General features: G+C 60.4%; 52 protein-coding genes and 3 pseudogenes (1 of these 55 only partly in view). 38 read left to right on the top strand and 17 right to left on the bottom strand.

The features are described from left to right. Positions 1–179: 179 nt before the first annotated feature. The 10 genes and pseudogenes from IEV87_RS21630 to IEV87_RS21675 form a co-directional block, all read right to left on the bottom strand. Positions 180–1,091, bottom strand: coding sequence for a DUF2493 domain-containing protein (locus IEV87_RS21630; protein ID WP_043753134.1), 912 nt, complete (start codon positions 1,089–1,091; stop codon positions 180–182). Between the two features lie 312 nt (positions 1,092–1,403). Further along, entirely contained in the window at positions 1,404–2,450 is a 1,047-nt protein-coding gene (locus IEV87_RS21635; RefSeq protein WP_188479820.1) for a DUF7146 domain-containing protein, read from the bottom strand. Continuing rightward, positions 2,447–5,080, bottom strand: a pseudogene (locus tag IEV87_RS21640) (strawberry notch family protein); the annotation flags it as partial. The gene IEV87_RS21635 and the pseudogene IEV87_RS21640, both read right to left, overlap by 4 nt. A 45-nt stretch (positions 5,081–5,125) precedes the next feature. Continuing rightward, positions 5,126–5,638: pseudogene (locus tag IEV87_RS21645) on the bottom strand (IS3 family transposase); the annotation flags it as partial. A gap of 54 nt (positions 5,639–5,692) precedes the next feature. Next, positions 5,693–6,904, bottom strand: coding sequence for an IS256 family transposase (locus IEV87_RS21650; RefSeq protein ID WP_043753130.1), 1,212 nt, complete (start codon positions 6,902–6,904; stop codon positions 5,693–5,695). Positions 6,905–7,137: 233 nt separating this feature from the next. After that, entirely contained in the window at positions 7,138–7,785 is a 648-nt protein-coding gene (locus tag IEV87_RS21655; RefSeq protein WP_048534191.1) for a glutathione S-transferase family protein, read from the bottom strand. Continuing rightward, positions 7,785–8,687, bottom strand: coding sequence for an SDR family oxidoreductase (locus tag IEV87_RS21660; RefSeq protein ID WP_043753128.1), 903 nt, complete (start codon positions 8,685–8,687; stop codon positions 7,785–7,787). The genes IEV87_RS21655 and IEV87_RS21660 overlap by 1 nt, the downstream gene beginning before the upstream one ends. A 42-nt stretch (positions 8,688–8,729) precedes the next feature. Further along, entirely contained in the window at positions 8,730–9,227 is a 498-nt protein-coding gene (locus IEV87_RS21665; protein ID WP_043753126.1) for a luciferase domain-containing protein, read from the bottom strand. Between the two features lie 8 nt (positions 9,228–9,235). Next, positions 9,236–10,051 (bottom strand): DODA-type extradiol aromatic ring-opening family dioxygenase, encoded by an 816-nt coding sequence (locus tag IEV87_RS21670; protein WP_043753124.1) that lies wholly within the window; start codon positions 10,049–10,051, stop codon positions 9,236–9,238. A 66-nt stretch (positions 10,052–10,117) separates the two neighbouring features. After that, entirely contained in the window at positions 10,118–10,525 is a 408-nt protein-coding gene (locus tag IEV87_RS21675; protein ID WP_043753122.1) for a DoxX family protein, read from the bottom strand. Between the two features lie 133 nt (positions 10,526–10,658). Here IEV87_RS21675 and IEV87_RS21680 point away from each other — a divergent pair, with 133 nt between their 5' ends. The 21 genes and pseudogenes from IEV87_RS21680 to IEV87_RS21780 all read left to right on the top strand — a co-directional run bounded on the left by IEV87_RS21680 (position 10,659) and on the right by IEV87_RS21780 (position 33,702). Beyond that, a complete protein-coding gene (locus IEV87_RS21680) occupies positions 10,659–11,012 on the top strand; it encodes a winged helix-turn-helix transcriptional regulator (RefSeq protein WP_229737775.1) in 354 nt (117 codons plus the stop codon). A gap of 252 nt (positions 11,013–11,264) precedes the next feature. Next, entirely contained in the window at positions 11,265–11,858 is a 594-nt protein-coding gene (locus IEV87_RS21685) for a TetR/AcrR family transcriptional regulator (protein ID WP_229737776.1), read from the top strand. 67 nt (positions 11,859–11,925) lie between these two features. Continuing rightward, positions 11,926–12,477, top strand: a complete 552-nt coding sequence (locus IEV87_RS21690) for a TetR/AcrR family transcriptional regulator (protein WP_229737777.1) — start codon at positions 11,926–11,928, stop codon at positions 12,475–12,477. A gap of 31 nt (positions 12,478–12,508) precedes the next feature. Beyond that, positions 12,509–13,612, top strand: coding sequence for an efflux RND transporter periplasmic adaptor subunit (locus IEV87_RS21695; protein WP_229737778.1), 1,104 nt, complete (start codon positions 12,509–12,511; stop codon positions 13,610–13,612). Positions 13,613–13,639: 27 nt separating this feature from the next. Beyond that, positions 13,640–16,720 (top strand): efflux RND transporter permease subunit, encoded by a 3,081-nt coding sequence (locus tag IEV87_RS21700; protein WP_081979666.1) that lies wholly within the window; start codon positions 13,640–13,642, stop codon positions 16,718–16,720. A 202-nt stretch (positions 16,721–16,922) separates the two neighbouring features. Continuing rightward, a pseudogene (locus IEV87_RS21705) lies at positions 16,923–17,342 on the top strand (IS66 family transposase); the annotation flags it as partial. A gap of 123 nt (positions 17,343–17,465) precedes the next feature. Continuing rightward, positions 17,466–18,677 (top strand): CaiB/BaiF CoA transferase family protein, encoded by a 1,212-nt coding sequence (locus tag IEV87_RS21710; RefSeq protein ID WP_043753109.1) that lies wholly within the window; start codon positions 17,466–17,468, stop codon positions 18,675–18,677. Then, on the top strand, positions 18,674–19,840 hold the full coding sequence (locus IEV87_RS21715) for an acyl-CoA dehydrogenase family protein (protein WP_043753107.1): 1,167 nt from the start codon (positions 18,674–18,676) through the stop codon (positions 19,838–19,840). Before IEV87_RS21710 ends, IEV87_RS21715 begins: the two co-directional genes overlap by 4 nt. Before the next feature lie 105 nt (positions 19,841–19,945). Further along, a complete protein-coding gene (locus IEV87_RS21720; protein ID WP_043753104.1) occupies positions 19,946–20,800 on the top strand; it encodes an SDR family oxidoreductase in 855 nt (284 codons plus the stop codon). 37 nt (positions 20,801–20,837) lie between these two features. After that, entirely contained in the window at positions 20,838–21,644 is an 807-nt protein-coding gene (locus IEV87_RS21725) for an ABC transporter ATP-binding protein (protein ID WP_043753103.1), read from the top strand. Continuing rightward, positions 21,637–23,556 (top strand): AMP-dependent synthetase/ligase, encoded by a 1,920-nt coding sequence (locus IEV87_RS21730; RefSeq protein ID WP_048534188.1) that lies wholly within the window; start codon positions 21,637–21,639, stop codon positions 23,554–23,556. The genes IEV87_RS21725 and IEV87_RS21730 overlap by 8 nt, the downstream gene beginning before the upstream one ends. Further along, positions 23,557–24,444 (top strand): branched-chain amino acid ABC transporter permease, encoded by an 888-nt coding sequence (locus IEV87_RS21735; RefSeq protein ID WP_043753101.1) that lies wholly within the window; start codon positions 23,557–23,559, stop codon positions 24,442–24,444. It abuts the gene before it with no gap. Between the two features lie 3 nt (positions 24,445–24,447). Beyond that, on the top strand, positions 24,448–25,521 hold the full coding sequence (locus tag IEV87_RS21740; protein ID WP_043753098.1) for a branched-chain amino acid ABC transporter permease: 1,074 nt from the start codon (positions 24,448–24,450) through the stop codon (positions 25,519–25,521). 10 nt (positions 25,522–25,531) lie between these two features. Beyond that, a complete protein-coding gene (locus IEV87_RS21745) occupies positions 25,532–26,341 on the top strand; it encodes an ABC transporter ATP-binding protein (RefSeq protein ID WP_043753147.1) in 810 nt (269 codons plus the stop codon). Between the two features lie 33 nt (positions 26,342–26,374). Next, complete coding sequence (locus IEV87_RS21750) at positions 26,375–27,613, top strand: ABC transporter substrate-binding protein (RefSeq protein WP_043753096.1); 1,239 nt, start codon at positions 26,375–26,377, stop codon at positions 27,611–27,613. A 97-nt stretch (positions 27,614–27,710) separates the two neighbouring features. Beyond that, positions 27,711–28,961: an ABC transporter substrate-binding protein gene (locus IEV87_RS21755; protein ID WP_043753095.1), complete on the top strand. Its 1,251-nt coding sequence runs from the start codon at positions 27,711–27,713 to the stop codon at positions 28,959–28,961. A gap of 79 nt (positions 28,962–29,040) precedes the next feature. Beyond that, positions 29,041–29,817 (top strand): enoyl-CoA hydratase/isomerase family protein, encoded by a 777-nt coding sequence (locus IEV87_RS21760; RefSeq protein WP_028284927.1) that lies wholly within the window; start codon positions 29,041–29,043, stop codon positions 29,815–29,817. A gap of 11 nt (positions 29,818–29,828) precedes the next feature. Continuing rightward, positions 29,829–30,611, top strand: coding sequence for an enoyl-CoA hydratase/isomerase family protein (locus IEV87_RS21765; protein ID WP_043753093.1), 783 nt, complete (start codon positions 29,829–29,831; stop codon positions 30,609–30,611). 42 nt (positions 30,612–30,653) lie between these two features. Further along, a complete protein-coding gene (locus IEV87_RS21770; protein WP_043753092.1) occupies positions 30,654–31,412 on the top strand; it encodes an electron transfer flavoprotein subunit beta/FixA family protein in 759 nt (252 codons plus the stop codon). Continuing rightward, a complete protein-coding gene (locus IEV87_RS21775) occupies positions 31,412–32,338 on the top strand; it encodes an electron transfer flavoprotein subunit alpha/FixB family protein (RefSeq protein WP_043753090.1) in 927 nt (308 codons plus the stop codon). Before IEV87_RS21770 ends, IEV87_RS21775 begins: the two co-directional genes overlap by 1 nt. Positions 32,339–32,544: 206 nt before the next feature. Next, the gene (locus IEV87_RS21780; RefSeq protein WP_081979662.1) at positions 32,545–33,702 is read left to right on the top strand and encodes an acyl-CoA dehydrogenase family protein; all 1,158 of its coding nucleotides are present in this window, start codon (positions 32,545–32,547) and stop codon (positions 33,700–33,702) included. A 21-nt stretch (positions 33,703–33,723) separates the two neighbouring features. On the opposite strand, the gene IEV87_RS21785 is transcribed toward IEV87_RS21780, so the two are convergent. From IEV87_RS21785 to IEV87_RS23095, 3 genes are all read right to left on the bottom strand, one after another. After that, positions 33,724–34,890, bottom strand: a complete 1,167-nt coding sequence (locus IEV87_RS21785) for a CaiB/BaiF CoA transferase family protein (RefSeq protein ID WP_043753088.1) — start codon at positions 34,888–34,890, stop codon at positions 33,724–33,726. Positions 34,891–34,920: 30 nt separating this feature from the next. After that, positions 34,921–36,066: a CaiB/BaiF CoA transferase family protein gene (locus IEV87_RS21790; RefSeq protein ID WP_048534182.1), complete on the bottom strand. Its 1,146-nt coding sequence runs from the start codon at positions 36,064–36,066 to the stop codon at positions 34,921–34,923. 68 nt (positions 36,067–36,134) lie between these two features. Continuing rightward, positions 36,135–36,620 carry a hypothetical protein gene (locus tag IEV87_RS23095; protein ID WP_444544313.1) on the bottom strand — a complete coding sequence of 162 codons (486 nt, stop codon included), beginning with the start codon at positions 36,618–36,620 and terminating at the stop codon, positions 36,135–36,137. Between IEV87_RS23095 and IEV87_RS21800 the strand changes: the two genes are divergently transcribed. The 9 genes from IEV87_RS21800 to IEV87_RS21840 all read left to right on the top strand — a co-directional run bounded on the left by IEV87_RS21800 (position 36,552) and on the right by IEV87_RS21840 (position 45,281). Further along, positions 36,552–37,703: a thiolase gene (locus IEV87_RS21800; RefSeq protein ID WP_043753083.1), complete on the top strand. Its 1,152-nt coding sequence runs from the start codon at positions 36,552–36,554 to the stop codon at positions 37,701–37,703. The genes IEV87_RS23095 and IEV87_RS21800 overlap by 69 nt on opposite strands. A gap of 23 nt (positions 37,704–37,726) precedes the next feature. Then, positions 37,727–38,584 (top strand): MaoC/PaaZ C-terminal domain-containing protein, encoded by an 858-nt coding sequence (locus IEV87_RS21805; protein ID WP_028284918.1) that lies wholly within the window; start codon positions 37,727–37,729, stop codon positions 38,582–38,584. Between the two features lie 10 nt (positions 38,585–38,594). Then, the gene (locus IEV87_RS21810) at positions 38,595–39,731 is read left to right on the top strand and encodes a CaiB/BaiF CoA transferase family protein (RefSeq protein WP_043753082.1); all 1,137 of its coding nucleotides are present in this window, start codon (positions 38,595–38,597) and stop codon (positions 39,729–39,731) included. 63 nt (positions 39,732–39,794) lie between these two features. Next, positions 39,795–40,514: a transglutaminase-like domain-containing protein gene (locus IEV87_RS21815; protein ID WP_028284916.1), complete on the top strand. Its 720-nt coding sequence runs from the start codon at positions 39,795–39,797 to the stop codon at positions 40,512–40,514. Next, complete coding sequence (locus tag IEV87_RS21820; RefSeq protein ID WP_027264320.1) at positions 40,511–40,960, top strand: MaoC family dehydratase; 450 nt, start codon at positions 40,511–40,513, stop codon at positions 40,958–40,960. Before IEV87_RS21815 ends, IEV87_RS21820 begins: the two co-directional genes overlap by 4 nt. After that, positions 40,947–42,071 carry an acyl-CoA dehydrogenase family protein gene (locus tag IEV87_RS21825; protein WP_188479821.1) on the top strand — a complete coding sequence of 375 codons (1,125 nt, stop codon included), beginning with the start codon at positions 40,947–40,949 and terminating at the stop codon, positions 42,069–42,071. Before IEV87_RS21820 ends, IEV87_RS21825 begins: the two co-directional genes overlap by 14 nt. After that, positions 42,068–43,219: an acyl-CoA dehydrogenase family protein gene (locus IEV87_RS21830; RefSeq protein ID WP_043753080.1), complete on the top strand. Its 1,152-nt coding sequence runs from the start codon at positions 42,068–42,070 to the stop codon at positions 43,217–43,219. Before IEV87_RS21825 ends, IEV87_RS21830 begins: the two co-directional genes overlap by 4 nt. A 28-nt stretch (positions 43,220–43,247) precedes the next feature. Next, positions 43,248–44,057 carry an enoyl-CoA hydratase/isomerase family protein gene (locus tag IEV87_RS21835; protein ID WP_043753079.1) on the top strand — a complete coding sequence of 270 codons (810 nt, stop codon included), beginning with the start codon at positions 43,248–43,250 and terminating at the stop codon, positions 44,055–44,057. Between the two features lie 27 nt (positions 44,058–44,084). After that, the gene (locus IEV87_RS21840; protein WP_229737779.1) at positions 44,085–45,281 is read left to right on the top strand and encodes a phenylacetate--CoA ligase family protein; all 1,197 of its coding nucleotides are present in this window, start codon (positions 44,085–44,087) and stop codon (positions 45,279–45,281) included. A gap of 71 nt (positions 45,282–45,352) precedes the next feature. Here the strand turns inward: IEV87_RS21840 and IEV87_RS21845 are convergent, their stop codons facing one another. Then, entirely contained in the window at positions 45,353–46,318 is a 966-nt protein-coding gene (locus tag IEV87_RS21845; RefSeq protein WP_043753074.1) for an NAD(P)H-dependent flavin oxidoreductase, read from the bottom strand. Between the two features lie 133 nt (positions 46,319–46,451). Here IEV87_RS21845 and IEV87_RS21850 point away from each other — a divergent pair, with 133 nt between their 5' ends. From IEV87_RS21850 to IEV87_RS21885, 8 genes are all read left to right on the top strand, one after another. After that, positions 46,452–47,312 carry an enoyl-CoA hydratase/isomerase family protein gene (locus IEV87_RS21850; RefSeq protein ID WP_229737780.1) on the top strand — a complete coding sequence of 287 codons (861 nt, stop codon included), beginning with the start codon at positions 46,452–46,454 and terminating at the stop codon, positions 47,310–47,312. Continuing rightward, positions 47,309–48,499, top strand: coding sequence for a CaiB/BaiF CoA transferase family protein (locus IEV87_RS21855; RefSeq protein WP_043753070.1), 1,191 nt, complete (start codon positions 47,309–47,311; stop codon positions 48,497–48,499). The genes IEV87_RS21850 and IEV87_RS21855 overlap by 4 nt, the downstream gene beginning before the upstream one ends. Position 48,500: 1 nt before the next feature. Further along, on the top strand, positions 48,501–49,676 hold the full coding sequence (locus IEV87_RS21860; RefSeq protein WP_027264328.1) for an acyl-CoA dehydrogenase family protein: 1,176 nt from the start codon (positions 48,501–48,503) through the stop codon (positions 49,674–49,676). A gap of 17 nt (positions 49,677–49,693) precedes the next feature. Continuing rightward, a complete protein-coding gene (locus tag IEV87_RS21865) occupies positions 49,694–50,836 on the top strand; it encodes an acyl-CoA dehydrogenase family protein (protein WP_229737781.1) in 1,143 nt (380 codons plus the stop codon). 28 nt (positions 50,837–50,864) lie between these two features. Next, complete coding sequence (locus tag IEV87_RS21870) at positions 50,865–51,641, top strand: enoyl-CoA hydratase/isomerase family protein (protein ID WP_048534167.1); 777 nt, start codon at positions 50,865–50,867, stop codon at positions 51,639–51,641. Positions 51,642–51,682: 41 nt separating this feature from the next. Beyond that, positions 51,683–52,204: a TRAP transporter small permease subunit gene (locus IEV87_RS21875; protein WP_043753064.1), complete on the top strand. Its 522-nt coding sequence runs from the start codon at positions 51,683–51,685 to the stop codon at positions 52,202–52,204. 10 nt (positions 52,205–52,214) lie between these two features. Further along, positions 52,215–53,522, top strand: coding sequence for a TRAP transporter large permease (locus IEV87_RS21880; RefSeq protein WP_043753062.1), 1,308 nt, complete (start codon positions 52,215–52,217; stop codon positions 53,520–53,522). Positions 53,523–53,588: 66 nt separating this feature from the next. After that, positions 53,589–54,722: a C4-dicarboxylate TRAP transporter substrate-binding protein gene (locus tag IEV87_RS21885; RefSeq protein ID WP_043753061.1), complete on the top strand. Its 1,134-nt coding sequence runs from the start codon at positions 53,589–53,591 to the stop codon at positions 54,720–54,722. A gap of 68 nt (positions 54,723–54,790) precedes the next feature. Here IEV87_RS21885 and IEV87_RS21890 read toward each other — a convergent pair whose 3' ends face one another. The 3 genes in view from IEV87_RS21890 to IEV87_RS21900 are tightly spaced (at most 8 nt apart) and all read right to left on the bottom strand, a layout consistent with a single transcriptional unit that may run on beyond the window. After that, a complete protein-coding gene (locus IEV87_RS21890) occupies positions 54,791–55,936 on the bottom strand; it encodes a thiolase (RefSeq protein ID WP_148562940.1) in 1,146 nt (381 codons plus the stop codon). Positions 55,937–55,944: 8 nt separating this feature from the next. Further along, entirely contained in the window at positions 55,945–56,328 is a 384-nt protein-coding gene (locus IEV87_RS21895) for a Zn-ribbon domain-containing OB-fold protein (RefSeq protein WP_043753056.1), read from the bottom strand. Position 56,329: 1 nt separating this feature from the next. Further along, on the bottom strand, positions 56,330–57,069 hold the 3' portion of the coding sequence (locus IEV87_RS21900) for an SDR family NAD(P)-dependent oxidoreductase (RefSeq protein ID WP_043753055.1). Its footprint extends 37 nt past the window's final position; the window shows 740 of its 777 coding nt (coding positions 38–777); the start codon falls outside the window, past its right edge; its stop codon occupies positions 56,330–56,332.

The raw sequence follows: 57,069 nt of genomic DNA on the forward strand, positions 1-57,069 counted from the left end.
TGCTTCCGTTTCGACATCTCTGATCTCCTTCTCGTCGAAGATCAGCAGACTGCAAATCATAGCTTATGTCAGTGTCCGAATTTCGGGGGGTAGCTCAAGCAAAGTCCCGCATTGCTGCCTATTCGCGAAAACAGGGCCAAAGGTTGCTTCCTTGATCCAAGCCGAGATCGAACCGGGGCCTAAGCCCCGATCCTCTTGATGCGGATTCCGAGCTTGCGGGCCTTGTCGACGATGTTCTCTGTGATGCCCGAACCGGGCGTGGCAATCAGACCCTGCGGTATGGTCTCGAGCATCTTGTCGTTGCGCTTGAAAGGGGCGGCCTTGCCGTGGCTTTTCCAGTCGGGTTTGAAGACCACCTGGGTGACACCTCGGGTATCTGCCCAGCGGGCGGCGATCATTTCGGCGCCTTTGGGCGTGCCGCCGTGCAGAAGCACCATGTCGGGGTATTTCGCAAAGGTGGCATCGAGGACGGACCAGATCAGATCGTAGGCGTGATAGTCCCCGCCTGAGAAGGCGATCCGCGTGCCTTCGGGGCAGTGCACCTCGGTCTCCTTGCGGCGTTTGGCAGAGAGATAGGCCCGGCTATCCACCACGGCGGAGGTGAGACCACGATGGGAGACCTTGGATCCTGTCCGGGGCAGCCAGGGCGAGCCCGTGGCGGCCGAGAAATGGTCCACGGCGAGATCGCGCATCTGCTCGAAGGCGTCGCGATGGTCCCAGAGCTTCAACCCGATCATCTGGAGGCGCTCGAGCTCGACCGAGGCGACCTCGGAGCCGTCTTGGATCGCAAGGCTTTCCCGGACCTCGAATTCGTTGTCGTCGAGGAGCTTCTGGATATGGGTCAGCCGGCGATGGAAGATCGAGGTGAGGGACCAGAGCATCTCTTCGAGATTGTCTTCCAACTGGCTGCCGGTGAGGAGGCCGATGGTGGTGTCAAAGAGGGTCGCCATGGCGAGTTCGACCTCATCTGGCTGGGGCAGGGGGCGATGATCGGTCTCGCCGGGCCTCGGCGTTGCGCCGTGAAGTGCCAGGTGGTCGAGGATGGCGGAGGTTACGCCGGTTTCTTCTTGGATGTCTGTCTGATGGGGCATTGTCTGGTTCCTCTGATTGATCTGACCCGATTTGGATGGGGCGATATCAGGACCGGCGGCGACCGGGCCGCATCCGCCAGGATCGAAGCGCAGCGGAGAATGTGACCCGGGCCGGAAAATTGTTCCCGCGAGGAATGAGCCGACGCGGCCACGCGGCGGGGCAGGGGAATTTTCTGGTTCGGGGCGCATTGCTGCCCGGGCGAGGGGCACTCAGCCCCGACCCGCCGGTCCATCGCTCCCCTTATCCAAACGGGATCAGATCGAGACCGCGGAACCTTTGCCCCGTCGATCATCACGCGAGGAAGCTGGCACTCAACCGTCCCCGATCTCCAGACCTTGCGCTTTCATGGCCTCAAACAGGGACCGGCGCAGCGCATCCCTGCCAAACGCCCGCAGATCGTCGTTGAAATCGCCCATGCTTGGCACGAGATCACCACAGTCAATTCCAAGAGATTCCAATTGGTTACGCAATCTCATTGATGCGTTACGTCCCGCTTCGTCATTGTCCCGCGCGATCCAGATGCGCTGGATGCCCGGCGGCGGGATGAAGAGACCGAGATGGGTGGCGGTGAGACAGGACGCGAGGTCGAACTCGGGGAAAGCGGTGCCAACTGAGAGGGTGTTCTCGAGACCTTCGCCGACGATGAGATCAGAGCGCGCCTTGCCGGACCAGAAGCGGATGGCATGGCCATGCAGTTGCCCGAGGATCCGTTTTGGGCTCTCGATTGCGGCCAAGCCGCCCGTGGACGGGTCGAGATAGGTGCGCGCGCAGCCGGTGATCTGGCCCCGATTGTCGGTGATCTTTGCCAGCAGGGCAGGAGTCCTTTGCGGCGGATCGGCGTCGTCCTCGCCCCACCGCAGGAAGACCCGCGGGTGATAACGGAGGGCAGGTCCAAGCCGTGTGATACCGCGCCCCTGAAGATAGGTGGCGGCCAATGTGCCAAGCACCGGTTTGCCTGCCGCGAATAGTTTGCGCGCCCGCGCGCTGCGATTGCTGGAATCTGCATCCGGGCGCTCAGATTTTCGTGGCTCTCGTGGCTCGGCAGGGCAGGGGGCCTCGCCGAGAAAGGACCGGGCCTCCCTCAGCGTTTCCTTGAGCGAGACCGACCCAAGCCGTTCATGCAGCAGATCAATCAGATCGCCATATTCACCCGTCGCGTAATCGACCCAGGCGCCAGCCTTGCGCCCATCCTGCGAATGGAGCCTAATGGCGAGGCTTTGCCCTTTGGCGCCCGAGGTGTCGCCGACCTGCCAATAGGTCCCCCGCTTGCGCCCCTCTGGAAAATACTGGCGGCAGAAACTCTCGGCACGGGTCGCTAGATCGGCCGAGAGGTCTGCGATGCTGCGCTGCGCACTCATGCGGCGGTATCCGCAGCGCTTGCGCCAACTGGATGCTCGGCAAGCACCCGCGCCAGCACGTCAATGCCGTCCACCGGAATGAACACCCGCGTCTTCCACTGGATCACCTCGGTGAAGCAGCCCATGGCTTTCAATCCGGACAGGGCCGCGCCCGAGGCGCCAATGAGTTCAAGTCTCGGCTGCCCCATGACGAGCGACCTGCGCAGCTGGTAGCCGCCGAGGAGGTTCAGGGGCGTCCTGGCCTCCATCACGGCCGCGAGCACCTCCTGCGGCGACATCTCGATCTTGCAGTCGAGCCCAAGGCGCGCATAGACATTGAGAAGCTGCTCCTGGCTGACCAGACGGCCGATGGCGCGTTCCCCGTCCTCGGTCTGCAGACGATAGATGCGCATGTTATCGGCAGGCAGCCGGTCCCAGATCGGCAGAAGAAGCCCGCAGATCAGCGTGATCTTCGAGGTGGTGAACTCCGGAACGGCGTCGACCTCGGCCTGCCAGAGATGCTCAAACATCGCGTCATCGATCTCCTCCCAATGCGAGGTCGAAAATTCGCCGAGCGGGAGGATTTCGGTTCCCATGGGCCGCAGCAGTTTCACCCGCAGGATCGGAACACCATCCTCGTCCATGAAAGCCGGCGCATTGACCATCAACGCCGCGCGCTTGGAGGACTTGTTCCAGCAGAGCGTCGCGCCGTCCGTTTTTGCGCAGATCGATTTGATCCGGGGCAGGGTGAGCGGGTCATTGCGATCGGTGCGCTCGACGGTGAGCGCGGTCGCCGTCGCGCCCGTCGCCTCATGCTCGAAGATCACCTTGCGATCGACGATCTCGAACTTTTCGGCGCGCAGGGTCTCGAGGCCGACGTCCAGCGTGCCCGCCTGGCGCGCATCTTCGATGATGGCCGAAAGGAAGGTGCCGAAGGCCTCGAAGATCGCGTCCTGCATGTCGATCCGGAGCGCCAGGCAACGGTTCAGGAACTGCTGGATCGGCGGCAGATTTTCTTTCATCGTGCCATCCGCCTCGTCGAGCGTCAGCCCGGTCATCTCCTGAAACTTCGTATAGGAGCAGGCATCGATCTTGCCCGCGCGCAGCTTGTAGAAAAACTGCCGCAGCGCCGCCCGCGCATAGGGGCTTTCGAGGTTGTCCTCAGCACGGAACATGTTCTGCCCGCCGGTCTCGCGTTGCCCCTTGGTGATAGCACCCAGCGTGTCGAGGCGGCGGGCGATGGTGGAGAGAAACCGCTTCTCACCTTTCACGTTTGTGGCGACGGGGCGGAAGAGCGGCGGCTGCGCTTGATTGGTGCGGTTGGTGCGCCCCAGCCCCTGGATCGCATTGTCGGCTTTCCAACCAGGCTCGAGCAGGTAATGCACACGGAGGCGTTGGTTCTTAGCACCGAGATCAGCATGGTAGCTGCGCCCCGTGCCACCGGCATCGGAGAAGATCAGGATGCGCTTGGCATCATCCATGAAGGCTTGGGTTTCTCCGAGGTTGGAGGAGGCAGGGCGGTTTTCGACCTTGAGCCGCCCTTCAAGGGTTTTCACGATGCGCCGCTTGCGCCCCGTGACCTCGGCCACCGCGTCCCCGCCGAAATGCCAGAGGATCTGGTCGAGCGCGCCCTGCACCGGGGCGAGCGCGCCCAGATGTTCGATCAGATCGTCCCGCCGCCGCTCCGCCTCGCGGCAGATGATGGGGTTGCCACTCGCATCGACAGCGGGGCGCGAACGCAGATCGCCATTCTCGTCGGTGAAGGGCTCGAAGAACTGCGTCGGGAAGCTGTGCATCAGGTAGTCCATGATGTTCTCCCTCGGCGTGAAATCGACCTGCAGGTCGTCCCAATCCGAGGGCGGGATCTCCTCGAGGCGGCGTTCCATGACCGCCTCGCTGGTCGAGACCACCTGAATCACCGCCGAATGACCCGCTGCCAGGTCCGCCTCGATGGCGCGGATCAGCGAGGGGCATTTCATTGCGGTGATGAGATGGTTGAAGAAACGCTGCTTGTTGCTCTCAAAGGCCGAGCGGGCGGCGGATTTTGCCTGAGCGTTCAAAGTTCCAGTCTCGGAGGAAATACCCGAGGCATGAAGGGCCGCCTCGAGGTTGGTGTGGATGATCTGATAGGCATCGGCGTAACTGTCGTAGATCGCGACCTGGGCGGGGGTCAGCTCATGCACCAGCATCTCGTATTCGACCCCGGCATAGGAGAGCGAGCGTGCCAGATACAGCCCGAGCGCTTTCAGGTCGCGCGAGATCATCTCCATTGCGGCAATACCCCCGGCCTCCATCGCGGCGACAAATTCGGCCCGCGCCACGAAGGGGAAATCCCCGGTGCCCCAAAGCCCGAGGCGGGTGGCATAGGCGAGATTGCCGACCACAGTGGCGCCGGTGGCCGAGACATAGAGGACGCGGGCATCTGGCACGGCATTTTGCAGCGCGAGGCCGGCAAGACCTTGCTGCGACGCCTTTTTGTCGCCGCGATCGGACTTTTCGCCGGCGGCATTCGCCATGGCGTGGCTTTCGTCGAAAGCGATAACCCCGTCGAACCCTTCGCCCAGCCAGGACGTCACCTGGTCGAGCCGCGACGCCTTCCCTTCGCGTTCGGCGGAACGCAGAGTCGCGTAAGTGACAAAGAGGATGCCTTCGGACTGAACCGCCCCGGGTTTACCGGAGAGTTTGAGGTTCAATAGTTATGCCGCTTTCTCAGTGGCGCTCAAGTCTGCGAAGAATGCCTCCTCTGCTTCTTGTGGCGTGACATATCCGATGGCGCTGTGGAGGCGCTCGGTGTTGTACCAGGAGACCCACTTCAGCGTTTCCCATTCGACTTGTCCGACCGACTTCCATGGGCCGAGGAAGTTGATGACCTCGGTCTTGAACAGGCCGATGATGCTTTCAGTCAGGGCGTTATCATAAGAATCCCCGACGCTGCCGACAGACGTGTCGATGCCGGCCTCAGCCAGACGCTCAGTGTACTTGATCGACAGGTATTGCGATCCGCGATCCGAATGATGGATCAGCTTGTCTGCCCCGGACGGCGCCCGCTGGCAGATGGCCTGGTTCAGGGCGTCGAGAACAAAGCCTGTGGTCATTGAAGTCGCCACGCGCCAGCCGACAATCTTGCGGGCAAAGACGTCGATGACGAAAGCGACGTAGACCATCCCTTGCCAGCTTGAGACATAGGTGAAATCTGACACCCAGAGCTGATAGTGTCCCGGGAAATGGTGTAACTTTGCTCTTCGGCCTTGGCTTGGCCGCAGTTACAGGGCGGCGATCTTCGCCGGGTCCATGGGGTCAGTGTCGCAAATGGCGGCGACGGTTTCCAGTGTCATGTAGCGCCGCGTGATCGCCCACTCATCGTTTTGCTCCAGCATCAGCGCTCCGACCAGACGCGTCACCGCGGCCTCGTTCGGAAAGATTCCGACGACGTTGGTCCGGCGCTTGATCTCTTTATTCAAGCGCTCAAGCGGATTCGTCGAATGGATTTTCGGCCAATGATCCTTGGGGAAGCCCTTGTAGGCCAGGACGTCCTCTTCGGCACGGCGCATCAACTCGGCGAGCTTTGGATGGCGTGGTTCGAACGCGTCGATCAGCTTGGTCCAGTGGTCTTTCGAGGCCGCGAGCGTGTCCTGGTCGAAGGCGGTCCGGAGCGCCGCGGTGACGATCGGGCGGTCCTTCTTGCCGACGCAGGCTAGCGCATTGCGCATGAAATGCACGCGACAGCGCTGGACGGTCGCGCCGAGCACCTTGGCGGCTGCAGCCTTCAGGCCCTTGTGATCGTCGGCGATGATCAGACGGTTGCCGCGCAGGCCGCGATCCGCGAGAGAGCGCAGGAACTCGTCCCAAAAGACCTCCGCCTCGCTGGGCTGGACGGCGATGCCCAAGACCTCGCGGCGGCCGTCCAGGTTGACCGCCACGGCCACTATGGCCGCGACACTGACGATCCGGCCGCCGCGGCGCACCTTGATGTAGGTAGCGTCGAGCCACAGGTAGGGCCATTCGCCTTCCAGCGGGCGGTTCAGGAACGCGTCGACCCGTTCGTCGATCTCGCCGCAGAGCCGCGAGACCTGGCTTTTCGACACGCCGGTCATGCCCATCGCCCTGACGAGGTCGTCCACCGAGCGGGTCGACAGGCCTTGGACATAGGCCTCCTGAATGACCGCCGTCATCGCCTTCTCCGCCGCCCGGCGCGGCTCCAGGAACTCGGGAAAATAGCGGCCCTTGCGCAGCTTCGGGATCTTCACATCGACCCGGCCTGCACGCGTCTCCCAGGCCCGGGACCGGTATCCGTTCCGGCGGTTCACACGGTCGTCGCTGCGTTCGTGCGCGCCGGCGCCGCAGAGCTGGTCGACATCCAGCGCCATGAGCCGGTCGGCAACAAACCCGAGCATCTCGGCCAGCAGGTGGGTGTCGGACGTCTCCGACAAAAGCGCGCGCAAGGCTGCGGTCTCTGATAGGCTGTCTTTGGTCACGGTTGATCTCCTCGGTCATCGGTCAGGTCGGCAAACCGAACCTTAGCCGAAGAACAACCGTGGCCGCCAAGCGACCCACGCGGGCCTCGCTTCGCTACGCGAAGGCTCCGCTCAGCCCGCGCTACCGGCGGGCATTACACCAACCGTTGGGACACTGCTTCATGTCTAAATCTGATAGCGGGCCGATCGCCGGACGTGATGCAGATCGTTCAATCATCGCGGCGAGCGCGATGTCAGGCGAAGAGCGCAAGAAGCGGTGCTACGGCCTTCTGCCAGCTGTCACGCGCTTCAAGCCGGCCGATCCAGCCCGCGATTCTGGGGAATTCGTCCAGCGAAATCCCCGCTTGGTCGCGATACATGAATGTGGTCGCCAGATAGAAGTCGGCAAGGCTGAGTGCGCCTGCAATCCAATCCTTATCGTCGAGTCCGGTTTCCAGAACGGCAAGGAACTGATCGGTGGCTTTCCGTTCCACTTCGACCACAGTAGGATCAGGATCGCCCATGCCGAATTTCTCTTTGAGGAACAGCTCAAAGGACAACTTCTGCATCGCCGGGCCAAGGTGGATGGCTTGCCACCAGGCCCACTGATCGACGAGGGCCCGCGTCTTGAGGCCATCAGGATAGAGCCCTGCCTCGGGCCGGATCCCGGCCAGATAGGCACAGATCGCCCGGGACTCCCAGAGCACGAAATTCCCGTCCTCCAAAACAGGCACCTTTGCATTTGAATTGCGGGCAAGAAATTCCGCCGCGCGGTTGTCCCCGGCACGGATGTCGACCTCGACGATTTCGAGTTCCACGCCCAGTTCGTGCGCCACCGCCCGTACACGCAGCGCATTCGGTGAGAAGTTCGCGTTGTAAAGCCTCATGACATTTTCCAGCATTATTGTTCCTGCGGCGCCTGAAGAAGCGCCGCGCGGTTAGCGGCCAGGAAATCGGCCACCGACTGTCCGGGCTTGCCGGTGAGCGATTCGAGATCGCCGCTGGCCACATCGAGATAGCCCTGCGCGATTGCTTCGTCGAAGGAGGCAAAGACCCTCGCCATGAACTCCGGCAGTCCATTTGCGATCATCGCCTGCACCAGATCCTCGGCGGGCAGGGCGACATAGGGGATTTCCTTACCCGCAATTTCGGACAAGATCGCCGCGACCTCGGCCTGGCTGACCGTCTCCGGCCCGGTGATATCGAGGGTCTTCCTTCCCGTAGCTTTCATTAGCGCCGCGGCTGCGGCACGGGCGCAATCCGCGCGTGTCACATATCCGGTCTTGCCATCTGCTGCGGCGGAGAAATGCGTGCCCATGGCGACGCTCTGCTGGCCGCCCATCAACAGAAAGTCGGTGTACATATTGTTGCGCAGGATCGAATGATCCGCCCCACTTTCCGTGATCAGCTTCTCGGTCCCTTCGTGGTCTTGAGCGAATCCGATTGGACTTTCCGCGACTGGGCCTGCGAAGGAGGTATAGACGATGTGGTCGATACCTACCGTCTTGGCCGCAGCAATCGCATTGGAATGAGCTGCGAGCCGCTTGCCCGGCTCCAGATCGTCGGTGGAGATGATGAGGAGACGCTTGCCGCCCGCGAAGGCTGCTTCAAGAGAAGCCGGGTCGTTGAAATCGCCCTCGCGCGCCTCGACTCTTTTTCCCGCCAGATCGGCAAGCTTGTCGGGAGTGCGCGAGATCGCGATGACCGGCCCGGCACCTGCCTGAACCAGCAGGTCGACCACCTGCCGGCCAAGTTGTCCGGACGCGCCGGTCACGATGAAGGGGCCGTTCTGGATGTTGGACATGGTATCTCTCTTATCTTGATATTTCTGCAAGCGCGCTTGCGATCAATCGTGGATTTGGGTGGGGGCGGGATTCGCCAGCTTGCCGCGCGCGAAACCCCAGCTTGTGGTCAGGATTTTGATCATCACATCGACCTCTGCCTCATCGCGTGGAGCAAAGGCCATGATCGCATTGGCCGGGATGTATCCGGCCGAGGCCATCGGGTGCTGTTCGCCCCATCCCTTCGCGATGAGTTCCTCAATCGCCGGCAGCGGCAGCATCATGTGCGACGAACCGTCATAGGCGGGATGCACATGCGCAAATTCGCGTCCGATCATGAAGGCTTCGCGCGGGCCGCAGGCATGCGGCCGCGGCAGGACTAATGCCTCGGCGCCGGGGACCGAAATACCCGATCGGCAACGCTCGACGAAGGGCAGGGCGAAGGCCTTCTGCTTGAACAATGCGTGAATCTCGGCCGAGGAGTTCTGCGACACTTGCTCATGCGGGGCGCACTCGGTGGCTTCGGGGCGCGGACCCTGCCGCAAAGGAAGTTCGAAGCACATATCTGGTCCTATCCAAATCTGAACGCGCTTTCGACCGCGCCCAATACGTGATCCTCGAGGGTCTTTTCCCCCCGATCCGCAAGCGCGGCGCCGGCCACGACGTGCAATGGAATTAGATGTTCCTCGCGCGGATTGGCGTCGCGTGCGCCGGGTGCCCGATCCCAAGCAGCCAGCATGGCGCGGCGCGCCCCGGGGTCTTCATGGGTCACCGCACCCGTGAGCCATCGGTCAAAGTCGCCGCCGTTCACCGGGCCATCGGGTCCGCCCCTCATCGCCCGCATCATCTTGCCCATGTTGTGATAGGTGTTGCCGGACCCGATGATCAGAACACCTTCGTCTCGCAAGGGCGCCAACGCGCGACCAGCAGCAAGATGCGCCTCAGCGTCGAGATCATCGCGCAGGCTCAGTTGGACGGTAGGTAAGTCGGCCTCAGGCAAAGCCACCTTTAGCGGAACAAACACCCCATGATCGAAGCCACGCGTGGCGTCGGCCCGGGTTTCAAAACCCGCGCCATTCAATAGCTCGCTTGCACGGGCCGCCAGCGTAGGATCGCCTAGCGCGGGCCAGGTCAGCTGATAAGTATGGGGGGGAAACCCCTGATAGTCGAACAGCAGCGGCGGCGCGGAGTTGGTCTGCACGGTAAACACCCGTTCCTCCCAATGGCCTGAGATCACGAGAAGCGCCTTTGGCTTTGCCGGCAGGCTCGCAGGCAAAGCCTCAAGGAATCTGCGGTGCCTGTCCCAGGTGTCAGGCGGGTTCCAGTCCATGAAGAAGCAAGGGCCGCCTCCATGGGGAACAAACACTGTCGGCTGCCTTTCGGTCATTCTGTCGTCCTTTTGAACCCCAAGCCCGAGGGTGGATGGCCAGCGCCGTGGCAACTCCGCATCGGATTAATTCGTCTCTGTCGGAAACGTCGGCGCATATGCCGACTTTACCGCACGCACGCGATTGGCTGTCATCCACGAGGCGATCAGGAGCACCCAGGTCGCAAGAGCCGGTGGCCAGCCTGGATCGCCCGCGCCCACATGCGCCCCGAACGCCAACACCAGATGCCAGAACATCGCCGCGTAAGCCCAGTCCGCCAGCATCGCCGAAGGGCGCCAAAGAATCACCACCGCGCCGACAATCTTCAAAATCGCGAGCGGCCAGATGATGTATGTGGGATAGCTCAACACCTCGCGATACATGCCCGCGACCATATCGTGGGATGAGATGTAGAAAGTCGCCGCACCCAGATAGACCAGCGCCACAAGGCCGGTCGCGATCCAGTAGACATACTTTGCCACGTTGTCACTCATCACCGCACTCCCTGTTTGCAAGGGCTTGTTCAGCCGCAGTTTCCGCTCTAAGTACCTTTAGGTGTCTTGCATCGCTCGTGAAAGTAGGCACTTAAAAGTAACTAGATTACTTTAACCGCGAGGATAATCCACGATGAAGAGCGTCCAGCCCCCCTCATGCCCGATGGAGGCGCTTCTGCGTGTCATCACAGGCCCTTGGACGATCTATATACTCTGGGTTCTGTCCGAGCAGGGACCGCAGCGTTTCGGCGCGCTCAAGCGTTTGGTGCCCGGCATTTCCACCCGGGTCCTGACCGAGAGGCTGAGAATGCTGGAACATGCTGGCGTTGTATGGCGCGAGCAGGCCATGACCATCCCACCCGCTGTCACCTACGGGCTGACTGAGCGCGGCGCGGAACTGCGCGGCGTGCTGGACAAGCTTGGCTCGATCGCACGCCGCTGGGAGGCCGAGGGTGCCTTTGTCGGGACCGCAAGCGCGGCAGAATGACGGTACCCCTCCTGTTCGCGGGATAATCCCGCGCCCGAGAACAACTCAGGCAGAATCAGACCCGAAGCTCATGACGAATTGAAAACGGCGCTAGAAAAAGCCGCCAAGCGGCGCTTGGTGGGGTAGATCCGCACAGCTTTACGCTTTGCTGCTAAATCAACTTCTATCTACTATACTCACTAGACGGTACAGTAAAGCTTGTAACCGCCTAGTCCTGCCTGGGATAGAGAGAACGAGATGCCCGTGAGAAAAATGGCCGACGTCATGATTGGTGCGCGCGAGGTTTTCTTCCGATGCGGTTACGAAGGAGCCACGGTCGATGCGATTGCCGCTGAAGGAAAAGTGTCGAAGGCAACCATGTATTCGTATTACCCGACCAAGGAGCAACTGTTCCTGAGCGTGGTTGAATCCGAATGCGGTCGGCTTGCGGACGAAATCCTCCGGCCCTTGATCGCGTCTTTGGAGCCGCGCGCCCAGTTGGAAGAACTCGCCCTTCGCATGGTCGACCTCACCTTGGACGACACCTACATCCGTCTCCTGCGAACGTGCGTTGGCGCCTCCGAGGCACTGCCCGAAGTGGGTGAGGTTTATTTTCGCGCAGGCCCGAAACCTGCTCGCGAACTCGTCGGTAGGATTCTGGAGCGCCTTACGCGCGAAGGCGCGCTCGATGTCGATGACGACCGGCGCGCGTCCGATCACTTCATACACCTTTGCGTTTCGGGGCTACTTATGCCGCGCCTTCTCGCAGTGAAACGAGCTGTCCACCGCGAGCAACATGCGCGCGAAGCGGTCGCTGCATTCCTGCGACTTTACGGTAGCGGCCACAGAGACAAATTTTCAGATTGAGCTCGCTTGCCAAATACGGGGCAGCGCATTAGCTCGCCCAATGACTTAACCGACCGGACGGTACAGGGTGACTGCACAAGTGGAAAAGCAACCGAAGAACGCCTCGCCGAAGATTCTCGGCGCTGCGCGGGCGATTGCGCTGCGAGAAGGCGCGGGAAAGATCACGATCGACGCCGTCGCTCGGGAATCCGGCCTCAGCAAGGGTGGGGTGTTGTACAACTTCCCCACCAAGAAAGCGCTTCTGGCCGGGCTGCTCGACGAAATGCTCGCGGAGCACCGCGAACGTCTGGCGTCGGTCCCGGAAGGGCACAGTTCCCGCACCCTGCGCGGTCATCTCGAGACAGTTCTGCAAGCCGGAAGCACCGATGATGACCTTTCGATGGCTATTCTCGCGGTTTCGGCGTCGGATCCGAATCTTCTGGACCCGCTGAGAAAAGAACTGTCCCGTGATGTCGAGCGCATCCGTTCGGACGCGCAGGACGACACTGCGGCGATGGTTCTCTTTTTGGCGATCCAGGGTCTTCGTTTCCAGAGGCTCCTTCGCCTCGCGGATGGTGATGCCGATCAGCAAGACGCCACCATCGACAGATTCAAGGACATGATCGATGAGCTCGAATAGAACCAGATACTTCCGAGGAGGTGTCGCCGGATTGGTCGCCCTCCTTCTCGCCATTGTCCTTCTCGTGCAATTCGGCCCGAACCTCGCATCCAAGGTCTTCGCGCAGACTACGGATGAGGTTTCCGGTGCCGATGCGCAAGGGAGCGCCGAGCAAGACATGGCCCAACCGGTCACGGTCGAAGTATCGCGTGCCGAGCTTCGCGATAGCGATAGGGCGCGCAGCCTGGCAGGCCGCGTGGAGCCCGCCCGGACCGTGGATATTGCCTTTCAGGTTTCGGGTCAGCTTTCCGACCTCGCGGTAGATGCTGGGACTCGGGTCGAGAAAGGCGATTTAATCGCCGCGCTCGACCCGGTCGATTTCGAATTGGCTCTGGACCGGGCACAGGCCTCTTTCGACCTCGCAAAATCCGAATACGATCGTGCGTTGAGTCTGACCGAGAGGGGGGTGGCGACCGACGCCCGACTTGAAACGAACCGCGCGCAGCTTGCCCAGGCAGAAGTCGCCCTCCGTGAAGCGAAGCGTCGTCTGGCTCAAGCCACGATCGCGGCGCCCTTCGAGGCCATTGTCGCGCGCATCTTTCTGGAGGAGTTTTCGAACGTCACCCCTGCGGCTCCGATTGCCAGGTTGCAGGACATCAGTGAAATGCGGGTGCGGATTTCGCTGCCCGAGGAACTCGCCGCGATCGCACGGGCCCAGCCCGATGCATTCAGGGTAACCGCCTCTTTCCCCGCTGTGCCGGGATATGACGCAACTCTGTATCTGCGGACATTCGTGACCGATGCAGACCCCACAGCCCAAACCTATGACTTCGAGCTTGCAATCGAGGGCGCCATCGACCCGAGATTGCTGCCCGGAATGACGGCGAATGTGCGCGTAGCCGCCGCCGCGGAGGGTGCGCAATCGCGGTTGGTAGTCGTCCCGGTCTCAGCGATCGACACGACGAGCCGGAGCGAGCCGTCCATCTGGCTGTATGACGAGGGGACCGGCCGGGTGTCCCGTAAGACGATCCGCCTGGGGCTGCCGAACGACGACGAAATCGTCGTGCTTGAGGGGCTCTCCGGAGACGAACTGGTTGTGTCCGGCGGGTGGTGGCGCCTGAAGGAAAACGAAACAGTCGCGGTTCGCGGCCTCTGAACGATCCTGGACCGGAAAACCGAAACCATGACAATGAGTATTTCCCGCGCAAGCATCCGACGTCCGGTCGCCGTTTGGCTGGCAATTATCTTTTGCCTTCTCGGCGGTTTGTGGGGGCTGAACACGGTCGGACGCCTCGAAGACCCGAGTTTCACGCTCAAGACGGCGCTCGTTTTCGTGCCCTATCCGGGCGCGACGGCGATGGAGGTGGAAGAGGAAGTCACCGATGTCGTGGAAAGCGCACTCCAACAGATGAAGCAGCTCGACCGGGTGGAATCGAAATCCATGCCGGGCATGGCCCAGATCACGGTCGAGATCGAGATGACCTATGGGCCCGACGAGATCCCACAGGTCTGGGACGAAATGCGCCGCCGCATCCGCGACATCGAAAGAGAGCTCCCCTCCGGTGCGCAGTCTCCGATCATCAATGACGATTTCGGCGACGTCTACGGCATGTTCTACGCTGTGACGGCCGATGGGTTGAGCGCCTCGGAACAGCGAGACCTCGCGACTAAACTGCGGCGCGGCTTTGTCACCGTCGACGGGGTGGCCAAGATCGAGGTTCAGGGGCTGGCTGAAGAGGAGATCATCATTTCGATCCCTTCGGCGCGCCTGACCGAACTGGGCCTGCCACCGGACCAGATCCTCGGTATCATCGCCGACGAAAACCAGGTTTTCTCCAACGGCGAGATCAGCGAAGGGCTGTCTCGGCTGGGCGTGTCCGTTCCGCCGGGTTATGTCAGCGTCGAGGGCATAGAGGCGCTGCGGCTCGGCGCCCCCGGAGAGGTCGGGCAGATTGCGCTCTACGACATCGCTCGCGTGGTCCGAGAGGAGACAGAGCGGCCGAGCCAGATCGTGCGTCACAATGGCACGCGGGCCTTCACCCTCGGGGTCTCGGCGCTCGTGGACCGCAACGTTGTCGAGGTCGGCAGATCGGTCGAGGCACGGCTGGACCAGCTGAAGACCGAATTGCCGGACGGCGTCGAGATCGTACCGATCTATGAACAGCATAAGGTCGTCGACGAAGCGGTCTCGAGCTTTCTCGTCGGCCTCGGTCAATCCGTGGCCATCGTCATCGGGGCGCTGATGCTGACCATGGGTTGGCGCGCGGGTTTGGTCGTGGGTGCCACCCTGGGCCTAACGGTGTTTTCCACGCTGTTTTTCATGTCTGTCTTCGGCATCGAGATGGAACGGATCAGTCTCGGGGCACTGATCATCGCCATGGGTATGCTGGTCGACAACGCCATCGTGATCGCCGAAGGCATGCTGATTGGCATGGCGCGGGGCAAGTCCGCCGAAGACGCCGCCGCCGATACCGAGACCGCGACATCGTTTCCTCTGCTTGGGGCCACCGTGATCGGGATCATGGCGTTCTCTGGAATTGGATTGTCGCCAGATGCCACCGGCGAATTTCTGTTCTCGCTGTTCGCGGTTATCGCGATTTCGTTGCTGATGAGCTGGATCCTCGCCGTAACCGTCACACCCTATCTCGGGAAGCTTCTTCTGAGGGCACCGAAAGACATTTCCAAGGATCCCTATGGCGGCCTCATCTATTCGGCCTATCGCGGTTTCCTCTGGATGGCGCTGCGCGCCCGCGTGCTCGTCGTCCTGACGATCGCCGGAATCACGGTCTGGTCGGTCATGGCCTTCGGCCAGGTCAAGCAGGCTTTTTTTCCGGCGTCGAACACACCGATATTCTACGTCGAATTCCAGATGCCGCAAGGCACGGACATTCGAGTCACGAATGAAGAAATCGCTCGGCTGGAGGCGATCATCTTAGGCGAGGAGATCGTGACAGACGTGACGACGCTTGTCGGGCGAGGGGCCAGCCGCTTCATGCTGACCTACAACCCTGAGCAGGCCGATGCGAGCTACGGTCAGCTGATCGTGCGTGCGACCGATGCCACACTCATCCCCGATGTTGCGGCGCGTCTCAATCGCGAACTGCCGGCGCAATTCTCCAATCCTCTTATCCGCGTCGAGGAGATCGTCTTCGGTCCTCCTGCCGGGGCCGATGTCGCCGTGCGATTTTCCGGACCCGATCCGGTGGTCCTTCGGCAGCTATCGGATAACGCGCTTGCGATCTTCGACGAGGCCGGCACGATCACAAACCCGCGCACAGACTGGCGGCAGCGCGAAATTCTCGTCGAACCCATCGTCGACGAGGCTCGCATGCGGTTGGCCGGTGCGACTCGCGCTTCGATCGCCGACACCGTGCAATACGGCACCTCGGGCCTGCGGGTCGGCACCCTGCGCGAAGGCGATGCCGAAATCCCGATGTATCTGCGGCTTCCCGAGGTCGAGCGCGACGGGCTGGATCGTTTGCGCGATCTCTCCGTCTGGTCGCCGGGTGCAAATGGCTATGTGCCGATGGCCAACCTCGTCTCCGGCTTTGAGCCCCGCCTCGTCGAGGCCCTTATCCACCGCCGCGACCGTGAGCGTACGATAACGGTCCTCGGCGGCGCAGGCGGCGACCTGACAGCAGATGAGGCCTTTCGCAGTGTCCGCTCTGATATCGAAGCCATTCGGCTTCCCGAAGGCTACACGATGGAATGGGGTGGCGAGTTCGAAAGCGCTGGAGAAGCGCAGGCAAGTCTCGGCAAACAGCTTCCCTTGGGCTTTCTGGTAATGCTGACAATTTCGATCCTGATGTTCAACAAAGTGCGCCAGCCACTGATCCTGTGGCTCGTGGTTCCGATGTCGGTCACGGGGATGGTTCTTGGTCTGCTGTTCACTGGGCTACCGTTCACGTTCACGGCGCTTCTCGGCTTCTTGTCCCTTTCCGGGATGCTGATGAAGAATGCCATTGTGCTGGTGGAAGAAATCGATCAGCAACGCGCCGAAGGTGTCGAGGACTATCAGGCGTTGATCGATGGCTCGGTCAGCCGTTTGAGGCCCGTCGCGCTGGCTGCGGGCACAACGATTTTCGGTATGATTCCGCTCATATCAGACGCCTTCTTCGCATCGATGGCTGTCACAGTCATGGGTGGCCTCGCGTTCGCCTCGATCCTGACACTGGTCGCGGTGCCGGTATTGTATGCGCTGTTTTTCTTGATCAAGCCGCCTAAACAAGAAACCGCTCCTTCAGGTTCCCCAGCGACAGCCTGAACGCAGATGCAGTTATAAGCGTTTCTCTGAGCGCCCTCGACCCGTCTTAAGGACGGTGTAGGCATGTTCCGTCGCCTCAAGCGCGCCTTCGAGAAAACCGCCGAATGTCGGAGCCACTTCGGTGCCGCCAAAGACGAGCGCTTCGTCCCACAGGCCTGAAAGAACGCACGGCAGGCCATAGTTCGGGTGGGCAAAAAAGACAGCGGAACTGCGGCTGGCAGCACGCCAGGCGCACTCCCGCTCCATGGTCTAGGCCTTCAAGGCATGGACCGAGGCCCAACTGCGACGCATTCCCGGCAAGGGCGATCTCGCGAAGGCCTTCCGCTATGGTCTCAGCTGCTGGCCGTCATTCGAGCTCTTCCTTGGAGATGGCCGCGTCGGCATCGACAACACCGCCGAGCGCGTCATGCGCCCGATCAGCGTCGGGCGAAAGAACTGGCTTTTTGCAGGCTCCGACAGCGGTGGCGAAACGCTGTCCTGGGCGATGTCCCTTGTCGAGACAGCCAAGATGAACGGCCTCTATCCGCCAGCCTGGCTGGCCGAAATCCTCGACCGCATCCACAATCACATGACCAACCCGCTCAACGAACCGCTTCCATGGAACAGGACGCCAATGATCTGATCCATGGTAACAACCGGGCGGTTACGTTTTCGGGGAGGTGATTACCTTTGAATCTTGAGGTCCGACTTCGCCTTTGCTAGGAATCGAACAATCATTAGAAAATTAGCAAAGTCGAAAGTGCAGATGTCTGGACCCCTTGATCAACTGAAGATTATAGAACTTGGTCACGTAATTGCCGGACCACTTGCGGCAGCTTTACTCTCGGATTTTGGTGCAGATGTCATCAAGATCGAAGCCCCCAACCGGACGGATATGATGCGCGACCTTGGACCCAAGGCAGAGGATGGGGTGGGCGTCTGGTGGAAGACTTTGGGCCGTAACAAGAAAACACTAGGTCTGGACTGGAAGTCCGACGAGGGCCGGGACATCCTGCGAAAGTTGGTCGAAGATGCCGACGTGCTGATCGAGAATTTCCGACCGGGTGTGCTGGAACGTGCCGGTGTTGGGCCAGACGTCTTGCACGATTGGAACCCGGACTTGGTTGTCTTGCGGGTTTCAGGTTACGGACAGGACGGTCCGATGCGCGACCTGCCAGCGTTTGGGCGTGCTGCGGAGGCCATGAGTGGATTAGCGCATCTGACCGGTTTTCCCGACGGGCCGCCGATGCACCCCGGCTTTCCGGCGGCTGACAGCACGACAGGGCTAATGGGCGCTTTGGGAATCATGATCGCGCTATTTGCTCGCGAAAAGGGGATAGCACGCGGTCAGGTCGTCGATATTGCAGTATTCGAGGCCCTGCTTCGGTTGATGGATTATCCTGTTCCCGCATTGACTGGCGCGAACCTCTCGCCGCGACGCAATGGGCTGCGCCAGCCGATGGACTTTGCTCCGGGGGGGATGTTCCGAACGTCCGATGGGGTGTGGCTGAGCGTTTCGGCAGGGAGCGCGGAAACCGCGCAGCGCCTGTTGCGGGCGGTCGGAGGCGATGCCCTCGCCGATGACCCGCGGTTCGCGACATTGGGCGAGATGTCGCGGCACATGACGGTGGTCTTTGACGCGATCAATGATTTCGTCACGCAGCACACGGCTAAGGAAGTGGAAGCGGTATTCGCCCGCCATGATGCGGTTGCCTCGCGTGTGTTGAGCGTCGAAGAGATCATGACGAACGAGCAGATACGCCATCGTGGGGACATCGTGTCGGTCGACGGCGAACAGACCCAGGTCATTGGTCCGGTCCCTCATCTCAGCGCGACGCCCGGTCAGCTTCGTTGGCTGGGACGACCGCCTAGCGCAGACAGCCAAAGCATTCTGCGTGATCTTGGTTTTAACGATAAGCGGATCGCTGCCCTATGTGAGGCTGGGCTCGTAAGATTGGAGGGAGGGCGCGCGCTATGACATTTCGATTGACCGCCGACCAACAAGAGATTCGCGACCAGATTCTGCGGATTTGCGCAGGGTTCGACGACGACTATTGGCTGGATCGGGATCGCAACGGTGGTTTTCCCCATGATCTGCACAGGGCAATGGCCGATGGCGGCTGGCTAGGTATCGCCATGCCAGAAGTTGTCGGCGGCGCGGGTCTGGGGATCACCGAGGCGACCATAATGATGCAGGCAATTGCCGAGTCGGGGGCCGGCGCAAGCGGAGCCTCGGCCATCCACATGAACATTTTCGGGCTCAACCCGGTGGTGAAGTTTGGGACCGATGAGCAGCGCGCGCGTATGCTTGGCCCTCTAATAGCAGGCGATGAAAAGGCCTGTTTCGCCGTAACCGAACCGACGATCGGGTTAGACACCACAAAGCTGAAGACCATGGCGGTGCGGCAGGGGGACAGATATGTCGTGCACGGACAAAAAGTCTGGATTTCTACCGCGCAGGTGGCGGACAAGATGTTGCTTCTGGCCAGAACAACGCGGCTAGAGGATGTGAGCAGCCCGACCGAAGGGCTGAGCCTGTTCTATACAGATCTCGACCGAAATTTCGTTGACGTGCGAGAGATCGAAAAGATGGGTCGAAAGGCTGTCGATTCGAACGAAGTCTTCATCGATGGATTGCCGATTCCGGCTGAGGACCTGATCGGGGAGGAGGGCAAAGGCTTTAGGCAAATTTTGCACGGGTTGAATCCCGAACGCATCCTGGTGGCCGGTGAATGCATCGGTATTGCGCGCAACGCACTGGCGCGAGCGGCGCATTATGCAAACGAACGTGTGATTTTTGACCGCCCGATCGGCCAAAATCAGGGGGTTCAGCATCCACTCGCCAAAGCCTGGGCGCGAGTGGAATCTGCCAATCTCATGGTGATGCACGCTGCAGCCCTCTACGATGCGGGAGAACCCTGCGGCGTCGAGGCGAACGCCGCCAAGCTTTTGGCCGCCGACGCCGCGGTCGAGGCGACCGAAGCCGCGCAAATTACGTTTGGCGGATTCGGATATGCTAAGGAATATCACGTGGAGCGACTGGTACGTGAAGCTCTGCTGTTCCGCATCGTACCGGTGACACCGCAGATGCTTCTGTCGTTCATAGCAGAAAAAGCCCTTGGACTTCCAAAGTCTTACTGATCGGAGATAACGGGCGGGGCTGGTGGGAAAAGTTGTCTTGACCAATTTTCTAACACTCGTTAGATTGCTGGCAACTGCCCCTAATGGGGAATGGGAGGAGGCGTCATGAATAAGACGCAGTTTGGGTCTTCGAGGGAGGACCTATCAAAACGTGCAACCGTTTACGCATGCGGTTTATTCACCGGCAAAACTGTTGTGGTGACCGGCGCTGGAGGCGGATTGGGGCTGGCAATTGCGACCCTGTTCGCGAGGCTCGGGGCCAATCTGGCGATCAATGGACGCAACGAAGAGAAACTGGCTTTGGCGAGGGAGTTCCTCGAAAGTTTCGGGGGTAAAGTCTTCGCTGTGCCTATGACCATCCGGGAGCCTGAGCAGGTCGAGGATTTTGTCGCCAAGACGAACCAGGAGTTCGGGGCGATTGACGTATTGGTGAACAATGCTGGGGGTCAGTTTCCGCAAGCAGCGTTGGAGTTTAGTCCAAAGGGCTGGAATGCGGTCATAGACACCAACCTGAACGGCACGTGGTGGATGATGCAATCCACGGCGCGCCACTGGGTTGCCAACAAGCAATCGGGCTCCATCGTCAACATCGTGGCCGATATCTGGCGCGGCATGCCCGGCATCGCGCATACCTGTGCGGCCCGGGCAGGGGTAGTTTACCTGTCCAAGTCGGTTGCGGTGGAGTGGGCCCCGCACGGTATCCGAGTGAACTGCGTGGCGCCGGGTTGCTGCGAAAGCAACGGTTTCGGGAACTACCCTCCGGAGGGTTCTGCGACCTTTCAGGACTCCAACCCGATGCGGCACGCCGGGGACGAATGGGATGTCGCTGAAGGGGTTGTCTATATGGCGGCGAATTCAGGGAAATTCGTAACCGGAGAAGTTCTGAACATCGACGGTGGGCAGCAATTGTGGGGGGATCCATGGCCAACGGGGCGGCCGGACTACTTCCGGATTACCTGATGTTGGCCATGAACCTTAGGGGGACAATGATATCTAGATGACGACAAGGATTAAAACAGCAATCGGAGCCGATGATGGGGCGATACTGGAGTGCAGCGGGGTCGAGCGACGGTTCGGCGGCATCGTCGCTGTCACCGGTGTGGACCTCGTCATTCGGCAGGGGGAAATCTTTGGACTTGTCGGCCCGAACGGCAGCGGCAAGACAACACTGACGAACGCAATTACCGGGTTCTACCCACCGAATGTGGGGACTGTCCGGTTGGCAGGAAAGGAAATCACGGGTACGGCACCTCACAAGGTTGCCAAGCTCGGCGTCGCCCGGACGTTCCAGAATCTTGCCTTGTTCAACGGGATGAGCGTTCTGGACAACATCCTGCTGGGGCGGCACATCCACATGAAACCGGGCGTTCTGCGCACCGCGCTTTACTGGTGGGCAGCACAGCGTGAAGAAATCGAAAACCGCAAGATCGTCGAAGAGGTGATCGAGTTTCTACAACTCGAGAGCATCCGGCATGAGTTGGTCGATGGCCTTCCGATCGGGTTGAAAAAACGGGTCGAGCTGGCGCGGGCATTGGTGGCCGAGCCACAGATGCTGATTCTCGATGAACCGATGGCCGGCATGAACCAGGAAGAGAAAGGGTATATGTCCCGTTTCATTCTGGATGCCCGTGCCGAACGCGGCGTCAGCGTTCTGCTGATCGAACACCATATGGATGTCATCACCGGCATTTGTGATCGGATGCTGGCCCTGAATTATGGTGAAATGATCGCAAGTGGCATCCCCAAGGAGGTTGTGAAGGACCCGCGGGTCATCGAGGCATATATCGGAGGGTCGCATGACTGATTTGACGAAGAAACAGTCTTCGGGCGGCGACACGATCGGCGCAATTCTGGCGCGGAACGCCTCGAAACACGGTTCGGAAATCGCGCTTCGCGAAAAAGAGCGTGGGATCTGGAAGGAAACCACATGGGCGGAATACGCCGAAGAGGTGCTGGCCTGCGCGGCCGGGCTTGAGAAAATCGGCGTAACACCGGGCAAGGCGGTGCTTATCCTGGGCGACAACCGGGCGCGGCTGTATGGCGGAATGCTGGCTATTTCGTTGCTGGGTGCCTATGCAATGCCTGCCTATCCCGGCGCGACGCTCGAAGAACTCCGGCACTTTCTTGGCGAAGTCGAAATCGTCGCGGCCATCGCCGAAGATCAGGAACAGGTTGACAAGATCCTGGAACTGAAGGACGCGGGCGCCGAGGGCATCGACCACATCATTTATGATGAAGCGCGCGGTCTTGGCTTCTACGAGGTTGAAGGGCTGTTGTCCTGGGATCACCTGATCGAAGTTGGTCAGCACGATCTGAACGAAACCCCGGGCCTGCGTGAGGAACTGCTTAGTCGTGCGAAGCCGGAAGATCCGGCCATTTTTCTGCACTCCTCCGGAACGACGGGCGCGCCGAAGGGCATCGTACTGAGTCAGAAGAACGTTCTTGCTGCTGCTCGGAATGGACATGCGGCGGGTGCCTTCGACGAAAATGAGGAGATCCTCGCGTACTTGCCGATGGCCTGGGTGGGAGACTACGCCATAACCGTTGCCGCGGCACTCCTTTGGCGTTTCACCGTGAATGTGCCTGAGCGCCAGGAAACGGTCGTGCGCGACATGCGCGAGATCGCTCCGACATTCTATCTGGCGGCGCCAAGAAGCTGGGACCAGATGCTGACGACAATCCAGGTTGGTATCGAAAATTCGACCCCTTTAAAGAAATGGCTGTACCATTTTTTCATGGATCGGGCCATCGCGGCGGAAACGCGCAAGCTGAATGGCAAAAGCGGCGGTGTTCTTGAGCCATTGGGCCGGCTTCTGGGCGAGGCGATTGTTTTCGGTCCGATCAAGGACCAGTTCGGGATGAGCCGCCTCAAGAATGCGTTCACCGGCGGTGAAGCGATCGGGGAAGACACCTTTGTGTTCTACCGCGCCCTGGGGATCAAGTTGCGTCAGCTCTACGGCCAGACCGAGAACAGCGCGATCAACGCGATTCAGGCTCCGGGCGAGGTCCGTCTTCATACGGTTGGCAAACCCGCGCCTGGCGTCGAGGTCAGCATTGCCGAAGACGGTGAGATCCTGGTGCGCTCGGACAGCGTGTTTGAAGGGTACTTCAACAAACCCGAAGCGACCGCCGAAGCCCTTGACGGCGGGTGGCTGCATACAGGTGATGCCGGCTATCTGGAGGACGACGGACACCTGGTTGTTCTGGGGCGTGTATCCGAGGTCATGCACACCGCCGACGGTGAACGTTACGTTCCAAACTACATCGAGAACCGGTTGAAATTCAGCCCGTATATCAAGGATGCGGCCGTGATTGGCGCCGGGCTGAAGGAACTGACGGCGATGGTCTGCGTGGATTTCGAGGCCGTGGGGCACTGGGCCGAAGTGAACGGCGTACCTTACGTGTCATATGCCGATCTTTCTCAGCGTGAAGAGGTCGCGACGTTGCTTCGCGAGGCCTTCCAACGGGTCAACAAGGCCGTCACCGAACCATTGCGCCTGCAACGCTTTGTCAGTCTGCCGAAAGAATTCGACCCGGACGATGGTGAAATCACGCGAACCCGAAAACTGCGGAGGAAGGTCGTTCAGGAACGCTATGCTGACGTGATCGCGGCGCTCTACGACGGTTCAAAAGAGGTCCATGTAAGCGCGCAGGTGACTTACGAGACCGGGGAAGTAGGGAAGGTCGAAAGAAGCCTTCCCATCAGGGAGGTATAAATGGACTGGGTCTTTCTATCAGAGCTTGCGATCAACGGAGCCTTGACGGGTCTGCTGTACTCGCTATTCGCCATCGGCCTCGTGCTGATTTACAAGGCATCTTCGGTGCCCAATCTGGCGCAGGGCGGGTTGACCATGGTCGGGGCCTATGTGGTCCTGGCGCTGGCACGCGACGTGGGTTTACCCTTGTGGCTGGCCATCCCTCTGGCTGCGGTTGTCATGTTCGGCCTTGGGTTCGGCATTGAGCGTGTTGCCCTGCGCCGTCTCGCAGGTCGGCCGGTTGTCATGATCTTGATGCTGACACTCGGCCTCGACATTTTTCTGCGGGGTACAACGCTTGCGATCTGGGGCGGGACGTCGCGTTCGATGGAACTGGGCGTCAGCTATGATCCGCTGTTCCTGGGCGACATCTTCATCAGCCGCATCCATCTGGTTGGTGCCGGTGTTGCGCTCGCCTTGTTTGTCGCATTCATGCTGTTTTTCCGAACCCGGACCGGGATCAAGTTGCGGGCGATCGCGGATGATTACATGGCTTCGTGGTCGGTCGGTATCGCGGTTGAGCGCGGCGTTGGGTTGTCCTGGGCATTGGCATCCGTTGTTGCCGTCGCCGCTGGCGTTATCTGGGGCGAGATTCAGGGTGTCGATCAGGCGCTGTCGCTGTTGCTTCTCAAAGGTCTGACGGTTGCCGTTCTCGGTGGTCTCGACAGTATCCTTGGCGCCGTGATCGCAGGCATCATCCTGGGCGTCGTCGAAAACGTTGGCGCTGATTTCCTCGATCCGCTTGTCGGAGGCGGAAGCCGTGAGCTTATCGTCGCTGCCGTGCTCATTCTTACCGTCATGATCCGTCCGCACGGGCTGTTCGGTCGTCACGACATCGAAAGGGTGTAAGGCATGTTTTACAGACTTTCTGGCGTCCATCACGCCAACTACGTTTCGGACAGCCGAATCTTCAAGTTGCCTGCTGACCGGAATCTGACAGCATTCATCTTCTTGATTGGCCTTGCCGCGCCATTCATCATCCCGTCGCTTTATCTGAACAGCTACATGCTTCCTTGGCTGATCTGGACGGCCGCCGCGCTTGGATTGAATCTGGTGACAGGTTGGGCAGGCCAACTTCACTTGGGTTATGCTGCAGTCATGGCCGTCGGAGCGTATTCGTCGATCCATGCCGCGCGTTTCGGGGTGCCGTGGGAATTCGCCCTTATCATCGGCGGATTGACGTCATCCGTGATCGGCAGCCTGTTCGCTTTTGCCGCTTTGCGGGTCAAGGGCCTCTATCTCGCTCTCACTACTCTCGCTATGCAATTCGTGATGGACTGGGTTCTGACCCACTCTCCGGCGATCTCGGGGGGCTCACACGCGTCGCTCCAGTCACCGACATTGGCGCTGCTCGGGCAAGAGATTACCACTGATACTGGCTTCTACTATGTCGCCTTCGGCTGGTGTGTGTTGGTGACGATCTTCATGCTTAATCTAAAGCGGACTGGACTCGGTCGCGCCTTGGTCGCTGTCCGGGAAAAAGACTTTGCGGCCGCGATCCTGGGTGTGAACAGTTTCTACTACAAAATCCTCGCATTCGCGACTTCTTCGTTCATCGCAGGCGTCAGCGGTGCGTTGCTTGTTGCCACCTTTTTCTTTCTCGCCGCACCCGAGCAATTCTCGGTTGCCGTTTCGATCCAGGTTCTTGCGATGGTGATTGTTGGCGGCCTTGGCAGCATTATCGGTTCCTATTTCGGTGTTGCCCTGATCCTTCTTGTTCCGGGTATCGTGAACGGTCTCGTCGTCACGTTGAGTGACGGGCTTGGCACGCAGATCGATGTTGAAACACTCGCTCACATCCCGAACGCAGTCTATGGCGCACTGATCGTCATTATCCTTCTGATCGAACCACTCGGTTTGGGAAAACTCTACGGCAACATCAGAGACTATCTGATGGTCTGGCCCTTCGATCAGTTCAAGAAATAGGGGAATGCCGATGCAAGAAAAAGTTGAAGCCCAGAACATTCTGTCCATGAACAGTGTCGAGGTGCTGTACGACAATGTAATGCTGGCGATCAAAGGTGTTTCGGTTCAGGTTCCAAAGGGCGAGATGATCGCACTTTTGGGTTCTAACGGAGCGGGAAAAAGCACCACGTTGAAAGCGATCAGCGGTCTTTTGAAAGCCGAGCGCGGACGCATCAGCCGAGGTGAGATAACGTTCCAGGGAACGGACATTACCGAAGCGCTCGCGCAAAAACGCGTAGAGATGGGCATCTGTCATGTCATCGAAGGGCGGCGGGTCTTCGAACACCTGACCCCCGACGAGAACCTGACCGCCGCCGCGCCACGCGGAATGTCCCGATCAACGCTGAATGCGGAAAAGGAAAAGATCTACGGATATTTTCCGCGGCTTGCCGAACGCAAAAATTCGCAAGCAGGCTATTTGTCGGGTGGTGAGCAACAGATGCTTGCCATTGGGCGGGCCCTCGTGACCCAGCCGAAGCTGTTGATGCTTGATGAACCAAGTCTCGGGCTTGCTCCGTTCCTGGTCGAGGAAATCTTCGGCATCCTACAAAAGATCAATAAGGATGAGGGCCTGTCCGTCCTGCTGGTGGAACAGAACGCCTTGGCGGCTCTGGAAATCGTTTCGCAAGGGTACCTTATCGAAAACGGCCGCGTTGTTATGCACGGCACCGCCGAGGCGCTCAAATCTAACTCCGACATTCAGGAGTTCTATCTAGGCGGCGGAGAGACCGATTTTCACAACGTCAAACACTACAGCCGACGCAAACGTTGGTTGAGTTGAGGTACTAATCAGAAGCTGTTCAGGGAGGAACAAATGAAGAAACTTACCAAAGCGTTGGCCGTATTATCAATGTTCGGCGGAGCAATGTTTGGCACCCAGGCGCTGGCCGAGCCATTCAAGATCGGCATCTGCTACGATCTCAGCAAAGCCTATACCTTTGCCACGCCGCAGGTTTCGCAGGCCGCGATGGACCTTGCCAAGCTCATCAACATGAAGGGCGGCATCGGTGGGGAACCGGTCGAAGTCATCGTGCGTGACCACGGGAACGAACCGCAGCGCGGAATCGAGTGCTACTCGAAACTCAGCCGCGAGGGCGTCTTTGTTTTCGATACCCTGTCCACTCCGGTGTCTCTGGCTATCCTGCCGCGGGCCATGGAAGACGGGCGTATCCTGATGCAGTCTCTTGTCGGGCGCGGCGATGCCGTTGATGGCACCGTCTTCGATTGGGTCTATCCGATCGGGCCGACCTATTGGGGACAGGCCGCCAACGATGTCGCCTACATCAAGCAATTGAATGACGGCGATCTGTCAGATGTGAAGGTCGGGTTTGTTTACTTCGATTATCCCTTCGGGCAGGAGCCGATCGAGATCCTGGAAACCCTGTCCGAGAAAGAGGGTTTCGAGCTTGAACTGTACCCCGTGCCACTGCCTGGCAGCGACCAGGCCGGCGTGTGGTCCAAGGTGCGCCGCGACAAGCCCGATCATGTGATCGTCTGGATGCTGGGCGGTGCCCATGTGGTTGCCTCGAAAGAGATGAAGCGCAATCGCATTCCGATGGACAAATACATCTCGGTCAACTGGCTGAACGAAGTCGATATCGCCAACATCGGTAAAGAGGCCGCCAAAGGTATCAAGCGCGGGACCAATGTCGTGGGCGGTCAGGATATTGCCCTGTATCAGGAAATCATGGCCGAGCTTTATGACAAGGGCGAGGGATCCGGCCCGATCGAGAAGACGCAGGACGTTTTCTACAACACCGGGCTGGCCATGTATTCTATCATGTTCGAAGCCGCGCGCAAGGCGGCGGAAGCCGAGGGGCTGCCGATCACTCCGACATCCTACAAGGCCGGACTGGAGTCGCTTGAGGGCTATGACGCGAACGGGCTGATGGCCCCCATTACGGTGACGGCCGAAGATCATGGCGGCGGGGGCAAGACCCGTATCGAAATGTGGGACGGAGAGACTTGGGTGCCGCAAACCGACTGGATCTCTGAGTACACGGACGTTGTGTGGGGTGTGGTTAAAGAGAGTTCCGCGAAATACGAGCAGTGAATGACTGATTGCAGGAAGTGTGACGCTACGCGGGGCGGCAGTGGCGCTTACGAAACGGTATCACCGCCCTACACTAAACCAACGGGAGAGAGATAACATGAAAGTCAAACAGCACATTAAGGCAGTGGCCGTTGCTACTGCACTGGCAGCAAGCGCGACTGTTGCCTCAGCGCAGGACAAGGAGCCTATCCGCTTCGGACTCTGCTTCGACCTTAGTAAATCCTACACGTTCATTTCACCGCAGGTGGCCCAGGCCGCGCAGGACCTGGCGATGTACACCAACGAAAATGGCGGTATCGAAGGTCATCCGGTTGAAGTCATCATTCGCGATCACGGCAACGAACCGCAGCGCGGTGTGGAATGCTACGAGCAGCTCAAGCGCGAAGGCGTGTTCCTGTTCAACTTTCTGTCCACGCCGGTCACGAACGCGGTTTTGCCGCGTGCCATGAAGGACGGTAACGTACTGATGCAGTCTTTCGTTGGCCGCGGTGACGCGGTGGACGGCGAAGTGTTCGAATGGGTTTTCCCGGTCGGTCCGACGTACTGGCAGCAGGCGGCAAATGACGTTGCCTTCATCAAGGGTCAGATGGGCGGTGACTTGAGCAAGGCGAAGATCGGGTTCATCTATCTGGATTATCCCTTTGGCCAGGAACCGATCGAGATCCTGAAAACGCTTTCCGAAAAGGAAGGGTTCGAGTTGGAGCTGTATCCCGTACCGCTTCCCGGGTCGGATCAGGCCGGCGCATGGAGCAAAATCCGCCGCGACAAGCCTGACTACGTGATCAGCTGGCTGCTGGCGGGCGGGCATGTGGTCGCCTCGAAGGAAATGCGCCGCAACCGTTTCCCGATCGACCGATATCTGTCGGTGAACTGGCTGAACGAAGTCGATATCGCCAATATCGGCGCACAAGAGGCGAAAGGCATCCTGCGCGGGACCAACGTGGCCGGTGGCCAGGAAGTTCCGATCGTCAAGACGATGCTGGACACCTACTATGCCAATGGCAAGGGCAGCGGTCCCGAGAGCCTGGTGCGCGACGTGTACTACAACACGGGCATGGCGATCTACTCGGCCGGTTTCGAAGCCGCGCGGATCGCAATTACTGAAAACGGTTGGCCGATCACACCGGAAAGCATGAAGAATGCCTATGAATCGATCGAGAACTTCGATGGAAACGGCATCATGGCCCCGGTTACAGTGACCGACAAAGACCACGGTGGTGGCGGCAAGACCCGGGTCGAGCAGTGGAATGGCGAAACCTGGGTTCCGCTGACCGACTGGAGCGCCGACTATCTTGACGTTGTTTGGGATGTCATCAAGCACAGCTCCGCGACGTTCACCGTCGAATAAGACAGAGCTTCCCCGCGGCAGACATGTCGCGGGGAAGCTTTCCGCAGTTAGATTGTCCCGAGAAAGCGAAGCAGGTATCATGAGCCCCATTGACGTGAAGATCGAAGACGGAATTGCGACCGTCTGTATCAACCGGCCCGAACGTAAAAACGCGCTTTCCGTGGCGGCGACGAACGGGCTGACCGACGCTTGGGAGAAGATCGAGGCGGATGACAGCGTTCGTGTGGCCATTCTGACTTCTGCCGATTGCGGCGTTTTCAGCGCCGGACTGGATCTGAAGGAAGCCACACAAATCGCACGCGACGAGGGTGTCGATATTCTGACCAAGATGCGCGACCCGTTTCACGAGACCATGCGCGCCTGCAAGAAACCGATCATCGCGGCGATGACAGGGTCGCTGATGGCGGGCGGCATGATGCTGACCTTGAATTGCGATCTGCGGGTCGGTCTCAAGGGGACCAAGGTCGGTATCACCGAAGTAAAGATCGGTCGTGGATCGCCCTGGGCATCGCCGGCACTGTCCATGCTACCGCAGCCCATCCTTATGGAAATCGTTCTGACCGGCGACTTGATGCCGATCGAGCGCCTGCACGAATACGGGTTCACCAACTATATCGAAGACACTCCCGATGCTGTCCGCGCAAGGGCATTTGACCTTGCCAAACGCATTGCCAGCGCGGCCCCGCTGTCGGTTGTTGCCGCGAAAGGCGGCGTTCGCGCGACCATGGACCTGGGCTGTGCGGGTGGCCTGAAAGAGGGCAAGCGCCTTCACGAGGTGGTTTACGCCAGCAACGACGCGATTGAAGGCCCAAAGGCCTTTGCTGAAAAGCGAGCACCCGTCTGGACCGGGACCTGATGGAGACTTGAATGACTAAGCTTATTCGCCTGGACAGGGAAGGCCCTGTCGGAATCCTGCGTTTTCTTCAGCCGACAAAACGCAACCCTTACAGCATCGGGTTCGTCGAAGAACTGGTGGCGCTTCTGCGCGAAGCCGAACGGGACGCTACGATCCGTGTCGTTGTTATGACCGGTGGCAATCATTTCAGCAGCGGCGGCGATCTTGTCGGGTTTCAGTCCGAGATCGCCAAAGGCGCGCGGGCGACGTCGGAAATGGTGGACCTGGTTCACGATGGCGGACGCGCGGCCTATCTGTTTCGCAAACCTCTGATTTCCGCGGTATGCGGCGTGGCTTTTGGCGCGGGCCTCAGCCTGGCCTTGTCGGCGGACATTGTCGTTGCCGCCGAAGATGCCCGGCTGTGCGAAGTATTTGCACGCGTCGGCGGTTGTCCCGACACGGGATCAAGCTGGCTGCTTCAGCAGCGCGCCGGTGCGGGCGTTGCCCGGATGCTTGTGCTCACGGGCCGTGAAATCGACGGGCGCACCGCCAGGGACCTGCGCGTTGTCGAAGAATGCGTGCCGGCCAACCAGGTCGAGGTACGGGCGCTGGAAATTGCCCGCGAGATTGCAACGCACCCGATGTTTGGCGTTCAGACCGCCAAGCGTGTGATGCGCGCCGCAGCCGAGTGCAGCTATCTCGAGGCGCTGGATATCGAGCGCGATGCCCAAAGCGTTTTGCTGTGCGCGCATGACTTTCCCGAGGCCATGAAAGCGTTTTCGGAAAAAAGAACTCCAGAATTCAAAGACCGTTAGCTCGGTTGAAACCTTATCGCAAAACTCAAGGAGACCACGCCAATGAAGGTACTCGTGCCTGTGAAACGCGTGATCGACTACAACGTGAAGGTTCGTGTCAAAGCGGACGGAAGCGGTGTCGATCTGGCCAACGTTAAAATGTCGATGAACCCCTTTGACGAAATCGCTGTCGAAGAAGCCATCCGCCTGAAGGAAGCCGGTAAGGCCGAGGAGGTCGTTGCGGTCTCGATCGGCGTGAAACAGGCCCAGGAAACCCTGCGCACCGCCCTGGCCATGGGTGCAGACCGCGCGATCTTGGTTGTCGCTGCCGATGACGTGCACACCGACATCGAACCCTTGGCCGTTGCCAAAATCCTCGCCAAGATCGTCGAGGAAGAGCGGCCCGGTCTGGTTCTGGCGGGCAAACAGGCCATTGACAACGACATGAACGCCACCGGCCAGATGCTGTCGGCCCTGCTGGGCTGGTCGCAGGGTACCTTTGCCTCGGAACTGGACATCGACGGTGACAGTGCCGTCGTGACCCGCGAAGTTGACGGCGGCCTGCAGACCATCAAGGTCAAGATGCCCGCGATCGTCACCGTGGACCTGCGCCTGAACGAGCCGCGCTATGCGTCGCTGCCCAACATCATGAAGGCCAAGAAAAAGCCGCTGGATGAGAAAACCGCCGATGATTACGGCGTTGATGCCACGCCGCGTCTGGAAATCGTCAAAACCTCCGAGCCCGCGGCACGCGCGGCCGGTATCATGGTCGGCTCGGTGGACGAGCTGGTCGCAAAACTCAAAGAAGCGGGGGCTGTATAATGGCTGTTCTTCTTCTCGCAGAAGTCTCCGATGGTGAACTGGCAATCGACGCAACCGCCAAGGCCGTGACCGCGGCCAAGGCCCTGGGCGATGTGACCGTTCTGTGCGCGGGCGCCTCTGCTGCTGCCGCAGGCGACGCCGCCGCCAAGATCGACGGCGTGACCAAGGTTCTGGTCGCCGAAGAAGCATCGCTGGGTCACCGCCTGGCCGAACCGACCGCCGCGCTGATCGCATCGCTGGCCGGTGACTATGAACATATCGTCGCCCCGGCCACCACGGACGCCAAGAACGTCATGCCGCGCGTTGCCGCGCTGCTGGACGTGATGGTCCTGTCGGACGTGTCCGGCGTTATCGATGGCAAAACGTTCGAGCGCCCGATCTATGCCGGGAACGCGATTCAAACCGTCAAATCGTCGGATGCGAAAAAGGTCATCACCTTCCGCACCTCGACCTTTGATGCCGCTGGCGAAGGCGGGTCTGCCTCGGTCGAAAGCATCGGTGCCGGGGACAACCCCGGCCTGTCGGAATGGGTCGAAGACAAGGTCGCCGCATCGGATCGTCCCGAACTGACCTCGGCCGGTGTGGTCGTGTCCGGTGGGCGCGGCGTCGGCTCCGAAGAGAACTTTGCCCTGATCGAGAAACTGGCCGACAAGCTGGGCGCCGCCGTTGGCGCATCCCGCGCCGCCGTCGACTCGGGCTTTGCACCGAACGACTGGCAGGTTGGCCAGACCGGCAAGGTGGTCGCGCCTGACCTGTATATCGCCGTTGGCATCTCGGGTGCGATCCAACACCTGGCCGGCATGAAGGACAGCAAGATCATCGTCGCGATCAACAAGGACGAAGAAGCCCCGATCTTCCAGGTTGCCGATTACGGTCTGGTTGCCGACCTGTTCGACGCCGTGCCCGAACTGACCGACAGGCTGTAAGTCATTGCGAAAAAATTACAAAAAGGCCCGCCTGTTTTGGCGGGCCTTTTTGTACGAGCCGAATGGGCGGCGCGTGATTGGATAAATCCGGATGCGCACGGTCCGAAGCCTTGTGACGCCCCGTCAGAACGCCTCGGGTTCATTGCCAGGAAATAAAACGCTTGTTAGATTTCTTCAATGCAAGCATGAACCGATAGGAATAAAACATGTCTCTGATCAAGAACTCCCCGAGTTGGGCAGTGGATGAACACAAGATGTTCGCCGATAGTACACGCAGGCTCTTCGATGCAGAGATGGCTCCGAAGATTGAAAAATGGGCGGAGCAGGGAATTGTTGACCGCGACTTCTGGAAAACAGTCGGTCAGCAGGGTGTCATGGGTGGCTCGATTGCCGAAGAATATGGTGGGTTCGGTGGCGGCATCGGGTTCGACGCGATTACCGTCTACGAGCAGGGGCGCACCGGTGATACGGGTTGGGGCTATGGGATTCAGTCCATCGTAATCCATTATCTCAACGCATATGGCAGTGAGGAACAGAAGAAAAAGTGGTTGCCGAAACTGGTCAGCGGCGACAGCGTTGCGGCGATTGCCATGACCGAGCCTGGAACGGGCTCTGACCTCCAGAACGTACAAACCTATGCGGAAAAGGATGGCAACCACTACAAGATCAACGGTTCGAAGATCTTTATCACAAACGGGCACACGGCGGATCTCGTTGTTATCGTGGCAAAGACCGATCGCAACGCCGGCGCCAAGGGCGTTTCGTTGATCGTTCTGGAAACCGAGGGCGCCGAGGGCTTTCGCCGGGGACGGAACCTGAAGAAACTGGGTATGAAAGGTTCGGATACTGCTGAGCTGTTCTTCGAGGATGTGCGCGTGCCCACGGCGAACCTGCTTGGTCCGGAAGAGGGGCAGGGGTTCTACCAGCTGATGAAGCAGCTGCCTTGGGAGCGGCTGATGATCGGCATTACCGCGCTCGGTTTTATTGATTTTGCGATCGATGAAACGGTGAAATATGTTCAGGACCGCAAGGCATTTGGAAGCCGGATCATGGACTTCCAGAATACACGCTTCAAACTGGCGGAATGCAAAACCAAGGCCGAATTGCTACGTTCCTTCGTAAATGACGGGCTCGCGCGTCTTGAAGCGGGCGAACTTGATGCGGCCACGGCTTCGATGGCGAAATGGTGGGGCAGCCAGACGCAGAACGAGGTCATGCATGAATGCCTGCAACTGCACGGCGGTTACGGTTTCATGATGGAATACCCCATCGCGCGACTTTATGCCGACAGCAGGGTCCAGATGATCTATGGCGGCACCAACGAGATCATGAAGGAACTGATCGCACGCTCGATGGATGTTTGATCCGTCCGGTGCCGGGTGGGGCTACTCCCTGCCCGGCCCCAGAATTTCGTCGCTGTGTTCCCCAAGTCGCGGGGCCGGGCGATGATCATGTCGCGCAGGGGTCGCCGAAAAGCGAACCGGCGGGCGTGTCGTCCAGATCGCACCTTCGGTCGGGTGATCAATCCGTTGAAAGAACCCGGTTGCGGCAAGATGGGGATCGTTCGGCAAATCTGACAGGTTGCGCACTGGCATGGCGGGTATGTCGGCCTGCTCCATGAGGTCAAGCCACTCATCTGTGGTCCGGGTCAGCGCAATGTGCGCCACCATATCGTATACTGCGCCGATGTTGCGGCTACGGGCGTCCATGTCCGTGACCCAGACATGGTCGATCATGTCATTGCGCCCAACCGTCTTGAAAAACCGTGCCCATTGTACGTTGGTGTAAGGCAGAATTGTGATGTAGCCATCTGCGGTCTGAACCGGACGCCGGTGCGGAACCAGCATGCGGGCATAGCCGAAATCCTGCGGAGCCTCCTCGAAGGTGGCGCCATCCATATGTTCGGCCAGCAGGAAGGCGGCCAGCGTCTCAAACATCGGAACTTCGACATGCTGGGCCTGTCCCGTACGCTCGCGGTGGAACAGGGCGCCCATCACGGCATAGGCGGCGGTGACCCCGCCAAGCTTGTCGGCCAGAATTGTCGGGGCATAAGCGGGCGGTGCCTCGGGGTCGCGCAAGGTTGCCAGGCTGGCCAATCCCGACACCGACTGGACGGAATCGTCGAATGCTGGCTTGGCGGCATAGGGCCCGTCCTGTCCGAAACCGGTGGCGGATACCGTGATCAGGTTCGGGTTTTCCTGGCGCAGGGTTTCGGGTTCCAAAGACAATCTGGCAAGCGCCGCAGGCCGGATGCTCGAAATCATCACATCGGCATCGATGAGCAGTTTGCGCAACTGATCGAGACCGGTTTGTGTTTTGAGGTCGAGTACGACACTGCGCTTGTTACGGTTGGCCCCCAGAAAAGCGGCACCCATCAGCTTGTTGCGCGATGGCTGGACCTGGCGAAGAAGATCGCCCTCGGGGCCTTCCACCTTGATCACATCGGCCCCCAGATCGCCCAGCATCTGCGTCGCCAAAGGTCCGAAAACTACAGAAGTCAGATCGACGATCTTCACGTCTTGAAGGATCGCCTGATTGTTCTCATCGGTCATTTGATTGTCCACTTAGCTGCCTACCGTTTTTTATGAACAACGGCCGAACTCGGCGCGAAGGGCCTTGCCTTGCGCATCGAAGGCCGGGCAGGGGCCCAGTGCCGTTTCGCCGAGGCTGCGCCGGATCGGGGGGGTCGGGACGTTGATTTCACCGGAAGGCGTGCGAATTACGGACCGGTCAAGCTGGGGGTGACCGGACAGGGTCGCCACGTCGTTCACCGCGCCCGAGGCAATGCCCGCAGCGTCAAGCCGCTTCAGCATCTCGGCGCGGTCATGCGAGGCGAACACGGCCTTGATGAGAACTTCGAGCGCGGGTTTGTTTTCAATTCGCGACGTGTTGTCATGGAACCGGGGGTCGGTTGCCAAAGCCGCATCGCCCAGTATGTGTTCACAGAACCGTTGCCATTCGCCGCTGTGCTGAACGGTAATGACGACAAGCTGACCGTCCTTGCATTCATAGGCCCCGTAAGGGCAGATGACCGTGTGGTTCAGCCCGACACGCGGTGTCGGCTTGCCAAGGTAATCGTGATACAGCAGCGGAACCGACATCCAGTCGGCCATCACATCAAACATTGCCACGGAAACGCCGCTGCCCTTGCCGGTGCGATCACGCCCGACAAGCGCTTCGCAGATTCCGGCATGGGCTGTCATACCTGTGGCGATATCGCAGACCGATACGCCCACCCGTCCCGGTCCGTCCGCAGTACCGGTCACTGATGCCAGACCGCTCTCGCATTGCACCAGAAGGTCATAGGCCTTGGCGTTGCGCATCGGGCCGTCTTCGCCGTATCCGGTGATGTCGCAGGTCACGAGGCGCGGGAATCTCTCTCGCAGACTTGCGGAATCGAGCCCGAGCTTGGCCAGCGCGCCCGGCAGCAGGTTCTGAACAAACACATCCGCGTTTTCCAGCATCCTGAGCAGGATTTCACGGTCTTCGTCGGCTTTAATGTCCAAGGCGACCGCTTCTTTGCCTCGGTTCAGCCATGTGAAATAGGCGCTTTCGCCGTTGGCGGCGGTATCGTAGGCGCGGGCGAAATCGCCGGCTCCCTTGCGTTCGATCTTGATCACGCGCGCGCCGGCATCGGCCAGCCGCGAGGAGCAAAAAGGCGCGGCGACTGCCTGTTCCAACGCAACGACGAGTTTGCCGGAAAGGGGGGCTAAGTCTGAACCTGGCATGAGTTTCTCTCAATTGATCCTAAAAGGTTGACTAAATCTAACAATTGTTAGAAACATAATCAATACGATTAGACAAAGACTGGATCGCTTGAAGGAGAACGCCGGTGCAGGACGCCATAGGACCAGACCAGTTTTTCCAGCGCGCGCTGGCAGAGGGAGAGATCCTGCTGCCCAAGTGCGACGACTGCGGGGCCTATCACTTTTTCCCGCGAGTCCTGTGTCCCCATTGTCATGGCGCCGCGATTTCGTGGAAGCAGGCAGGCGGCAAGGGACGGGTCCACACCACAACAGTCGTGCGCCGAAAGCCCGAACGGGGCGGCGACTACAACGTATGCGTCGTCGAGCTGGACGAGGGTGTCCGGATGATGAGCCGGGTCGAGGGCATTGCCCCAGGTGAGGTCGTCATCGACATGCCTGTAACCGCATTCGTGGGCGAGGCTGAGGGTGTTCCGGCCGTGCTTTTCAAACCGTCGGAGGGATAGGCCATGACCACTGAACTTCGGGGAAAATCCGCCATCGTGGGAACCGGTCATGCCGGTTTCGGAGAAGCCCATGGCCTGACGGCCTATGATGTCATGGCGCAATCCGCGCTTGCGGCGCTTGGCGATGCCGGGCTGAACCTGTCCGACGTCGACGGGCTGTTTTGCACCATGATGGAAGACAGCATGCCGGCGCTTATGGCGGCGGAGTATCTGGGCATCCAGCCCCGTTTCATTGATGGCACAATGTCGGGCGGTTCGTCCTTCGTAAACTACCTGACGTCCGCGACCATGGCCCTTGATGCCGGTCTGTGTGATGTCGCGCTGATTGTTTATGGCTCCAACCAGCGCACCGCATCGGGCAGACTGGTGACCGCTTCACGTCCGCCGGCCTACGAGGCGCCGTATAATCCGCGCTATCCGATCTCGGCCTACGCGATGGCCGCGGCGCGGCACATGCATGAATACGGCACCACCCGCGAACAGCTGGCCGACGTGGCCGTTGCCGCGCGGGCCTGGGCGCAGCGCAACCCCGAAGCGTTCGAGCGCGGCCCGCTGACCCGCGAGGACGTGCTGGGTGCGCGCATGGTGGGCGATCCATTGACCGTGCGCGACTGTTGTCTTGTCACCGACGGTGGCGGCGCGATCGTTATGGTCCACGCGGACCGCGCCCGGGATTTCCCGAAGGCGCCTGTCTATGTGCTGGGCAGTGCTGCGGAAAGCTCGCACCGGCAGATTTCGCAAATGAAGGATTTCACCGTGACCGCCGCCCGCGCCTCGGGCGCGCGCGCTTTTGCGGCGGCCGGCGTGACCCCTGCGGACATCCAGGCGGTCGAGCTTTATGATGCCTTCACCATCAATACCATCCTGTTTCTTGAAGATCTGGGGTTCTGCGCCAAGGGCGAGGGAGGGGCCTTTGTCGAGGGCGGACGCATCGCGCCTGGCGGCGTCTTGCCGGTGAACACGAATGGCGGCGGCCTGTCCTGTGTGCACCCCGGGATGTACGGCATCTTCACAGTGATCGAGGCTGCCCGCCAGATCCGTGGCGACGCGCCAGGCATTCAGTTGAAGGATATTGATCTGGCGCTGGCGCATGGCAACGGCGGTGTGCTGTCCAGTCAGGTCACGGCCATACTTGGATCTCAAAACACGCTCTGACGGCAACTAAGGGAGGAAAGCAAATGCCATTGGATTTCGATGCACTGTCGAACTGGGACTTTGAGGAAATCGAACAGACGCTAACCGAGCGGGATACCATCCTGTATGCACTCGGCCTTGGGTTCGGTGAGGATCCGACCGACAAAAAGGAGCTGGCCTATGTCTATGAGGACGGGCTCAAGGCAGTTCCCTCGATGGCGGTTATTTTGGGGTATCCCGGCTTCTGGCTGCGCGATCCCAAGACCGGCGTAAACTGGCAGAAAGTGCTGCACGGCGAACAGTGGCTCGACATCTACAAGCCGCTGCCGACACATGCCCGGCTTGTCGGCCGTAGCAAGATCGATTTCATCGCCGACAAGGGCGAGGGCAAGGGAGCCGTCATTTACCAAAGCCGCGATATTATCGACGCGGACAGCGGCGAAAAACTAGCGCGCGTGGCGATGTCGGCTTTCTGTCGCGGTGATGGGGGGTTTGGCGGTGAAAACCAGGCGGGTCCGGCACCCGCAGTGCTGCCTGATCGGGCGCCTGATCATATATGTGATATCGATACCCTGCCGCGCCAAGCCCTTATTTATCGTCTCAGCGGTGATTTCAATCCGCTTCATGCTGACCCGGATGTTGCCCGTTCTGTCGGGTTCGACCGCCCGATCCTGCATGGTCTGGCGACCTATGGGCTGGCGGCCCGGGCGATTCTCAAGACGTTGCTGGACTATGATTCTGCCCGGCTTGTCGGTCTGGATGTTCGGTTCTCGGCGCCGGTCTATCCCGGCGAAACCGTGCGGTTCGAAATCTGGGAAGAGGACGGCGAGGCCCGGTTTCGAGCATCTATTCCGGCACGCGACGTGGTTGTTCTGAACAACGGCGCGGCGCGCTTCGCCTGAGGCAGTGAAGATGGCTCAACCGCTCAAGGATATCCTGGTGCTGGATTTCAGCACACTTCTTCCCGGTCCGATGGCGACGCTCATGCTGTCCGAGGCTGGCGCCGAAGTGATCAAGTTCGAGCGTCCCGGAGTCGGCGAGGACGCGCGCCAAACCGAGCCCAAGATCGACGGAGAGAGCATCGGATTTGCCGTGTTGAACCACGGCAAGCGATCGGTGGCCATCGACCTCAAGTCAAGGGGCGCAGTGGAACGTCTGCGCCCCTTGATCGAGAGGGCCGATGTTCTGGTAGAGCAGTTCCGTCCCGGCGTGATGGACCGGCTGGGGCTTGGTTATGAAGCGGTGCGAAAGATCAATCCCGGTCTCATCTATTGTTCGATCACCGGCTATGGCCAGACCGGACCAAAGGCCAGCGCCGCCGGCCACGATCTCAACTACGTCGGTGATGCGGGTATCCTGTCGCTCAGTCGCGGACCGGATGACCAGCCAACGGCCCCGTTCGGGCTGGTCGCCGATATCGGAGGCGGAACCTATCCTGCGGTGATGAATATCCTGCTGGCCCTGATTGCGCGCCAGGCAAGCGGGCAGGGGACGCATCTGGATATCGCAATGGCCGAGGGGGCGTTCGCCTTTGCCTATTGGGCCCATGCCGAAGGTGTGATTGCCGGGCAGAACATCGAAAGCGGTGGCAGCCGTCTGACGGGTGGCCTGGCCCGGTATCGGCTTTATTCGGCTGCGGATGGGCGTCAGATCGCCGTCGGCGCGTTGGAAGAAAAGTTTTGGCAGTTGTTCTGCGATGTCATTGGTTTGCCGGTGGCCCTTCGCGATGATTGGTCCGATCCAAATGCCTGTGCCGCGGAGGTTGCACGTCGTCTGAGGGAACATCCCTCGACCCATTGGGAGGCTTTGCTGGCAGCGGCAGATTGCTGCTGTTCGGTCATGAAAACGCCCGCCGAGGCGGCACATGACCCGCATTTCAAAGCGCGTGACGTGTTCGGGCGGACCGTAAAAATCTCCGGCCGGGACGCGCCTGCTTTGCCGCTGCCAATTGCGCCGGAGTTCCGTTCTTCCGGAAATTCGGTCGGAGTTGCAGCCACTCTGGGCGAAGACAATACGCGTTATGGCGTGGACCAACCAAAGACAGAGTAAATCCCGTTGACGGGCAGGTTTTGAATCGGTAATCTAACATTTGTTAGAAAAAGGGAGGGGCCAATGGACAAGTCTGACGATGACCTGCCGACTGAAGCTGAGCGATATGTCATGCCATCGCGCTTTGTGGAAAGCGATAGCTTGGAAGTGCAGGGTTTCGTGACATCGGCTTTGCGTGATCTCCCTGTGGGCGCAACCAATCGCGACAAGGCGATCCGCCTATTCGAAGCGGTGCGCGACGATATTCGCTATGATCCCTATTGTTTTGCGCTGGATGAGGACTCTTACCGTGCCAGCCGTATCGCTGGGGCGGAAGCGGCGTTTTGCGTTCCCAAGGCAATTCTTCTGGCGGCTTGTTTGCGTGCTGTGGGTATCCCCGCCGCTCTGGGGTTCGCGGATGTGCGCAACCACCTGAATACACCCAAGTTGCAGGAGTTGATGGGGACCGATCTCTTTATCTACCACGGCTATGTTCAGCTGTGGTTGGGGAATGAGGCCTACAAGGTGACACCTGCATTCAACATGGAACTGTGTGAAAGATTCGGGGTCAAACCCCTGGTCTTCGACGGCTATCACGACGCGCTCTTTCATGAGTTCGACGAACAGAATCACCGGCACATGGAATATGTGAACGACCGTGGTCTCTATTTCGACGCGCCGATGGGTGAGTTCCTGGTGGCGTTCAAGGAAACCTATCCGAAGCTGGAAGAATTCAACCGCATCCGGATATCCAAGGATGCGAGCGGATACGATGACGGTTTCGCAAAGGAGGGTGCCTCTTGAGGTATCTGGAAGACTTCTCGCCGGGCCAAGTCTATCGCTTTCGCAGCGCTCCGATGAGCGCGGATTCAATAAAGGCCTTTGCCAAGGAATGGGATCCGCAGCGGCTGCACACCGATGAAGACTATGCAACCGCCATACATGGCAGCCTGATCGCCTCGGGCTTTCAGACCATGCTTGAGGTGTTCAAGCCGGTCATGACCGAGATGATGGTCGATGTTGCCAATATCGGCGGCATGGGCTTTGACAATTTGCGCTGGCTGCGGCCTGTGCACCCGAACGAACCCCTTGATGTCGAACTGACGGTCAACTCGGTCACACCGTCAAAAAGCAAGCCCGACAGAGGTGTTTTGCACTATACGCTCAGCGCCAAAAACCCCGAGGGCGAGGTCGTTTTTTCGACCGACACCCCCGTGATGATCCAGCGAAAACAAAATGACACAAACTGATATCCTTTCCAGCGAACAAGAAGACCTTCGCCTGTTGCGCGAGAGCGTGCGCACGTTGTTTGAACGGGCGGGCGGAAGTGACAGAGCCCGACAACTCCGTGATGCCGGGGGCGGTTTCGATCCGGAGATGGTCCGGGAACTGGCCGAGGCCGGTGTTTTCGGCGTGGCGGTGCCCGAAGATCAGGGCGGGCTTGGCATGGGCCTAGCCGCCGGGGGTGTCATCGCCGAGGAAGTCGGCCGTGTGATTGCCCCGGAACCGGTCGTGTCGACGATCGGTCTGAGCCTCGGCCTTCTGCGCCGCCTTTGTCCGGATCATCCGAAGATGGCACAGCTCATCGGCGGCGAAATTTCATTGGCGGTTGCCTGGCAGGAACGCGGCCCCGACGGGGCGCCTGCCGATGCGACCTGCCGATACGCGGACGGAAAGCTGACCGGTGGCAAGGCCTGGGTCGTCGGTGCGATCGGTTCGCACGGGTTCCTTGTCGTGGCCGAACAGGATGATGGTCCGGTTCTGGTTCTGGCTGAGGCAGACGCGCAGGGGCTTGTCATCGACAAGCGGACGCAGGCGGATGGCAGCTCTCTGGGCGAGCTTTCGTTTTCGGGAACTCCGGCCGCGGAATTGGCCAGCAGCGGTGCAGTTCTCACTGCACTGGCCGAGGCTGTCGCCGATGCAACGGCGCTTGCCGCGGCCGAGCTTGTCGGCCTGAGCGAGCGCGCCTTCGAGATCACGCTCGACTACATCAAGACGCGGGAGCAGTTCGACAAGCCGATCGGATCATTCCAGGTCATCCAGCACCGTGCCGTCGACCTCAACGTGATGTGCGAGGTCGCGCAGGCCGGAGTGCGGGAGGCGCTTGCGCAGATGGATAGCGAAACCGATCCGAAGGTTCGGGCCCCGATTGCCAGCCGCGCCAAAGCGCGCGCCGTCACGGCCGCCAAGAAAATCACCCGCGACGCCATCCAGCTGCACGGGGCCGTCGGGTACACGGATGAGTTCGATATCGGGCTCTACCTGAACCGGGCGCTGGTGCTGTCGGCCTGGTTGGGCGACGATGCCTATCACAGGCGGGTATGGTTCGAGACACGCGAAGCAGAGGGGGCAGCACAATGACCGACTGGAACGCTATGACCGATGCAGAGTTCCGCAAAGAAGTGCGCCAGTTCTTCGAGGCGGAATATCCCGAGGAGCTGCGTCACCTGCCGCACCGACCGAAGTTCGCCGAGATCGAACATTGGCACCGCAAGCTTCACGCCAAGGGCTGGGTCGCGCCAGCCTGGCCCGCTGAATTCGGCGGTATGGGGCTGAACGCCGCCAAGTTGCTGATCTTTTACGAAGAGCAGCAGCGCTGGGGCGTCAATCGCGGCCGCGACATGGGCGTGCAGATGGTCGGGCCGCTGATCATCAAATTCGGCACCCAGGAACAGAAAGATTACTGGCTGCCGCGTATCCTGACCTGCGAAGACATCTGGTGTCAGGGATACTCGGAACCCGGCGCCGGGTCCGATCTGGCGAACCTGCGCACACGCGCGGATATTGATGGCGACGACTTTGTCATCAACGGACAGAAGATCTGGACCACGATGGCGCATGACGCCACGCATATCTTCATGCTGGTGCGCACCGATCCGGAAGCGCCGAAAAAACAACAGGGCATCAGTTTCGTTCTGGCCCCGATGGATCAGCCCGGTGTCGAGGTCCGCACGATCACCACCCTTTCGGGTGAAACCGAGTTCTGCGAAGTTTTCTTTGACGATGCCCGGACGCCCCGCGAAAACCTTGTCGGTGAGTTGAACAAGGGCTGGACGATGGCCAAGGCTCTTTTGAGCTTCGAGCGTATCTTCATCGGCTCGCCCAGTCTGGCCCAGAACGCGCTGGGGCAATTGGAGAGCTTTGCCCGTGGCCGTGGCGCGTTTGACGATCCGGTGTTCCGCGACCGTTTTGCCCAGGCGGCACTGGATGTGGAAGATCATGCCGCACTTTATGCCCGTTTTGCAGATCAGCTCAAACGTGGCGAGACGCTGGGTGCGGATGTCTCCATGCTGAAGATTTGGGTGACTGAATGCTTCCAGCGCATCACCGAGCTGATGATCGAAGCAGCCGGCCCCGATGGCGGCTCCATCGGGCCGCTTCAGGTCGGCAACATAAATGTCGATGTTCTGGCCAGCTTCTACAAGGCCAGACCCACCACGATCTACGGTGGATCGAACGAAATCCAGAGAAACATCCTGTCCAAGGCGGTCCTCGGGCTGCCTGGTTAATTCAATACCCCACGGAGGAAATAGAACTATGTCGGATCGTTATGCAAAATACGACAAACTGAAATTTGACTACCCGGCGGATCGCGTGCTGCGCATCACCTTCGACCGGCCCGAGACCTTCAATTCCGTGGATGCGGAAACCCACACCCAGATGACCGACATGTGGATCGACATCGACCGCGACCCCGACATTAACGCGGTCATCGTGACCGGCGCGGGCAAGGCGTTTTCCGCCGGCGGTGATTTCAGCCTGATCGAAAACATGATTGGCAATTCGCACGAGATCATGAAGACGTGGAAAGAAGCCAAGGATCTCGTCTATAACATCATCAACTGCAACAAGCCGATCATTTCCGCGATCAATGGCCCTGCGGCCGGCGCGGGCCTTGTGGTTGCCATTCTGGCCGATATCTCGATCGCCGGAAAGAAGGCCAAGATTGTCGATGGTCATCCCCGCCTTGGTGTTGCCGCCGGTGACGTCGCGGCGATCATCTGGCCGCTGCTGACCTCGATGGCCAAGGCGAAATACTATCTGATGACCTGCAAGCCGGTGTCGGGCGAAGAGGCCGAGCGTATCGGTCTGGTGTCAATGTGCGTCGAGGATGACGAGCTTCAGCAGATCGCTTTGGACACGGCTGTCGAACTGGCCAACGGCTCGCAAAGCGCGATCCGCTGGACCAAGTATTCGCTGAACAACTGGCTGCGCCAGGCCGGGCCGATCTTTGATGCGTCGACCGCGCTGGAGATGCTTGGCTTCATGAGCGAGGACGTCAAGGAGGGTGTGTTGTCGCACCGCGAGAAGCGCACGCCGAACTTCCGCAAGGACTGCCCGATTTAACGCCCGATTGGACGAGGAGGCATGGAAATGTCTGATGATATCTACCAAGATATAGCTCAAGCCTATGCCGCTGCGGCCAACAAGGCTCCTGGCCTGAAATCGCGATTTGCGGCTGCCGGATTCGATCCGGCAGCCGTCACATCGGTGACGGACCTCTCGCGTCTTCCAGTGATGAAAAAGGAAGAACTTCTGAAAATCCAACGCGAGAACCCGCCCTTTGGCGGGTTTCTGGCGTCTGATCTGAAGGATATCGGGCGGATCTACGTGTCCCCCGGCCCGATTTTCGAACCGGCCCTTTCGGGCGGCGGCGGCCACGGCCTTGACCTGCTGTTCAAGTCGGCAGGCGTGGGGCCGGGGGGTATCATCCTGAACACCTGGATGTATCATCTGGTGCCCGCGGGGCTTTTGTTCGACGAAGCCGCACAGGCTGCTGGCGCCACCGTAATCCCCGGCGGCGTCGGCAATACGGAGCTTCAGGCACAGATCATCGTCGAAACCGGCGTGACTTCGATCTGCGCCTCGACCGCGTTTTTCCTGACGCTGGCGGACAAGGTGATCGAAACCTATGGCCGCGACGCATGGAAGGTGAAGACAGCCTTCCTCGGCGGTGAGATGGGCGACTGGATGACCAAGCGCCGCCGGATCGAGGCCGAATACGGCGTGTCCACCTGGGCCGCCTATGCCACCGCCGATCTGGGCCTTGTTGCCTATGAGGATGGCGGCAAAGGCTACCTGGTTCATCCCGACCGCGTGGTGCAGATCTGCGATCCGATCAGCGGCGAACAGGTCGCCCATGGTGAACCGGGCGAGGTTGTCGTGACCGCGCGCGATGCCACCTGGCCGATGATCCGGTTCGGCACCGGCGACAGCGCCTTTGCCCTGGAAAGCAACGCGGATGGCACCGTCAGCCGGATTTCAGCATTGCAGGGACGGGTCGGGGCAGCGGTCAAAGTGCGCGAGATTTTCGTTTATCCGCGCGTGGTTGAAGAAGTTGTCATCGGCACGCCGGGCGCAAAGGCCGCGCAGGCCGTGGTAACGCGCGAGAACGATCGCGACATGATCCGCCTCTCGCTTGTGCTGGAAGACGGTGCCGACGCTTCCGCCGCGGAAGCCGCCGCCGCTGATACCTTCAAACTGCATGCACGAATTCGTGCTGACGAGGTGAACATTGTTTCGGAACTACCCGAAAATGCAGAACTGATCGTCAACCAAAACGACCGCTAAGATCGGGTCTCGATCATTCGCGACAACCGCAGAAACAGATGGGCGGCCGGGCAACTGGCCGCCCTCTTTCGTCAGGAACAGAGCGCATCTTTGGCGCCCTGGTATTCCCGGTCGAGACGGTCGACGTAGTCCGCCGTGGTCATCACCTCTTTCACCGCTCCGATCCCCTGACCGCTGCCCCAGATGTCACGCCAGGCCTTGGGGCGAATGTCGCCGGTGGCCAGATCGAGTTTGTTGCCGATCCCGGCCAGGTTGTCCGGATCGAGACCGACCGCCCGCACCGACGGTTTCAGATAGTTGGCATGCACGCCGCTGAAATAGTCGGTATAGACAATATCATCGGCCCCGCCTTCGACGATCATTTGCTTGTACTCCTCCGACGCGACCGCCTCGGTCATGGCAATGAAGGGGGATCCGATATACCCAAAATCCGCACCCATGGCCTGCGCCGCCAGAATTGAGCGCCCGGTCGCGATGGACCCGGACAGGGCAAGCGGACCATCGAACCATTTCCGGATTTCCTGAACCAGCGCAAAGGGTGACAAGGCCCCGGCGTGGCCGCCAGCGCCGGCGCAGACCGCGATCAGGCCGTCGGCGCCCTTGTCGATCGCTTTCCTGGCGTATTTGTTGTTGATTACATCGTGCAGTACAGTGCCGCCGCACTCATGTGCCGCCTGGTTGACGTCTTCCCGTGCGCCCATTGATGTGATCCAGACAGGCACTTTCCAGCGCGCACATATTTCGACGTCCCGCTCAATCCGATCATTCGATCGATGGACGATCTGGTTGACCGCGAATGGCGCGGCGGGCCGATCGGGATTGGCCTGATTGTGCGCGTCAAGCTCTTCAGTGATGCGCTTGAGCCAGGCTCCAAGCAGCGGCGGTTCACCTTCGGACTCGCGTGCGTTCAGCGCCGGAAAGCTGCCGATGACGCCGGCTTTGCACTGGGCGACGACAAGATCCGGCCCGGACACCAGGAACATGGGCGAGCAGATCACAGGCAGGCGCAAGCGGCCGAGAGGGGTGTCGGAGTACATTGTCTATTTCTTCTTTGCTGTTTCAACAGGGGGTGCCGAGGCCCGTAGCCGTGACGGGCGCGCATGGGAAGGGAAGCCGAAAAAACGTGCCAGCAGACCGCAAGGAAATACACAGAACGGGTGAATTTTACACATGTCTGATTTTCCGCACCGGACTATAGCCCGTCGCTCAATGCCACTCCTATCGTGTTCCATGCTAGCCCATTCCTGGGAGGAGGAAGCGGTGCCATTGCTCTACAGCCGCTCGGAAAGCGTTGGTCGGATGACTTTCGATTTTCCCGAGAAGAAGAATGCCCTTGATCAAGACGCACGCAAAGAGATGGAACGCATCGTCACCCAGGTGCGCGACGATGACCGCGTGCGCGCGCTGTTGATCACGGGCGCCGGGGGCGCGTTTTGCGCCGGAGGCGATATCAGCACTTTCGCCGGTTCTTCGCCTGTGGCCATGCGGGACCGCATGAAACAACAGCACCGCGTAACCCGGATGCTATATGATCTTGAAAAGCCGGTCGTCGCGGCGGTTGCCGGGCCGGCCTTTGGCGTGGGGTTCAACATTGCGCTTCTGGCTGACGTGATCCTGGCCGCGCCCTCGGCCCGCTTTTGCCAGGCCTATGCGCGCGTGGCGATCGTGCCCGACGGTGGCGGGCTTTACTTGCTGGCGCGGACGGTCGGGACGCAGCGGGCGAAGGCGATGTTCCTGACGGCCCAGGTGATCGATGCCCAAGAGGCGCACGACCTTGGGATCGTCCACGCAATCCACGAAGAAGACGCGCTCGACGCAGAGGCCGATGCGCTGGCCGCGCGTCTGGCCGAAGGGCCGACCCGAGCCTTTGGGCTGGGCAAGTCGATGCTGAACCGTGGCATGGATTGCGATTTCGCGACCTATCTCGAGATCGAGGCAACCGCCGAAGCCCATATCATGCAGACCGCAGATCACCGCGAGGCGGTCGCCTCTTTCAAGGAAAAGCGCCCGCCGCGCTTTGTCGGATCATGAACGCGGCGCCCGATAGTGGCCCGCTGGCCGGTCTTCGGGTGATCGACCTCGGGCAGGTCTACCTTGGGCCCTATTGCGGTCTGATGTTCGCGCTCATGGGGGCCGAGGTCATCAAGGTCGAGCCGCCCGGCGGCGACAGTATCCGCGGCATCGCGGGCGGGCGCGAGAACCCCGCAGCGATGATGCTCAATTCCAGCAAACAGAGCGTGACGCTCGATCTGGGGTCCGAGGGCGGGCGCAGCGCCCTGCTGGCGCTGGCAGATTCGGCCGATGTTCTAATCGAGAATTTCCGTCCCGGTACGATGGAGAAACTGCGGCTGGGGTGGGAAACACTCTGTGCCCGCAATCCGCGCCTGGTCATGGGGTCAGGAAAGGGCTACGCGGCCGATTCCGTCTATCGCGATGCGCCGGCGATGGATTTTCCTATTCAGGCCCTGACCGGGCTGATGTCGGTGACCGGGTTTCCCGATGGTCCGCCGGTGAAATGCGGCGCAGCGATCACCGATTTTCTGGGCGGTATCCACCTTTTTGGTGGCATTATGGCGGCGTTGCATGCGCGCGGCGCGACAGGGCGCGGGGATTTTGTCCAGATCGCGATGCAGGACGTCACGCACCACGCGCTGGCGTCGAATGTCGCAAGCTATCTGCTGGCGCCTGACGGGTTCGCCGACCGGGCCGGCAACAGTCAGGCCGTGCTCAAGGTCGCACCCTACGACCTGTTTCCGGCGCGCGACGGGCAGGTGGCCATCATGTGCCTGAATGATCGCCACTGGCAGCAGCTGACCCGGGCCATGGGTCGCCCTAATCTGGCCGAAGATCCCGAACTGGCCGCGGGACCCGCGCGCTGCGCGCGGCGTGCCCAAGTCGATGGCTGGGTGACGGCGTGGACCTCAAGTCAGACCCGCGCCGAGATTTTCGCGGCCCTGAGCAGCGCACATGTGCCGGGCGCCCCGGTGCGCACGCTCGCTGAGGTGGTGTCGGACGATGACATGCGCGCCCGCGGCATGATCCATGACCTTCCGCATCCAGACCTGGGCACGGTCCCTGTTCCAGGGCTGCCGATGCGTTTCGCGGCTCACCCACAGGTCACCCCTATCCCCGCACCAACCGTAGGCGCCGATACGGCGCGCATCCTGACCGCACTGGAACAGGACCTGCCCTCTGCTCAATCAAAGGACACCTACTGACATGTTCAAGCTCGATCCGGAATTGGAGGATTTTCGCAACGAGGCACGCAAGCTGGCTGAGCGCGAGTTTGCTCCCAGGGCCGCCCATTGGGACGAAGCCGAAGAGTTTCCAGCCGCGAACCGCGACAAGCTGGCCGAACTTGGCTATCTGGGAATGTTCATCCCTGAAGAATACGGCGGCTCCGGCGCGCCAGTGATCCAGGGCACGGTGTTTCTGGAAGAAATGGCGCGGGTCTGTTTCAACACGGCGCTGGTCTCGCAACTCTACCTGAACGGCCCATCCCGGGCAATCAGCGTTCTGGGCAGCGACGAGCAGAAAAAGCGGTTCCTGCCAGACATGGCGGCCGGCAAGAAATTCATCGCAATCGCCATCAGCGAGCCCGAGGCGGGGTCGGCGGTGACAGACCTGCGCACCACGGCCACAAGGGACGGCGACGGATGGGTGCTGAATGGCAACAAATGCTGGTCCACGGGCGCCCATGTGGCCGATTATGCGCTGGTCTTCTGCCGTTTCGGCAAGGCCAGCGGGGCGAAGGGGATTGGTGCCTTTGTCGTCGATCTGAAGAAGCCGGGCGCTCGGATCGGCCACATATCGCTGAAGATGGGTGGCCGGGGACTGACCGAGGCCGAGATTATCCTTGAAAACTACAAGGCCGGTCCCGAGGATGTGCTGGTCGAAGGGGACCCGGAAAGCTCGCGCTCCTTCGCGCTGTTGATGAGCAGTTTCGGACCCGAGCGGGTGGGCAACGCAGCGATGTGCGTGGGGCTGGCGCAGGGCGCTTTCGATGCTGCAAAGTCGTATTCCGAGATTCGCCATCAGTTCGGGCGCCCGATCAAGGAGTTCCAGGGCCTGCAATGGAAAATCGCCGACATGGCCACACAGATCCATGCTGCGCGTCTGATGGTCTATCGGGCCGCGACCAACCCCGCGCCGAACGGCTTTCCCGATCCGATGGATGCGACCATGGCCAAGCTTTACGCCAACGAAATGGCGCAGAGGGTCACGAACGAAGCGCTGCAGATCCACGGTCACAATGGTTACACGCGCGAATACCCGCTGGAACGTATGGTGCGTGACGCGCGCGGCTTCGCGCTTGGCGGTGGCACCGTCGAAATCCTGCGCAATACGATCGCCGCCATGGTCTACGGCCACAGCTTCGACCAGCGGCGGGGGTAGGGCGGATGCATCCCTCGTTGCTAACGACAGAACAGGTCGCTCTCAAGGATGCCGCGCGAAAACTGGCGCTCGGGGAATTCCGGGACCGCGCCGCACGCTGGGACCGCGACGGCATCTACCCCGAGGAAAACCACCATCGGCTGGCCGCGCTTGGCTATCTGGGCATGACCATTCCCGAAGAATACGGCGGTGGCGGTGCGCCGCTGGTGGATTGCTATCTCGTGATCGAGGAACTGGCCAAGGTGGATTTCAATACCGCGCTGATCGTTCACGATCAGAACGTCTCGCCCCGGATCATCGCCACCTGCGGCAGCGAGGCGTTGAAGCAGTCTTTCCTGCCCCGCTTCGCCGCGGGCGAGATCGAATGCGCGATCTCCTGGACCGAGCCAGAGGCCGGGTCGGACGCCACCGCGGTGACGACATCGCTGCGCCCGGACGGGGACGGGTTTGTGCTGAACGGCGGCAAGATCTTTACCACTTTCGGCGACAGGGCCGATTACCTTCTGGTCTATGCTCGGTTCTGCGAAAGCAAAGGCGCGCGAGGCATCGGAACCGTTTTGGTGCACCGCAAAAGCCCCGGCGTTTCGGTCCATATTCTTGAACAGAAGATGGGCGCGCGCGGCTGCAACGAATGCGAGATCCATTTCGACGATGTGCGGGTGCCGTCCGAAAACGTCGTGACCGAAGGGCTGGCCGGCAACTCCAGCGGCTTTGTCCGCCCGCTGGGTGTCTATAACGCCACGCGCGTCGGCATGGGGATACTGGCGCTTGGTGTCGCCGAGGGGGCGTTCGACCTTGCACGCGACTACATGAAGACCCGTCGGCAATTCGGCAAGGCGCTGTCCGAGATGCAGGGGCTGCAATGGATGATGTCGGACATGAAGGTGCAGATCGAGGCCGCGCGGTCGTTGTGTTATACGGCGCTGTCGCTGATCGACCGTGGCCAGGCCGATCCAACATTGTCTTCGATCGCCAAGGTTCAGGCCACCGAAATGGCACAGCGCGTCACCCATGACGCCATGCAGATGTTCGGTGGCTACGGCTATTTCGGTTCGCTTCCGTTGGAGCGGATGGTGAGGGATGTGCGGATGCTGACGATCACCGGGGGAACGACCCAGATACACAAGAACGGGATTGCTCGGGCGCTCTTCACTGACTGACGAATCTTCGCCAAAGGGAGGGGCGGTCATGACAAGCGATATCACTGTGGAACACTCAGAAGGTCTGGCCGTCGTGTCGTTGAACCGGCCCGACAAGCTGAATGCGCTGACCCTCGACATGCGCGTCGAACTCCTGGACGCGTTTCGCGATATCCAAACTGACCCGCGGATTCGCGCCGTATTACTGCGGGGCGAGGGCCGCGCTTTTTGTGCGGGTGCGGATATTTCGACCATGGGCAAGGACGATGTCTGGGGTGATCGGGCGCGCTTGTACAGGGCACACCAGATGATCCTTTCCATATTCAATTGCGAGAAGCCTGTGGTTGCCGCGGTGCGCGGTCCGGCGGTCGGGATCGGTCTGAGCATGGCGCTCGCCTGCGACGTTATCCTGCTCTCCGAGACGGCAAGATTCGGTCAGGTTTTTCGCAAGATCGGGCTGGCCCCCGATGGCGGCGCGGCGTTTTTCCTTCAGAATCTGATCGGTCGGCAACGTGCGACGGACCTTGCCTTCTCAGCGCGGATGGTGCCGGCGGATGAAGCCCTGAGCCTGGGATTGGCAAGCCAGGTTCATCCCGATGATGCCCTCGACCGGGCGGCCCTGGACTATGCGACAGACCTGGCCGCGGGGCCAACCTTTGCCCTGGCCGGTACCAAGCGGCTGATGCGCGCCGCGATGCAACCGTCTCTGGAGAACTTTCTTGAAACAGAAGCCATCATTCAGGGGCAAATCATCAAGAGCGCGGATCACGCCGAAGGCATCGACGCCTTTCTGAGCAAGAGAAAACCGGTTTTCCGTGGCGCATGACCAAGCGGATTGGCCCTTTTTACGACAGGGAAGAGATAGTGATGGAAACAGTTATTGCACGACTTGGCAGGGTGTCGCGGATTATTACCTATATTGCGACTGCCCTGGCGGCGCTGATGATGGTCCATGTGACGATCGATGTCGTTCTGAGCCAGTTTGTCGCCGAGCCGCTGCCGGGAATGGTGGACTACGTGTCATACTATTACATGGTCGGCTTGGTCTTCCTGCCGCTGCCCTTCGTCGAATTTACCAACGAGCACGTCAAGGTTGATCTGATTCACGATCTGATCCCGGCGGCGGGCAGGACCGTTCTGGACATGCTGGCGCTGGCATTGTCGGCTGTGTTCTATGGCCTGCTGACCTGGCAAACCTGGATAGACGCGCTCGAGAAATACGCCATTGGAGAAAAATCCATGGGTATGGCGGCGGTGACCGTCTGGCCCGGTCGCTTCTGTCTGCCTCTTGGTGCAGGGCTGATGGTTCTGCTTTTGCTGGCCAAGCTGATCCAGAGGCCTTTCACCGACGCTGGCATGGCCGGCCCCAATCACGACATGTACGAATAGGAGTGGAACGGTGAGCTTTTTCCAGATCGGCCTTTGCGGCATCGTTTCTGTCATCCTGCTGGTCTTGCTGCGCGTTCCGATCGCGGTCGCGCTGGGTATCGTGTCCTTCTTCGGGTTCTGGGCGATGCTGGGAAGCGGCGCGGCTTTCGGCCTGCTGACGGCGGTGCCCTATGACTTCGCCGCGCACTGGACGCTGAGCTCGATCCCGATGTTCCTCTTGATGGGCTACGTCTGTTACCAGACCGACATCACGCGCGGGATATTCAAGGCCGCCAGGGTCTGGCTGTCGTTCCTGCCGGGGGGGCTGGCGGTCGCCAGCGTGGGCGGCGCGGCGCTGTTTTCGGCGGCGGCCGGCTCCAGCCTGGCCTGCGCCGCGGCAATGGGCCGGATCGCGGTGCCGGAAATGCTGAAGCGCGACTACGATCCCGGGCTGAGTACCGCCGTGGTTGCCGCAGCCGGCACCATGGGGTCGCTCATCCCGCCGAGCATCCTTCTGATCATCTACGGTATTTTTGCCGAGGTCGCGATCAGCAAGCTGTTTCTGGCCGCGATCGTGCCGGGCGTACTGACGATGCTGGGGTACTGGGCCGTAATCATCGTTCGTGTGTGGATCAATCCCGCGCTCGCGCCGTCGCACGACGAAAGCGCGACATGGTCCGAACGGCTGGAGGCCCTGAGCGAGACATGGCCCGTGCTCTTGCTGGTGGTGGGCGTTTTCGGCGGTCTGTTCACCGGGATATTCACACCCACGCAGGCCGGGGCTGTCGGGGCGGCGTTGTCCTTCGCGATTGCGGCGGCGCGCGGCACCCTGAACTGGAAAGTTTCCAGGATCGCGCTGATGGACACTGCGAAAATGACCGCGGCGATCTTCATCATTGCGGTCGGTGCCAACCTGTTTTCGAGGTTTCTGGCGATCAGCGGTATCCCCGAAGCGATGACGGACTTGGTGATTGACCTGGGGGCCAGCTATGTGATGCTGGTTTTTGGCACCGCCGTGATCTTTTGCCTGCTGGGCATGATCCTCGATCCGCTGGGCATCCTGCTGCTGACGCTGCCAATCCTTCTGCCGATCTACGAGGCGAACCATATCAGCCTGATCTGGCTGGGCGTGCTTGCAACCAAGCTGGTCGAGATGGCTCTGATTACCCCACCGGTGGGGCTGAACGTGTTCGTGATCAAGGGCATCGTCGGAGATGCGGTCCCGATTTCACTGATTTTCAAGGGTGTTTTGTGGTTTTTGGCTGCGGATGTGGTGGTCCTTATCATCATGGTCGCATTTCCCGAACTGATCATGTTCCTGCCAGAGCTCGGCAACTGATTTGGCCATCCCGGCCGTGACGAACCCCGCGCAATAGCGGGGTCTTGAAAAAGAGGAGGAGACCACATGAAACTGACCAATGCGTTTGCCGCGCTGGCGGCGACGGCCGTTCTAGCGGCGACACCGGCCCTGGCCGAAAAGCGGGTGACTATATCCAACTGGACGTCACCCAATCACGCGACATCGCGTGGCCATGCCGCCTTTGCCGAAATGACCGAATCTGAATTTCCGGATGCCTTCGACTTCAAGCTGTTTACCGGCGGCGCCTTGCTTGGCCCCAAGCCAACACTGTCCGGCCTGCGCGACGGTGTCGCCGATGTAGGTCTGCTGGCGTTGACCTATTTCAGGTCGGAAATGCCCTATGCGCAGCTCGTCGCCGATCTCGCTCTTTTGGGCGAGGACCACTATGCCATGGCCGGCGCGACCAGCGAATTCGTCATGCTGCACTGTCAGCCATGCAAGGACGAGTTTGCCAAGAACGGTATGGTGGCGCTTAGCGGGATCAGCACTGCGCCTTATGTATTGCTGACGACCCAGCCGATTGTGACCATCGAGGATATGCAAGGGGTCAAGCTGCGCACGGGCGGGTCGGTCTGGGACCGCTGGGCGACACGCCTTGGGGCAGAGCCGGTAAACGTGCCGACGAGCGAGATGTACGACACGATGAGCCACGGTGTCGTCACCGCTGCGGTGCAGCCGGTCGGTGCGCTCAAGGGGCACAGTCTGATCGAGGTCGCCAAGCACCTGACGGAGTTGCCGCTGGGCACCTACCATTCCGGTTCGATCTTTGCCGCCAGCCCGACATTCTGGGCCTCACTTTCGCCGGAGCAACGCGAGCAATTCGCCAAGAACCTGCCCGACGCCCTTGCGCAGACCGAGGTGTATTACGAAACCGACGATCTGGACGTGCTGAAAGAGGCCGGCGACCTTGGTCTTGAGGTGCACGAACCCTCGCCCGAGTTTCTTCAGGATCTGATCGATTTCCGCACCGCCGATCTTGAAGAGATCGCCCGCATCTCGCGCGAGGAACGCGGCATCGAAGATCCGGAACCGCTGATCGCAAGCTATCGCGAACTGATCGTGAAATGGCACGGTCTGGTTCAGCCGCTGCAACCGATCCGGGACAATCATCAGCCTTATGCAGACCTTCTGCGTCAGGAGATTTATTCCAAGATCGACTTCGCAACCTACCCGAACTGAGCCGTTTCAGGCCTGAATACACAGCGGCCCTTCGCAAGAAGGGCCGCTTCATTGCTTCCTTCGTCTGTTCAGAGGGTGGCTTCGGTGCCCAGGATATTCGTCACCTGGCTGGACAGGACACCGCCGTTGCCATGGGCCAGGACCAGCTCGGCGCCGTCGATCTGGCGGTCTCCGGCTTCGCCGCGCAGCTGTCGCACCGCTTCGACCAGCGTGAAGATGCCGTACATGCCGGGATGGACGCAGGACAGCCCGCCGCCATTGGTGTTGACCGGCAGATGACCGCCGGGCGCGATGCCGCCGTTCGCCACAAACGCACCGCCTTCACCTTTCTTGCAAAAGCCCAGATCTTCTAGAAAAAGGATCACATTGATGGTGAACGCGTCGTAGAGCTGGACCACGTCGATGTCCGCGGGTTTGACACCCGCCATGTCCATGGCCGTTCGCCCCGATTGCGCAGCGCCGGTCACGGTCAGGTCCGCCATTTCGGAGATGTCGCGGTGCGTCGTGCCCTCGCCGCCGCCCAGCAGATACACCGGTGGCCTGGGGTGATCCTTGGCCGTCTCGGCCCGCCGCATAACTATCGCCCCGCCGCCATCGGTCACAAGGCAGCAGTCGCGCACCCGCAGAGGGTCCGAAACCGGCCGCGAGGCGATCACATCCTCGCGCGTCAGAGGATCGCGCATGAAAGCGTCGGGGTTCTTTTTTGCCCAGGCGCGGGCCGCCACCGCCACGTCGGCCAGCTGTTCGCGCGTTGTGCCGAATTGCGTCATGTGACGGTCCGCGGCAAGCGCGTAGGACGACAGCGGGAACAGCGGCTTGTAGGGGGCCTCGTAGGTCGGCAGGCCAAGCGCGGTCATCAGCTTGCCCGAGGCGGTGCGCTGGTTCGATCCGTAGCAGATCAACACGGTATCAGCGAGCCGCAATTCGAGCAGCATCGCGGCCCAGAGCGTGTGCGACAGGAACGACGAGCCGCCCATGCGATTGTTCATCGTAAACCTGGGGTTCAAGCCCAATTCCTGCGCCAGTGTAAGACCCGACAGCATATCCAGCGGCTGGCAGGTGGCAATGGCATCGACCTCGCCAAGTGCGATCCCCGCATCGGCAAGCGCGCCATGCACCCCCTCGATTGTGATCTCCATCGAGCTTTTGCCATGGGCCTCGCCGCAGCCTGCCAGCGCTGCACCGACGATGGCGGCTTTTCCCCGTAAACTCAATTTGCTTCTCATTCTGGCCGGAAAACCACGGCGGGGTCACCTTCGGCGCCTTCGCCGATCGACGCGGTTACTTTCAGCCCGGCGACAATCTGGTCATGCGCGATACCGTCGATGCGCGACATCATTCGTACCCCTTCCTCCAGGTCCACCAGAACCACGTTGTAATCGCCGCCTCGTTCCGGTTTTCGGCGCACGACCGTTCGCGCATAGACGGTGCCCCTCCCGGTTGGCGCGATCCATCCCAGATCCGCGCTGCCGCAGGCCGGACAGATCACGCGCGGATGGAATACATGGGTGCCGCAGCCGCCACATTTCTGAATCTCGAAGACGCCCTCGGCCAGCTTCGCGGCGAAGACGGCGTCCGGCCCTGGGCCTTGTCCAATGCCGGCCATCTCAGAACCCGATGTGGAAGCCACCGTTCACGCTCAGGTGCTGGCCGGTGATATAGGATGCCGCGTTGGACAACAGGAAACAGACGGGCTGCGCGACTTCTTCTGGGGTGCTCATCCGTCCCATCGGGATCTGCGCCATATACCTGTCGGCGAATTTTTCAGAGCGGATGGTCTCAGTCATTGGCGTCTCGACCATTCCGAAACAGACCGAATTGACGTTAATGCGGTAACGGCCCCATTCACGCGCGGCGCTCATTGTCAGACCCAGAACCCCGGATTTTGCCGCGCCATAATTGATCTGACCGATGGTGCCGCGACGCCCGGCATCGGATGAGATATTGACGATGGCACGGCGCGCGGCGCTTTCAGGGTCTTTTTCGGCCTGTTCCTTGTAATAGGTCCCAACGGCCTGCAGGCAGGCGAAGACACCGGTGAGGTTCACGTCGATGACCTGTTGCCAGGTGGCCCGGTCCATCTTGTGGATCATCGCGGCGCGCACGATCCCGGCGTTGTTCACAAGCCCGTTGATGTCGCCGAATTCGTCGAGGGCGAATTTCACGAGCTTCCCGGGAAAGTCCGGGTCGGCCACATTCCCCACGATGGCGCGGGCATTGCCACCGATCTGTTCGGCGGTTTCCTTGACGCCGTCCTCGTTCAGATCGTTCACCACGACCTTGGCGCCCAGCTCTGCCGACAGCGCCGCCACACCGCGGCCGATACCCTGTCCGGCGCCTGTGACGA

This window comes from Primorskyibacter flagellatus (genome assembly GCF_014638275.1).
Classification (GTDB): Bacteria; Pseudomonadota; Alphaproteobacteria; order Rhodobacterales; family Rhodobacteraceae; genus Pseudooceanicola; species Pseudooceanicola flagellatus_A.

What these genes read in the sequence shown, in the direction of transcription:
- IEV87_RS21710 (WP_043753109.1), top strand. Translation starts at nt 17,466, where the DNA reads ATGTCTGGACCCCTTGATCAACTGAAGATTATAGAACTTGGTCACGTA.
- IEV87_RS21845 (WP_043753074.1), bottom strand. Translation starts at nt 46,318, where the DNA reads ATGTACTCCGACACCCCTCTCGGCCGCTTGCGCCTGCCTGTGATCTGC.
- IEV87_RS21800 (WP_043753083.1), top strand. Translation starts at nt 36,552, where the DNA reads ATGACCACTGAACTTCGGGGAAAATCCGCCATCGTGGGAACCGGTCAT.
- IEV87_RS21680 (WP_229737775.1), top strand. Translation starts at nt 10,659, where the DNA reads ATGAAGAGCGTCCAGCCCCCCTCATGCCCGATGGAGGCGCTTCTGCGT.
- IEV87_RS21730 (WP_048534188.1), top strand. Translation starts at nt 21,637, where the DNA reads ATGACTGATTTGACGAAGAAACAGTCTTCGGGCGGCGACACGATCGGC.
- IEV87_RS21825 (WP_188479821.1), top strand. Translation starts at nt 40,947, where the DNA reads ATGACACAAACTGATATCCTTTCCAGCGAACAAGAAGACCTTCGCCTG.
- IEV87_RS23095 (WP_444544313.1), bottom strand. Translation starts at nt 36,620, where the DNA reads ATGGGCTTCTCCGAAACCGGCATGACCGGTTCCCACGATGGCGGATTT.
- IEV87_RS21850 (WP_229737780.1), top strand. Translation starts at nt 46,452, where the DNA reads ATGTCTGATTTTCCGCACCGGACTATAGCCCGTCGCTCAATGCCACTC.
- IEV87_RS21805 (WP_028284918.1), top strand. Translation starts at nt 37,727, where the DNA reads ATGCCATTGGATTTCGATGCACTGTCGAACTGGGACTTTGAGGAAATC.
- IEV87_RS21775 (WP_043753090.1), top strand. Translation starts at nt 31,412, where the DNA reads ATGGCTGTTCTTCTTCTCGCAGAAGTCTCCGATGGTGAACTGGCAATC.
- IEV87_RS21740 (WP_043753098.1), top strand. Translation starts at nt 24,448, where the DNA reads ATGTTTTACAGACTTTCTGGCGTCCATCACGCCAACTACGTTTCGGAC.
- IEV87_RS21700 (WP_081979666.1), top strand. Translation starts at nt 13,640, where the DNA reads ATGACAATGAGTATTTCCCGCGCAAGCATCCGACGTCCGGTCGCCGTT.
- IEV87_RS21885 (WP_043753061.1), top strand. Translation starts at nt 53,589, where the DNA reads ATGAAACTGACCAATGCGTTTGCCGCGCTGGCGGCGACGGCCGTTCTA.
- IEV87_RS21765 (WP_043753093.1), top strand. Translation starts at nt 29,829, where the DNA reads ATGACTAAGCTTATTCGCCTGGACAGGGAAGGCCCTGTCGGAATCCTG.
- IEV87_RS21860 (WP_027264328.1), top strand. Translation starts at nt 48,501, where the DNA reads ATGTTCAAGCTCGATCCGGAATTGGAGGATTTTCGCAACGAGGCACGC.
- IEV87_RS21760 (WP_028284927.1), top strand. Translation starts at nt 29,041, where the DNA reads ATGAGCCCCATTGACGTGAAGATCGAAGACGGAATTGCGACCGTCTGT.
- IEV87_RS21685 (WP_229737776.1), top strand. Translation starts at nt 11,265, where the DNA reads ATGGCCGACGTCATGATTGGTGCGCGCGAGGTTTTCTTCCGATGCGGT.
- IEV87_RS21635 (WP_188479820.1), bottom strand. Translation starts at nt 2,450, where the DNA reads ATGAGTGCGCAGCGCAGCATCGCAGACCTCTCGGCCGATCTAGCGACC.
- IEV87_RS21870 (WP_048534167.1), top strand. Translation starts at nt 50,865, where the DNA reads ATGACAAGCGATATCACTGTGGAACACTCAGAAGGTCTGGCCGTCGTG.
- IEV87_RS21790 (WP_048534182.1), bottom strand. Translation starts at nt 36,066, where the DNA reads ATGCCAGGTTCAGACTTAGCCCCCCTTTCCGGCAAACTCGTCGTTGCG.
- IEV87_RS21725 (WP_043753103.1), top strand. Translation starts at nt 20,838, where the DNA reads ATGACGACAAGGATTAAAACAGCAATCGGAGCCGATGATGGGGCGATA.
- IEV87_RS21675 (WP_043753122.1), bottom strand. Translation starts at nt 10,525, where the DNA reads ATGAGTGACAACGTGGCAAAGTATGTCTACTGGATCGCGACCGGCCTT.
- IEV87_RS21840 (WP_229737779.1), top strand. Translation starts at nt 44,085, where the DNA reads ATGTCTGATGATATCTACCAAGATATAGCTCAAGCCTATGCCGCTGCG.
- IEV87_RS21665 (WP_043753126.1), bottom strand. Translation starts at nt 9,227, where the DNA reads ATGTGCTTCGAACTTCCTTTGCGGCAGGGTCCGCGCCCCGAAGCCACC.
- IEV87_RS21855 (WP_043753070.1), top strand. Translation starts at nt 47,309, where the DNA reads ATGAACGCGGCGCCCGATAGTGGCCCGCTGGCCGGTCTTCGGGTGATC.
- IEV87_RS21755 (WP_043753095.1), top strand. Translation starts at nt 27,711, where the DNA reads ATGAAAGTCAAACAGCACATTAAGGCAGTGGCCGTTGCTACTGCACTG.
- IEV87_RS21830 (WP_043753080.1), top strand. Translation starts at nt 42,068, where the DNA reads ATGACCGACTGGAACGCTATGACCGATGCAGAGTTCCGCAAAGAAGTG.
- IEV87_RS21785 (WP_043753088.1), bottom strand. Translation starts at nt 34,890, where the DNA reads ATGACCGATGAGAACAATCAGGCGATCCTTCAAGACGTGAAGATCGTC.
- IEV87_RS21875 (WP_043753064.1), top strand. Translation starts at nt 51,683, where the DNA reads ATGGAAACAGTTATTGCACGACTTGGCAGGGTGTCGCGGATTATTACC.
- IEV87_RS21655 (WP_048534191.1), bottom strand. Translation starts at nt 7,785, where the DNA reads ATGCTGGAAAATGTCATGAGGCTTTACAACGCGAACTTCTCACCGAAT.
- IEV87_RS21745 (WP_043753147.1), top strand. Translation starts at nt 25,532, where the DNA reads ATGCAAGAAAAAGTTGAAGCCCAGAACATTCTGTCCATGAACAGTGTC.
- IEV87_RS21670 (WP_043753124.1), bottom strand. Translation starts at nt 10,051, where the DNA reads ATGACCGAAAGGCAGCCGACAGTGTTTGTTCCCCATGGAGGCGGCCCT.
- IEV87_RS21780 (WP_081979662.1), top strand. Translation starts at nt 32,545, where the DNA reads ATGTCTCTGATCAAGAACTCCCCGAGTTGGGCAGTGGATGAACACAAG.
- IEV87_RS21630 (WP_043753134.1), bottom strand. Translation starts at nt 1,091, where the DNA reads ATGCCCCATCAGACAGACATCCAAGAAGAAACCGGCGTAACCTCCGCC.
- IEV87_RS21720 (WP_043753104.1), top strand. Translation starts at nt 19,946, where the DNA reads ATGAATAAGACGCAGTTTGGGTCTTCGAGGGAGGACCTATCAAAACGT.
- IEV87_RS21750 (WP_043753096.1), top strand. Translation starts at nt 26,375, where the DNA reads ATGAAGAAACTTACCAAAGCGTTGGCCGTATTATCAATGTTCGGCGGA.
- IEV87_RS21895 (WP_043753056.1), bottom strand. Translation starts at nt 56,328, where the DNA reads ATGGCCGGCATTGGACAAGGCCCAGGGCCGGACGCCGTCTTCGCCGCG.
- IEV87_RS21735 (WP_043753101.1), top strand. Translation starts at nt 23,557, where the DNA reads ATGGACTGGGTCTTTCTATCAGAGCTTGCGATCAACGGAGCCTTGACG.
- IEV87_RS21660 (WP_043753128.1), bottom strand. Translation starts at nt 8,687, where the DNA reads ATGTCCAACATCCAGAACGGCCCCTTCATCGTGACCGGCGCGTCCGGA.
- IEV87_RS21715 (WP_043753107.1), top strand. Translation starts at nt 18,674, where the DNA reads ATGACATTTCGATTGACCGCCGACCAACAAGAGATTCGCGACCAGATT.
- IEV87_RS21815 (WP_028284916.1), top strand. Translation starts at nt 39,795, where the DNA reads ATGGACAAGTCTGACGATGACCTGCCGACTGAAGCTGAGCGATATGTC.
- IEV87_RS21770 (WP_043753092.1), top strand. Translation starts at nt 30,654, where the DNA reads ATGAAGGTACTCGTGCCTGTGAAACGCGTGATCGACTACAACGTGAAG.
- IEV87_RS21835 (WP_043753079.1), top strand. Translation starts at nt 43,248, where the DNA reads ATGTCGGATCGTTATGCAAAATACGACAAACTGAAATTTGACTACCCG.
- IEV87_RS21810 (WP_043753082.1), top strand. Translation starts at nt 38,595, where the DNA reads ATGGCTCAACCGCTCAAGGATATCCTGGTGCTGGATTTCAGCACACTT.